Source organism: Pseudomonas sp. MF09150 (genome assembly GCF_059862355.1).
This window is the reverse complement of the sequence record NZ_JCBCUS010000007.1, coordinates 335,336-391,495: the sequence shown is the minus strand read 5'-3', so window position 1 is coordinate 391,495 and position 56,160 is coordinate 335,336. Positions and strand designations below refer to the sequence as shown.

The following is a 56,160-nucleotide window of genomic DNA, read 5'->3' as shown; positions in this document are numbered from 1 at the left end:
ATTTCGGAGCTTCGCTTTTCGCACACACTTAAACCATCCAAGATTCTGCCAGCAGATGAAAAGATACTTGATCGAATACTAAAACTTACTGGCGAGCAGCAAAAACAACTACTCGAACAGTTGGACATGTTGACATGACAGGATCCATATCAGGGGTTTTGACCTTTCAGGATCTTCAGCGCATTACGGGATACCAAAGGCGCTCGGATGTTGAGCGTTCATTGATCGAGCAGGGGGTGCACATATTCCGTGGTCGCTGCGGCCCCTGGACAACGCTTGATCTAATCAATCGAGCGGGCGGTTTGGATATGCAGCCAGCGAACGACAAATACGCACCTGACATCCTGTGACTAGCTCAGGCAGAGCAAAAGCTGCTCGCCAAGAGGGGGGGGCAGTGACGGTGGGGTGCCTGATTGTTCTTCGTCACGGCTTCCAATATCAGTGATCTAGATCAAATGCATTTAGAGTTGTCAATAAAAATCACGCCCCCCCCCTGTTACCGCGTCTGATTTCGAAAACAGAAGGGGTACACGGGATTAAGGGGAAGCCCTTATAAACCGTGGCTTACAGAGGACTTGTTCATTCCCTGCCTTTTTTTCAAGGGAATTTCCGTGAGGGGAATGCCCTTATTAAACAGAGATGTATTCCCTTATCCCTTTTCTCTATTCTATTAAGGGAATGCTGTAGGCCTCGTATTTACTGGCTCTTTCCCTCATTCCCTTAATTCCCTTGAAAATACACTGCTGCCGACAGTCGCCAGCCCCTAAGCAGCCTGACAACTGCGCGCGCCTTCGCTCCGTGATTTCAAGGGATGCGGGTCACTACGACAAAGGGAATAGGTTCACTACGACAATTGAGAGCGTCCGCCTAGCGTGCAAACTTGCCTCATCGGCCTGCGCCTTCCTGGTCGAGTTTTGCGGGATCAATCACATAAAAACGCGACTTTCCTCCTCCTGGCATGAAGTAGCTTTTGTTGGCGCGCTTCTGGCCTTTCTCATTGTCCACTTTGGCGAGCGCGTCCACGTTCTGGAGCGCACGAATAATCCTATCTAGACTGAAACCGATAGCGGCCTCTGCCAGACCTGGCTTATTGAACAAGTACAGGCGCATACCGTCATCGACTTCGTAATAACCGGCTCGGTTATGCACAGTGGTGGTGCCAGAGTGACGGAACTCGGAAAAACGACTGTCGCCGTGCAAGTCAATAAAGTTAGCGACGCCACGCAGTATCTGCCGATCCTCGGCGCTACCGTCTCCCATTGTTGAAAGCCATTCGTTAAACAGGAGTCGGCAAGCATTGACGGCGGTACCTTTGGGCCAGTTCAGCAGATTACGGCGGATAGCCGACTCACCGGCCAGAGCCATAATCGCGAAACGATCAGCTACACGGCCAGCCTGTGAACCTTCGGTGGCAAAGGCCTCCCGAATCTGTCGGAACGCGCTATGCAGATCCTCGGGTTGTTGAATCAGAGACTCCACAAATGCTGGGCCTAAATGGCCGTAATTCTGAGAAACAGCATCGTTAAGCGTTCGGTGAAACTCTTGCCCACTCATTCCGTGCACATCATCGAAGGCGCGGTGTGTACGAGTACCGGCATTGACGTCCACCATGCGCAGTTCGGCCCCGGCGTGGGCGCCACTACCACCGATGGCTGCATGGTCTGACAATGAGCGCTCGCCGCTGGAAAGCGCCAGTACACGCCAGGTCAACTTGGCGCGGCCCTCTCGCTCCCTGGTCATGGTGCCCTTGCCCATCCCGTTGGCGATGGCATACGCCATTTCCTGAACTCGCTTGGGGTCGGCCCGTTTAATTTCGTCCAGGATCAATACGGTGTCGTTGCGCGAGGCAGCCTCAATCTCGACCCCGCCTTTCGATACGTCCCATGACGCCGCGAAGCTCCCTGGATTACCCCACGCAGACGCGGCCAAGAGCTGAGCTAGCGATTTGCCACTCGACGAATCACCTACCAGGTGCACGCCGCCCCCATTCACCCCCACCTTGGCGAGCAGAGGCCCTGCCAAGGCGCAACAGACCGACAGGATCAACACAGGGTTGCCCAGGCAGCGGGTAGCAATCTCGGTTTGCCAGCCAGTGATAGACCCCTTGCTGGTGAAGATATTGGCGGCCCTGCCAGAGTCCTGGAAACGCACGTTATCTCCGCCAATGACGCGAGACGGCAGAACGAATGCACCTGACTCATGCCAGCCTGGTTTGGTGGTGGTCGCGATCACCAATTCGGGCGATTGATGGCTCGCCAAGTAGGGCACGATCTGGCGGCGCTGGTGGTGCTCGATGACTAGGCCTCGGCCCAGCAAAACCTTCATGACTTCATCACCCTTACCGGCCAGCGACTCCATGGGCATGACCCACTCGATCCGCTTTCCCCGGTGGCTGAATGACAGCAGCCGCCCAATGGTGCCGTCTTCCGAGTTAACCGTTTCAGCTTCGACGATTAACGGTGCGCAGATCCAGTTATCTACGGGGATAGCCTTTTCATCCGGGCCGCTTTGCTTCAAGCCGTGGTACCAGGTGCCAGGCTTGTATGTCCTGCCTTCGATTGTGCGAGCGTTCTCGTAGACGGCATAGCGTGGTCGTTCCAGCTTTTCGTTTGTAGGCGCTTTGGGCTCGCCCACCAGGCTCAAGGCCGGGGGCTGTTCGTAAGTGCTCATACCTTGCGGCTCTCTTTGGATTGACCTGCAAGCCAGAGGTGCAGGTCGTTGAAATCGGATAGGTGGGCCGGGGCGTCATCGGGCCACTCGGGGAAAACCACACGAGCATCGGCTGCGCGGGCTGCCTGATTGGCAGCACGCTTTCCCGGGTTGCCTCCGGTGTCTCGGTCGTCATCACCGGCAATCACCAGATCCAGCGTTGCGCCGTAGCGCTCGCGCATTGCCAGGGCCACCGGTTTGAGGTTGCCCGCGTTCATTGCGCAGACCACCGGGCTCCCGGTGTTTTGGTGCAGAGTTGCGCCAGTCGCCCAGCCTTCGCACACATACAGGCGGCAGCCTTCTGATAGCTTGCCCAGGGGCGAATAGCAGCCCTGGACACGGCCATCCTTCAAAAAGCGTTTGCCGCCGTCCGGGGTGATTATTTGCAGATTGACCAAGCGCCCTTCATCGCAGAGCGGAACCAATAGACGGCCCTGGCCCGACTGGCGCAACAGGTACGGATGTACGCGTTTCGCCAGCAGGTAGGTGTGCAGCGGATAGGCAGGCTTCGCCATTTTCCAGAGCTGCGAAGCATGACGGGCAGCATCACGTTTTTTATCCTCCTGGCGCTGCTGCTCACGCAGACGCCAAGATTCGCGCTCCTGGTCGACCTGTCGGCGGCGTTCATGGAACAGCTGAGCATCGGCAGTCGTGAGATTGAACAGGCCCAGGCGCAGGCGCTCATCAATTTCCTTTGCTGCGTCCATCTGCCCACATCCGCGCAGATATGCCAGTAGCGACACCAGGTCACCACCGTGCACGCTGTCGTCGGCAAAATCATTCCACCGGCCAGAGTCGAGCGAAACGCCGAAGGAACCGGCCTGCCGATCCCCACGGGCAATGTTTGCAGCCACCCACTCGCGGCCTTTGCGCGATCCACTCGGAAACCATTCAGGCAGCAGAGTTTCCGCTGCGCTCAGGGCTTGCTGAGCTGTGTGACGAATCAGATCAACGGGGCTTGGCTTCATCATGATTTCCTTCCTACCCGCCTGGCTTCATGGCGGATCAAATAGAGATCTGCGGCGTGAGCATCCCCGCGCACCGTATGCCCATGACGAACAGAGGCGGGGAGCGTTGGTGCTTTTGGCCAGAGCCACCAGGTGGCGAGGCTGATTTGATGTCGAGCCCCCAGCCGCTTGGCCGTCGCCCGCGCAGGCTCAGGAGGGGAGCGGCGCCTGGCGGGTCTTTTGGTGGTCATAACGAACCCCCTTGCGCCAGGTCAACGCGCACAAATACGTGCTTGTCGTTGAGCGTGTAAGGGGTGTTCGGCTCCAGGCCGTTTTCACCGATGTAGCCGGTCACAGTGCGAGAGCGCTTCGACCGGTTATGCCTGTACTTGAGACGGATTTCTCCTTGTTCACCGGCGCAAACAGTGCCCCCGACTCCGGCGCTGGCCGTGCCGCTATCCCCGACAACGGCTGTGCCATAGTCTCCGGCAGTAGCTGTTCCCAGAACTCCTGCGGATGCCCTGCCACAGCTCAATACGTAGGCCACGCCACAATCTCCAGCATCGGCCCGGCCCCAATCTCCAGCACTGGCTGTTCCGAAAATTCCAGCGCAAGCGGTGCCCCTGTCCCCTACTATGGCTGTTCCACTTTCCCCGGCCATGGCGTTGCCGCTGTCTCCGGCAATTGCAGTGCCGTAGTCGCCTGTCTGGACGCTTTGTAGGTCACCGCCTAGGCAGTATGAGCGAACAGGTTTTACATACCCGTCCTGAGTGCTTTGTTCGTCCTGGTGCGGGGCTACAACGGCTTTTTTCAGACAGGCCGATCCCGTCAGCGCATCACTGCGCTTTAGAAAAATATTCATCTCAGTCGTCCCTTAAAAATGGGAGGAAGGTCACAGGGCTGATACGCCTGTTACCCCTTCGCTACAGCTCACATCAGCGATGGTCGGCGTCTCCGGTCATCAGTCAGCCTGCTTCAATCGCGGCGGCGGCAGCGCTTCAGCGGCGGACTTGATCACCTGCCAAATATCCTCACCTACTCGCTCCAGGAACGAGGCGATCATTTCAGGGGTGTAGGTGGATGAACCCCGCACCTCACCGAACAAAATGCTCAGCAGGTTGATGGATTCTTGGGCGCGGCGCAGATTGTAAAACTCGTCTTCGGTCATGCTGTAGGGACGGTTCATTGCGTACCCCCGGCGTTCGGGGCGCGCACGTTGTTCTGGTGCGCAGCGAAGCGCTGATTCAGGCCTTCGGTTTTCTCATTGATCGTTGAACGGTATCCATAGGCCAGATACTGAGTGAGTTCTGCCAGACGTTCGCCGTGATGGTCGTGACCTTCGACAGTCGCCTTTCGGGTTGCCCAGGCCAACGTATCGAACCAGTCCATGTAAGTGGAAGCGGTTTCCAGCTCATCAATGGCTTCGACGGCGATAGCGGTGATGATTGTTGACTTGTTCATTGGACACCACCTTGAGTTTCCAGGGTGCGAACAATGTCCATGTGCGCGTTGTAGCGTTTGAGGCGAACTGATAGTGATGAATTTTCGCTGAGGGCCCTCAGGGCTATGCGGCGGTGAGCCATCAGGCGAATTGCGGACGGAATGAGGATCGTCATGAGAAGTAAGCATGACTTTAGAATGCTGGCTGGCTGTTCTAATGCCGAGGGCTGTGGCGTAAATAACAGCAAGTTAACGCCAGAGCTGGCATGGCTTGTTGGTAGCAGAGTAACATTGGGCAATTGCATGGTTTTCATCCAAGAGTTCTGTGTGATACGTCGGGTCGGTGCTGGTAACACTGACCTGGCATTTTTTATTTTCGGCCTCTGTTCTGCTGGCCATGTGACTCGAATCCTTTCCTGACGGACTCCCATTGCGGCTTTCGCGCTCAACGGGATCCACCCTTAGCTGTCCGCTCAATCCAAGCCTTGAGTTCCTTCATCAGGATCAAGCGTCGCCGCCCGAGCTTGAATGCTTTGAGGTCACCTGAAGCCATAACCTCGTAGATGCCTGATCGGGAGTAGCCGGTCAGACGTGCGGCTTCTTCGACGCTTACAGACAGCGATGGGGTGATTTCTGCGTTGCTCATACCTTTCTCCTTGAGTACCCCGGTGGACTGTACGATACTGAACCGGACGTAAGCATATTATTTGTAAGTAACATTTGATGCAAGCAGATTTTGTTACTTACACATTGGAGTGAGAATGGCAAACCGTTCAAAAAAGGTCGTGATTTCGGCAAGGATCCCCCCTCGACTCAAGGCTGCTCTTGATCTTGCGTCGATTTTGGAGGGGCAGCCGATAGTGAAGCTGCTGGAAGCTTTGCTAGAAGAGGGGCTTAATGAAATTGACGCACCTAACCCGTTTAGGGGGGGGCAGTTGGATGGCAGTAAGCTCAATTTTATGACTGTGTTTGATGCTATTTGGACAGAGGATGAAGTGCTTTTCAGGCTTAGGACATGGGCAGCTGGGCCTGAGTTTTCAAGTGTAAAAATTTGGCGCCGGATAACGAGCCTAATTCAGTCAGATTATTTTAAAGGTGACGTTGATCTTTTCGGCGATTTGAACGGCTACACCCAAACATGGGGTGGTGTTCCTGAAAGGTATCTAATTAATCTGGATTTGATTAAGGAGGAATGGATGCTGATTGACGAATATTTATCATTCCTTGATAAAAATACGAATCTGTCCCCATCGTATGAGTCTTTCAAAAAAATGCTGCAAAGTGAAAGCGTTAAATGAGCTCAACTGCTGCTGCTTTTGTGCCTGGAGCGAGATGCGCGTAACGCAGTGTCATTTTTATATCCGAATGACCTAGCAGATCACGTACTGTATTTAGCGGCACGCCGGCCATCACCAGGCGTGATGCGAAGTCATGGCGCATATCATGCCAGCGAAACCCCTCGATTTTGGCCCGTTCTAACAGCCTGAGCCAGGCGCTTTTAACGTCCTCTAATCGGCCTCCTTCCTGGCTCGGGAATACATAACGAGATTTGCCAGCCTGTTTTTTCCATTGCTCCAGAACGCTCACGGTTTCCTTGTTCATGGGGATGTGCCGGGTATCGCTCGTTTTGGTTGTATCGCCAGCGGCAGTGATTGTGTTTGTGTTGAAGTTCACGGCAGACCATTTCAGATCGAATAGCTCACCGCGCCTCATGCCAGTGTTCAGTGATACCAGCACCATTGGTTTCAGGTGATCGGTGAAAGGCAGTTGCAGCAAACTTTGCATCTGTTGCCTGCCACGAACCGCACGCCACTGATTCGCACTCTCACGCTCAGCTCGCATTTCATCCTGACGAGTGTCCATGGCGTCGCGAAGGCGTTTGGCCTCGTCGGTGTCCAGGTAGCGAACTAGGCCCAATGAGTCGACCTTGAGCTGTTTCAGCTTGGCCAGTGGATGCGTACTGAGGTACTCCCACTCAACAGCACGGCTGAACACGCCGCTGATTGAGCCCATTTTTCGGTTAACCGTCGACGGCTTATTGCCAGCCTGCATCCAAGCAGTACGGATTTGCTCCAGGTCACGGCCAGATATCGCGTCGATGCGCTGAGGCATGATCGCGTCAAAGTTGTTGTCCAGGGTGTGCAGGGTCTTTTCGTGGCCCTTATGGTGAGCCTTAAACCAGGGCATGTAAGTGTCGTCGATAAAGTCGCGCAAAGAGGGAAGGGTGGCCCCCTTGCGACCTTGAGTTATGGCTAAGGGCTCTCCTAGCTTGCGTGCCTCTGCAAGGTACTGTGTTGCCTCTTGCCGGGCCTGGTCAAGCGTCAGGATGCCCACGCGCCCAAGGGTCTTTTTACGTGCCCGTGCCCAAGTCACCACGTAAGACTTGGCGCCTGCGGCTGTTACGCGAACAAACAGTCCCGTGACGGTAGTATCGTGGATCTCGTATTCACGACCTGTTACCTGCATGGATGCCAGCAGTTTGGCGGTCAGCTTTTCTTTCACTTGAACCTCATGGGTGCAATATGGGTGCAAGAATGACTATACGGAACCGTTTTGTCGGACACAACCGGACTGAAAAGCCCAGTGGTGGCGGGGATAGTCCATTGGTTGCTGAGCGTCGTATAGCCCTCCTAAGGGGAAGGTTGCAGGTTCGAACCCCGCCTGGGACACCATATTGAAAGCCCACCAGTCATTTTCCTGTGCAGCCATAGGGCAACAGGATGACAGCGGGCTAAAAAAGCCCCACCGGGCATTGCCCGGGCGGGGCTTTTTCATGAAGGGCTATAGCAGTTTGCGCTGACTCATGAGACCGCAAGTGCCAACCTTCAATCGGAAGTCTTGGCATAAGATCTGCGGTTAAGTCCCTCAGCACTGGTTGTGAACAACAAGAACTGTCTTTTATAAGTACTTGTGACGATATAAAAGAGTTACTCATGAAACTGCTGCATGGCGGCCCTCACCAGCAATGCGTAATCCGGGTTGGTCTCGTTCATTTGCATAAAAGCTTCTTCTTCAATGGCCCGCATTAACGTCGAGAACTGCACTCTGGGTAATCCTTTTTTCCAGCTATAGAGATGGCGCAAAGACAAGGGGGAGTTATACAGGTCATTAAATACTGCACACAGCCCGTCAGGCACGTCGCGCATGATGCTCTTTATGTAGCAATCCCAATCGGACGAGGCTTGTTCCCACGCAGCATCGACTTCATCCCAGTCTTGATAGGTTTCCGCGTCCAGAGGCAAGCCCAGGCTCTGGGCCTGGATGGCCGCTTCAAGCAGTGCGTCGCAGATTTCAACCTGGAAGTCGTTGGTGTTCAGCCAGTACAGTTGTGAACAGATGTCCTTTATAAGCCTGAGCGGATGGAGGCGTTTGGTTGAAATCTGCTCGTTGCTGATTGAGTCGAGTTCGCTGAATTTACCGAGTATGGAGTGGCCATTATTGAGTGCCGACAGTCGTTGAAGTAAGGCGTTTTTTGTCTTGTTTATTCTTTCTTGTGAAAAGTCCGAGTCATAGTAGTAGTCCGAGTTGTCGCCCATTAGCGTCAGGGTTTGTTCTCGGGTGATTCTCTTTATCTCTACCAAGTCCGCGGTGGATCGTTCGGCGAACAGTTTCTCGCCAAAGCAGTCGGTGCTTGCAATAAATAGAATGTGATCGAAGTTCATTTAAAGATTTGTCGATGTCTTTGAGTGTGCCCGCTCATGTCTATCAGCGGGAGATCGATAGGCTCAGTAGTCGGTGGCGGGCCGGTTGACGGCTTTGTGCCCTAATAACGCACACCAAGTGGTGAGCGGGGTTACTAGCGCAACCACCACCAAGCTGGCTGGAGTCAAAACCAGTGGGCCGAAGCCGGTTGGAGCCAGCAGTGCGCTGAGCAGGCGTTTGCAGCAGGCGGGCTCCAGGGCTCCGCCGAGCAATGTCAGCAACAGGGTCAGGGGCAGGCTGATTATCAGGGTCAGTGCGTAGCCGATAAGTACTCGGTGGGCCGACCTCCAGGCAAGCGCGTGGCGGTTGGCGAATAAAAAGGTCTGCAATACCCACCCCAGCAGCAGCGCCGGGGCAGACAGGTAGGACAGGAATACCAGGTATTCGGAAAGGGGTATGGATTGCTCGGCTGACATCGGGGCGTCTTAATCGTGGGGTGGATAGGGTTCGCCGTCATCGCCCTGGACTTAGGCGTCGAGGCGCTGGGCGATGTCGATCAGCTTGGTGATGGCCTGGTCTGAGGGGCTCTTTGTGTAGGCTTCCCCGCGTTCCAGGTCAAACCAGAGGGGGAAGCGCTCTGCGCCGATCAGGACGATAAAGTCATTTTCGCTGTTGTCTGGATCTCGCTGCACTTGAGCGTCCGCAGCCACGTAGGCCGTCCACTCCGCAGCGCTGATGGCGGGGCCCGTCTCATCGGCCCAGAAAGCCTTGCGGGTAATGTGCAGGTCGTAGCCGGCAAGGGCGTTGCTGCCTGCCAGCGCCAACAGGATAAAAATCAGGGCGCGCATCATGGGTCCTTCCCGAGCAATGGGACGACTATTTACCAGCAGCCTGGCCCGATGGCGAGCATCTTTGTGCAACCGCCGGCTTCGGCCGATGGGGGCACGTTTGTACCTTGCAGATTTGGCTCTAAAAAATGCGTATTGCCTGCCGCCTCCCTATAAGGGAACGGCGCTCCTGGCCGATAACTCGTTGGACAGTGGTTTTCTCGGGCTGCGCCGGCGCCTGCAAGTGCTCTGTGCATGTGCGGGCAATCACAGATAAACCGTAAAAGCGGTTGATGGCTTATCGCTACCCGTTATTATCTGCGCGCCGAAATGGGCCGGGCTTGTCCTTGCAGTGGCCAATGGGTTCATCTTCTTAATTGCCTGGAATCTTCGATGCTGGCGTACCACCAAAAAAGCTTTTTGATCGTCGATGATTTCTCCGATTTCCGCAGTTCGGTGCGTTCGATGTTGCGTGAGCTGGGCGTCAAGGACGTGGACACAGCGGACACCGGCGAGCAGGCCCTGCGTATGTGTGCGCAGAAGCGCTACGATTTCATCCTGCAGGACTACCACCTGGGTGACGGCAAGAAGAACGGCCAGCAAGTGCTCGAAGACTTGATGACCGACAAGCTGATCAGCCACGAAAGCGTGTTCCTGATGGTGACTGCCGAGAGCAGCCAGGCCATGGTTCTCAGTGCCCTGGAGCACGAGCCCGATGCGTACCTGACCAAGCCGTTCAACCGTTCCGGCCTGGCCCAGCGTCTGGAACGCCTGCAGCAGCGCAAGAATCTGCTGAAGCCGATCCTGGAGGCCCTGGATCGCGGCAAGCCGGTGGAAGTGCTCAATGCCTGCATTGCCCTGTGCAAGCAGGACCCGCGTTATTCGCCGCTGTGCCTGCGTTATCGGGCCGATGCGTTGCGCGATATGAATCAGAACGAAGCGCTGGAGCGTTTGTACAACACGATTCTGGCGGACCGTCCGCTGCCTTGGGCCTATGTCGGCCTGGGCCGCTTGCTGTTCAAGCGTGGCCAGGTGGGGCAGGCCAAGGATGTCTACGAGAAGGCCCTGAAGCAGTTTCCGATGATGCCTGCGCTCTATGACGGCCTGGCCGACGTGCTGGTGGTCGAAGGCGATGCCAAGCGCGCGCAGCATGTGCTGGAAGAGGCGGTGCGCCTGTCGCCGCTGGCGGTGCGTCGCCAGGCGTTGCTGGGCAAGCTGGCGATGGGCAACGAAGACTTTGAGACCGCCTCCAAGGCCTATCGCCAGGCGGTGTCCCAAGGTGCGCAGTCGCGGTTCAAGGACCCGGAGAGCAACCTCGGCCTGGCCCACGCGCTGATCAGCAAGGGCAGCGAAAAAGGCCTGGATACCCGGACCCGACTGGAAATCAACACTACCCTGAGTGCGGTGGCCAAGGAAAACCCCACCGACCCGGGCTTGCAGATTCGCGCACGGCTGATGAAGGCCACCAGCCTGTTGCTCAACGATGCGGAAACCGCGGAAAAACTCACCGAGCAAGCCATGCTGCGGCTGGATGGCATGGAGCAGTTCATGAGTCCGGAGGCCGCGCTGCTGGTGGCCAAGCAGTTGCAGATGCTCGGCCAGGCGAGCGCCGGCGCATCGATGCTGAAAAACTGCGCGGAGATCTACGGTGATGATCCGAAGGTGATGCAGGGCATTGCCAAGCTCACCGACGACCCGACGATTCTCAACACCTCCAACGCTGCGGCCGATCTCAATCGCCAAGGTGTGCGCAGCTATAAGGCCGGCACCCTGGGCGAGGCGCGCGAGCTGTTCCGCCGGGCGCTGGCGATGCAGCCGAAGAACATCAGTATCGCGCTGAACATGGCGCAGTCGTTGTTGCACGGCGCCGATGCCAGCGCCGATCCGGCATTGCTCGAAGAGTGCCGGGCGAGCTTGAAGATGGTGGGCTTGATGCCCGACAGCGACCCGCGCTATCCCCGTTACCAGAAGCTGCGAAGCAAGGCGTTTGGCGAATGAACGAGAGTGAACAGGGGCTGGATTTTTCCACGGTGATCGCCTCCACCGTACACGACATGAAAAACTCCCTGACCTTGCTGATGCAGGCCCAGGCCCAGTGGCTGGCACGCCTGCCCGAGCCTGAGCGCAACAGCTCGGAGCAGGGTGTGATCGATTTCGAGTTCGCCCACCTCAACGGCATGCTGGTGCAGCTGCTCGGGCTGTACAAACTCGGCGCCAACCAGTTGCCATTGCGGCCCGACTACCACGAGCTGGATGACTTTATCGAAGCCCAGTTGGCCAGCCATCAGGACGTGTTCAAGAGCCGTGGCATTGCCGCGAGCTATGACGTTGATCCGTTGAGTCCGCTGGGCTTTTTCGACCGCGAGCTGATCGCCTCGGTGCTGGCCAACAGCATCAACAATGCCATCCGCTACGCACGTCATGCGCTGCTGATCAGCGTGCATGACGAAGCCGGGCAGACGGTGCTGACCATCAATGATGACGGCGACGGTTACCCGCCGCAGATGATCGAGCGCCAGGACGATTACGTGCAGGGCATCAACCACAGCAGCGGCAGCACCGGCCTGGGCCTGTACTTCGCCGGCAGGATTGCCGAGTTGCATCAGCGCAACGGCATCCGTGGTCGTACCCGGATCAGCAACGGCGGACCTTTGGGCGGCGGTGTGTTCAGTCTTTATCTGCCTTGATGGACGGCCGGCAGCGGGTGCCGTGGGTGAGGTGTGCCGAGCTTTGTGGTTTTTTGCTCACGGCTGCTTGATATTCCGAACAGCCGAAGCCTATTTTGTACGGGTCGCCGTTCTCGGCTCGTACAACAACAAGGATTGAGTCATGACAACCGATGGCCATCGTTCACTCGCACAGCGATTGACGGGCATTGATGAGATTGAATGTGTCACTCCGGACCTCAATGGAGTGCCCCGCGGCAAGGTAATGACCGCAGAAGGTTTTCTCGAAGGGCGGCGGTTGCAGATGGCACGGGGCGTGCTGCTGCAATGCATCATGGGCGGATACCCGCCCGCGCGCTTTTACGGCAGCGACGACGGCGACCTGGCGCTCGTGGCCGATCCGCAACAGATCCATCGCCTGCCCTGGAGCCAGCAGCCACGTGCCCTGGCGATCTGCGATGCGGATGAATTGACGGGCGAAAGCTCGCGTCTGTCCACTCGCGGCCAGCTCAAGGCGGTGATCGCCCGGTATGCGGCCCATGGCCTGGCGCCGGTGGTGGCCACCGAACTTGAGTTTTTTGTGTTTGCGCCCAACACCGATCCGACTCAGCCATTCCAGCCGCCCGTAGGCCTGGACGGGCGTCGCGAGGACGGGCATTCGGCGTTCAGTGTCAGTTCCAACAATGGCCTGCGTCCGTTTTTCAGTGAGGTGTATGCGTGCATGGCGGCGCTGGGCCTGCCCCGCGATACCTTCATGCATGAAATGGGCGTCAGCCAGTTCGAGATCAACCTGCTGCACGGCGATCCCCTGCTGCTGGCCGACCAGACGTTCCTGTTCAAACACCTGCTCAAGGAAGTGGCGCTCAAGCATGGCCTGACCGTGGTGTGCATGGCCAAGCCATTGGCCCATACCCCGGGCAGCTCGATGCATATTCACCAGAGCATCGTCGAGATCGGCAGTGGGCGGAACGTGTTCAGCGACGACGCGGGGCAGCCAACGGCGACCTTCCGTCACTTTATCGGCGGACAGCAGGCCGGCATGGCGGATTTCACCGCGTTGTTCGCGCCCAACGTCAATTCTTATCAGCGCCTGTGCCATCCTTACGCATCGCCGAACAATGCGTGCTGGTCCCATGACAACCGCGCCGCAGGCTTGCGTATTCCGGCCAGTTCGCCGGTGGCGCGCCGGGTGGAAAACCGCCTGCCGGGGGCGGATGCCAACCCTTATCTGGCCATCGCCGCCAGCCTGGCAGCCGGCCTGCACGGCATCGAAAACGAACTGGAACCGCAAGCCGCGATCCAGGGTGAATTCGAAGTGCCGGACAGTTTGTCACTGCCTTGTACCTTGCATGCGGCCCTTGAACGTCTGAAACGTAGTCCATTGGCCAAGGAACTGTTCGGCAAAGAGTTCATCGAAGGCTACATCGCTTCGAAGACCATGGAGTTGACCAGCTTCTTTGATGAAATTACTCCCTGGGAACGGCGTGTTTTAGCGGCCCAGGCCTAACTGAACCGTCGCCGTCGGGCTGTCGTGAAGACGGCCCGACACTCAATTCAAGGAGCCGCTCGGAACGCCGATGCGCCAAATCTGGAAATCCTTTCGAGCGCTTTATTTCGCCTCGCTGATGATGCTTATCGGCTCGGGCTTGCTCAGCACTTATCTGGCATTGCGCCTGGCCGCCGACCATGTCGATGGCTTATGGGTCGGTGCCTTGATGGCGGCCAACTACTTCGGCCTGGTCCTGGGCGGCAAGATCGGCCATCGGCTGATTGCCCGGGTCGGGCACATCCGCGCCTACGCCACCTGTGCCGGTATCGTCGGGGCTGCCGTTCTCGGCCATGGCCTGGTGGACTGGCTGCCGGCCTGGCTGGTGCTGCGGGTGATCGTCGGCCTGGGCATGATGTGCCAGTACATGGTCATCGAGAGCTGGCTGAACGAGCAGGCCGAGGCCAAGCAGCGTGGACTGGTGTTCAGCGGCTATATGATCGCTTCGTACCTGGGGCTGGTCCTGGGGCAACTGATTCTGGTCATGCACCCGGCCCTTGGCCTGGAACTGCTGATGCTGGTAGCCCTGTGCTTCGCTCTGTGCCTGGTACCGGTGGCCATGACCCGTCGCATTCACCCGGCGCCACTGCACCCGGCGCCGATGGAGCCACGCTTCTTTATCAAACGCGTGCCGCAATCTCTGAGTACGGTGCTGGGGGCGGGGCTGATTGTTGGCTCGTTCTACGGCCTGGCGCCGCTGTACGCCTCTCAGCAGGGGTTGAGCACCGAGCAGGTTGGTCTGTTCATGGGCTGCTGCATTTTTGCCGGCCTGCTGGTGCAGTGGCCGTTGGGCTGGCTCTCGGATCGTTATGACCGGGCGATGCTGATTCGCTGCTTTGCGATGTTTCTGGCGGTGGCGGCGCTGCCCCTGGCGATCTTTCCGAGTGTGCCGCTGGAGGTGCTGTTTGCCTTGGGTTTCCTGTGTTCGCTGGTGCAGTTCTGCCTGTATCCGTTGGCGGTGGCTTTTTCCAATGACCATGTCGAAGGCGATCGCCGTGTGTCGCTGACCGCCATGCTGCTGGTGACCTACGGTGTGGGCGCGAGCATCGGGCCGTTGGTGGCGGGCGTGCTGATGAAGCTGTTCGGCAGCCAGATGCTCTACGCGTTCTTCAGTTTCTTCGCGTTGGTCCTGGTGTGGCGGATCCGGCCGAAGGCGGTGACCAATCTGCATCAGGTCGATGATGCCCCGCTGCAGCACGTGGCGATGCCGGACAGCATGTCCAGCTCACCACTGGTGGCGGCTCTTGACCCACGGGTGGATGAGCAAGTGGTGCAGGATCAGATGCAGAACCCCGTCGAGCCGGTGGCCGACGAGCCAGCGGCTGATGAGTCGCCGGCAACCGAGGCTGAGAATGAGGTCAAGCCCGAGGATGAGGGGCCGCATCATCTCAGTGGCGCCAGGCCTTAGGGTCTGGCGGTTGCCGGAAGGCGGCGCAAAAAAAACGGGCAGTCACCGCAAGGGGCTGCCCGTTTTCATGTCTGGCGTTGGCTTACATGTCGTCTTTATCGAAGCGCCGTGCTTCGCGTTGCAGCTGATAGACGAAACGCTCGACCTGGCGCTGTACCAGGCCGCTCATATTATGAAAGCGGACCCCGGCGAAGGTGATATCGATGCGCTCTTCATAGTGCAGATACCGCAGCTCGACGGGAGCAGTCATGCTGCCGAAGGGCAGGGCGGCGATAAAACGTTCGTAGACTTGGCCCAGTTGCAGACGCTCGGAGATATCGCCTTCAAAGCGCAGTTTGCAACCGGTGGCCGAGATATCCAGCAGCTTGCCGCGGATGGACTCCTTGAGCTTTTCGCCGTCGAGTTCGACGTTGACCAGTTGCGAAAGCTTGAGCGCTGCGCGGAAGGCGCTGCGGCGCTGGTGATAGACCACTTCGTCCGGCAGGGTGCCACGGTAGCAGCGACCGTTGTTGGACTCATCAAGGGTCGGGGTGCTGGTGCTTTCCCAGGCGATACGCACGCCTTCATGGAAGCCTTCGACGCGAAATGGCTCGCCGGCCAGCATGAAACGTTCACCGTCGCGGGGAATCATTTCATCGAGGGCAATCATGTTGCTGTCGCGATCGACTTCGACCAGATAGCTCTGAAAGCGCTGGCTGCGCTCATGGAAGGTGATGATCAGCGGGTCATGGCTCTCTTGTAGCATCCGCAGGTTCGAAGCTATCTCCAGAGGAGTGGTGAGAACCTTAGGGGGCTGCGGAGCATCTTCCGCGCTTGGGGCATTGAACACGGTTCATCAGTCTCCAGACAAAATACGACTACACGCAAGAGCCAGCATTTTGCCAGCATGTTTCGCAGCTTGATAGGGCGCGCACATTTTCCGGGGTCAAGCCTGACTGAGCGGGCGCGGCTTCGCAAGCAGGGAGGTCGATCCGCGGGCGTCATACAGTGCGGGGCTTTCGCCGCCGTTGAGGATTTTCAGCTGGTTCGCGGTGGTGGCCTGCTGAACCTGGATCGAGCGACCGTTGAGTTCATTGGTCGCCTGACACTCGGCGAGCAGCTCGGTCAGCACATCGCTTTGCTCAAGCAATTGCGGGCCGATCGAGGAATGTTCGGCGAGTTGCTCAAGGCCGGCGCGACTGGCGGGTAGGTTCAGGCTGGCAAGAATCTCGCTGCGCTTGCGGCCATGCTGTTCGAGCAGAATGATCAGCGCATGTTTCTGCGCCAGAATATCCTCCAGTAGCGGCATGTCGCGGCCGTACAGAGCGAGGGATTCGGTCTTCAGCAGTTCCAGCAATTGTTGAGCTGGAGCAAAATCTTCAGTGATCAGTTGCAGTAAATTAGAGTCGTGCATGGCTGGCCTTGGGTTTTAAGCGTCCAAAAGCCTGGCGCAGGCCTTTGGCTAGCGCTGGGCTTCGAAATTGAGCAGTTTGCTGGCTACACGGTTGCTGTCGACTTTATAGCTGCCATCGGCAATCGCTGCTTTCAACTCGGCCACGCGGGCTTTGTCGACGGCAGGCTGATCGCGCAGCTTGTCAGTGACCTTTTGCAAACGCTGAGCCTCATTGCTGAGGTGTACCGATTCCCCGCTTTTGGTGGTACTGGCTTGTTCAGCCGGGGTAGCCAGCGGCGCAGACTTGTCGGTGTCGCCGATGTCTTTGTTGGCGCTGGTACGCGTACTGCCGGTAAGTGAGGGGGAGCTGTTTAAACGGCTGAAATCGATGACCATGATAAAAAAACCTCTGGGTATTTGGACGCTTGCCATGTTTTCGGCCATACCCTGGAAAACTTTAGGCGCTATTGTCGATTAACCAACGCCCATGGCTGCGGCCCGCATGGACCACAGTTTAGGGAAGGGCGGGCTTGTGCGCCAGTTCCTACATTGCGACTTCTACTTGGCCGGGAGCGGTAATCCGGGCCTTGATCACACGTTTCGAGTTCAGGTTCTTGACCCTTATCTGCTCGTTCATGCCGCCGTTGGACAGTGCTTCGCCGGGCATTCGCACGTTCAGGGTGCCGCTGCGGGCAGATATCACTACTTGATCGCCCTTGCGCACCACCTCGGCCTGCTCCAGGTGCAGTTGGGTAATGACTTGATCGGCGACCATTGGTCGGACAAGTTTCTGCCCAATGGCATCGTCGACCGAGGTCAGGTAACCCTGGTTGATCTGGCTGATGTCACGTTCACGCAAAGTGACCTCCTCCGGCGCAATGATACCGGCGCGCTTGAGGGGGCGGGTCGTGGTCACCACTTCGCGAAACAGTTTGACCTGGGCCGGCACGAACACGGTCCAGGGCGAGGCGCCGTCGCAGCGAACCTTGACCGTGACACGGCCAATGGGCTGCGCCGGGCTTTCAAGGGTGGCTGTCAATTCCTTGTCGCAATTGGGCATGCGCATGCGCGGATCGAGTTGGGCAACCGTGATTTCATAGCGTCCGGCGGTTTGACTGGTGGCCAGATAGTCTTCTACGGTGAATTCAAGAAACCCTTGAGTGACGCCGATAAGTAGATCAGGCAGGGTGACCGAGTCAGCAAGGGCAGGGCCGCCAGGGTTGAAAATAGACAAAACTGACAGCGCGCAAAGTAATTTGCGGCAGTTTGATGTCAGGCGTCGGAAAAGTGTCGTTTTGGCGTTCATAACAGTTAAAAAGCAAGCCCCGTGCCGTTTAGCGATGAGCGTGCGTCGGAACTTAAAGCTTTGGGGAGTCTGGGCATGGCGGGTGTAATGGATGCGGTTAACCAGCGCACGCAACTGGTTGGGCAGAATCGCCTGGAGCTGCTGCTGTTCCGTCTGGACGGCCAGCAGCTTTACGGGATCAACGTGTTCAAGGTTCGGGAAGTGTTGCAGTGCCCGAAACTGACCTTGATGCCTAAATCCAGTCCTGTCGTGTGCGGTGTCGCAAGTATTCGCGGGGCGACCATCCCGATCCTGGATCTGGCGATGGCCACCGGTTCGGGTGGTTTGAAAGACCTGAGCAACCCGTTTGTGATCATCACTGAGTACAACACCAAGACCCAGGGGTTTCTGGTGCGGTCGGTGGAACGTATCGTCAACATGAACTGGGAGGAGATCCATCCGCCACCCAAGGGCACCGGTCGCGATCACTACCTGACGGCCGTGACCCGGGTTGACAATCAGTTGGTCGAAATCATCGATGTCGAGAAGGTGCTGGCGGAAGTGGCGCCGACCTCGGAAGTGATTTCAGTCGGTGTGGTGGACGTCGAAACCCAGCACAAGGCGATATCCCTGCGGGTACTGACCGTCGACGATTCGTCGGTGGCACGCAAGCAGGTGACACGCTGCCTGCAGACGGTTGGCGTGGAAGTGGTCGCGCTGAACGACGGCCGCCAGGCCCTGGATTACCTGCGCAAGCTGGTGGACGAGGGCAAGAAGCCGGAAGAAGAATTTCTGATGATGATTTCCGACATCGAGATGCCGGAGATGGACGGTTACACCCTCACGGCCGAGATACGCAACGATCCGCGCATGCAAAAACTGCATATCATCCTGCATACTTCGTTGTCAGGTGTATTCAATCAGGCGATGGTGAAGAAGGTCGGTGCCGATGACTTTCTTGCCAAATTCCGTCCTGATGACCTGGCATCCCGGGTAGTCGACCGGATCAAAGCAGCAGACAACAGCTAGGGGCATCGGCTCTTGGCGGTCATACGATTTAAGAGGCGGCATCATTGTCTACGGGTAATTTGGATTTCGAACAGTTCCGGGTCTTCCTGGAAAAAGCCTGTGGGATCTTGCTGGGTGAGAACAAGCAATATCTGGTATCGAGCCGTCTCAACAAACTGATGGAACAGCAGGGCATCAAATCCCTGGGTGAGCTGGTGCAGCGTATTCAGACCCAGCCGCGCAGCGGTTTGCGCGAGCAGGTGGTGGATGCCATGACCACTAACGAAACCTTATGGTTTCGCGATACCTATCCCTTTGAGGTCCTGAAGAACAAGGTCCTTCCCGAAGCGATCAAGGCCAGTCCGAACCAGCGCTTGCGCATCTGGTCGGCCGCCTGCTCGTCGGGCCAGGAACCCTACTCGTTGTCGATGTCGATCGACGAGTTCGAACGGACCAACATGGGTCACCTGAAAATGGGTGTGCAGATCGTTGCCACCGATTTGTCCGGCACCATGCTCAACAACTGCAAGACCGGCGAATACGACAGCCTGGCGATTGGCCGCGGCCTGTCTGCCGAGCGCCTGCAACGCTACTTCGACCCGAAAGGGCCGGGGCGCTGGGCGATCAAGGCGCCGATCAAGAGTCGGGTGGAGTTCCGCTCGTTCAATCTGCTGGACAGCTACGCGAGCCTCGGCAAGTTCGACATCGTGTTCTGCCGCAACGTGTTGATCTACTTCTCCGCTGAGGTGAAGAAGGACATCCTGATGCGCATTCACAGCACCTTGAAGCCGGGCGGTTACCTGTTTCTTGGCGCATCCGAGGCGCTCAACGGCCTGCCTGATCATTTCCAGATGGTTCAGTGCAGCCCGGGGATCATCTACCAGGCGAAGTAGGCCGGGTGGAGAGCGAGTCGATAAAAGGAGGCCCTTGTGCCTCCTTTTTTGTGCCTGGTCGTTGCCGGGGCGCGGCGTAAAAGCGGCAGTGAGGTTGCCGCTTTGCTGGCGCATCGCGGAAATCCATTGCCGCTTTTCTGGCATTGCCGCCTTGCCGCTACCGGCGAAGCCTTGATTTACGGGGCTTTTGCACTTGGCACGGGGCTTGCTATATCCAGATTACGAAAAATCAGGTCACCCAAAGGTTTCCCGACATGAGCATCAGCTTCGATAAAGCGCTCGGTATCCATGAACAGGCTCTGGGCTTTCGCGCCAAGCGCGCCGAAGTTCTGGCCAACAACATCGCGAACGCCGACACCCCGAACTACAAGGCTCGGGATCTGGATTTCTCCGCCGTGCTCGCCGAGCAGAACGAGAAGACCAAGAACGGCACCTTTGCCTTGAACATGACCAACAGCCGTCATATCGAAGCTGAAGGCATGGGTAACGGCGACGAGTCGCTGCTGTACCGCACGCCGATGCAGCCTTCCATCGACCAGAACACCGTGGACGCCCAACTGGAACAGTCGAACTACGCCGAGAACTCGGTCAACTTCCAGGCCAGCTTCACGCTGCTCAACAGCAAATTCAAAGGGCTGATTTCGGCCCTGCGCGGAGAGTAATCCATGTCCCTCGCCAGTGTTTTCAATATCGCCGGTAGCGGCATGAGTGCTCAGACCACTCGCTTGAACACCGTCGCCAGTAACATCGCCAACGCCGAGACCGTGTCGTCGAGCATCGACCAGACCTACCGTGCCCGCCACCCGGTGTTCGCCACCATGTTCCAGGGTGCGCAGAGCGGTGGCAGCCAGTCGCTGTTCCAGAACCAGGACTCCACTGGCCAGGGCGTGCAGGTGCTGGGTGTGGTCGAAGACCAGAGCAACCTCGAAGCGCGTTACGAGCCTAACCATCCGTCCGCTGACGCCAAGGGTTATGTCTACTACCCCAACGTCAACGTGGTTGAAGAAATGGCCGACATGATTTCCGCGAGCCGTTCGTTTCAGACCAACGCCGAAATGATGAACACCGCCAAGACCATGATGCAGAAGGTCCTGACCCTGGGTCAGTGATAAGGGGCCTCTCCAATGAGCATTAACGACACCACCAGCACCACCAGCAGCTTGAGTCTGAATCAGATTCTCGCGAACTCGTCGAAAAAGACCGCGACCTCAAGCGCCGACGGCATTACCTCGGCCACCAACAGCGCCACCGGTAAAAAAGCCCTGGGCAAGGATGCGTTCCTGCAACTGCTGGTGACCCAGCTGAAAAACCAGAACCCTCTGGACCCGCAGGACAACAGCGAGTTCGTGGCGCAACTGGCGCAGTTCAGCAGCCTGGAAGGCATCACCACGCTCAATGACTCGGTCACCGCGATTTCCGGCAACTACAAGTCGAGCCAGGCCCTGCAGGCCTCGTCCCTGGTCGGTCGCTCGGTGATCGTGCAGTCCGGCACTACCCAGGTCGACACCACCAAGAGCATGACCGGTTCGATCACTGTGCCGAGCAGCGTCGCGGGCGTGACCGTGACCATCACCGACAAAGACGGCAAAGTGGTGAAAACCATCGATCTGGGCAGCCAGGTTGCGGGCACCTCGAGCTTCACCTGGGACGGCACCAAGACCGACGGCACCAAGGCCGACCCGGGCAACTACACCTTCAAAGCCAGCACCACGATCGATAACACCGCGGTCGCCCTGGTCACCTACCTGCCTGCGACGGTCAATAGCGTCACCATCAGCCAGACTGGCGGTGAATTGATGTTGAACCTCGCCGGACTGAGCAGCCCGATCGCTCTGTCCAAAGTCAAAACCATTGGTATATAGAGCCGACTAACCCGGCACAAGGAGTGGAATATGTCTTTCAATATCGGCCTTAGCGGTCTCTATGCAGCCAACAAGCAGCTGGACGTTACCGGCAACAACATCGCCAACGTCGCAACCACCGGTTTCAAATCGTCGCGCGCGGAATTCGCCGACGTCTACTCGGCCACCAAGCTGGGCAGCGGCAGCAAAGTGATTGGCAACGGCGTGCGCCTGGCCAACGTTTCCCAGCAGTTCAACCAGGGTGACGTGAACAACACCGGCAACGTGCTGGACATGGGGATCCAGGGCCAGGGCTTCTTTGTCCTGAGCAACAACGGTTCGTTGACTTACACCCGTGCCGGTACCTTCAAGACCGACAAGGAAGGCTACGTCACCAACTCCGACGGCACCGCTCGCCTGCAGGGTTACGGTGTGGATGCCAATGGCAAGATCATCAACGGTGTGTTGACCGACCTGCGGATCGACACCTCGAACCTGGCGCCGAAGGCTACCACCTCGGTGTCCTCGACCATCAACCTGAACTCGACGTCCGACCCTATCGACGACACGGTAATTGGTAATCGGTTTGACCCGACGCTGTCGTCGACCTTCACCAAGCAGTTCAGCACGCCCATTTTTGATACTCAGGGCAACGAACACCGCATGGACCAGTACATGGTCAAGACGGGTGCCAACACCTGGAAGACCTACACCCTGATCGACGGTCGCAACATGGATGGCAGCCTGCCGACCAAGAACCTTTCCGCCACCGACCCAGTCGCCTCGACCATTACGTTCGATACTTCTGGCAAGTTGGTGCAGGTCAGTACTCCAAACCCGCCAGGGGCCCCAACCATCAGCAACGACCTGAAGTTGACTGGCTGGATCCCGGGTACCGTGACCAATGGCGTGTGGAAAGCCAACGGCGCCAGCTCCGGCGGCACCGTGTCGGTCTCTGTGGCCAATACCACCCAGTTCAACGCCGATACCGCCCGCTCGATCCCGGCCCAGGACGGCTACGCCACTGGCCAGATCACCAACCTGACCATCGACGGCAGCGGTGTGTTGCTGGCCAACTTCAGCAACAACCAGACCAAGCCGATCGGTCAGATTTCCCTGGCCAGCTTCACCAACGAGCAGGGCCTGCAGCCGGTAGGCGGCACCAGCTGGAAAGAAACCTTCGCGTCGGGCATCCCGGGCTACGATGCGCCACAGACCGGTACCCTGGGTTCTGTGGTGTCCAACTCCCTGGAAGAGTCCAACGTCAACCTGACCAACGAACTGGTCGAGCTGATCAAGGCGCAGAGCAACTACCAGGCGAACGCCAAGACCATCTCCACCCAGAGCACCATCATGCAGACCATCATCCAGATGACCTGATGCTGGCGGGCTGATCATTCAGCCCGACTCGCCACGAAAAGCCCTGCCGGGTCATGCCGGCAGGGCTTTTCTGTTTTGGGGCTGGGCAGGGCGCAGTGGCGAGCTGTGGTGCGACAGACAATTGTCATATTCAGCGACTACATTGCTGGCACTCGCCAACAGGGAACGTGCCCGAATGAATGTGTTTCTTGATCTCCTGCCGATGCTGTTCTGCGGCATGACCTTCGCCTGGGTGTGCCTGGGATAGCGCGGGTTCGGGCCGCTGTAGCCGCTGCCGCCAGGCTCGGGCCGCGTTCGGACGCTGGCCCTTGTTAGACGGCGTAGTTTTCCCTGATGTAATCAGTGCAGCCTCGCCAAGCTCGGCAGCGGCTACAGGCTGGGTCAGGGTTGGAACTCTACGTTCAAGGTGTGGCTGGCGCTGCGGCCCTGGTCATCGGTGACTCGCAGTTGATAGCTGGCGGACCTTTGTGGTCGCCAGGTGAGGCTGACCTGGGGTGGGCCCTGGCCGATCAGGGTCTGGTCGGCGAACCAGTACAGCCGGCGTGCGTCACTGGCGGCATTGGCGCTCAGCTGGATGTTTTCTTCCGGCCGCGACAGGCGCAGGTTGTAGGTCACCTGGGTCAGCGGCGAGCGTATTTGTGGCGCCTCGCTCTGATCGGCATTGCGCTCGGGCTGGCAGGCCTTGAGCACATTGGGCACTGCGCGCCTTGGCAACCCCGCGGCGCGGTATAGCCGGCGCACATCGCTGGGCCAGAATTCGAAGACCTCCTCGCGGGTGTACTGCGGGTCAAACGGCGGGCAGGCGGCCTTGCCGGTGCGGGTGTCGATCAGCACCGGGCGATGCAGGTTAGACACCCGGATCGGTGATACGCCGGGGATGTACCAGGTCTTGCGGGTTTGCGGGCACCAGCGGTTGGGCAGTTCGCCCGAGGCGCTGCACACCTGGATCCGCGTCAGCCCGGGCGGCGGTTTGTCGGCGCGCTCGGCGACCGTGGGCAGGGCCAGCGGCAGGGCGTCGGCGATCCTGAAAAACAGCGGCCCCGCGGTCTTGGCCCCAATGAACTGCGGGTTGGGCCGGCCGTCGAAATTGCCGACCCACACCACCAGCACATAAGGCCCTACCAGTCCGGCGCTCCAGGCGTCATGAAACCCCCAGGAGGTGCCGGTCTTCCACGCAGTGCGCCAATGCCGGCCGCGGCTGTCGGCCGGCAGCCCATCCGGACGCGGGTTGTGGCGCAGCATGTCGCGCACCATAAAGCTCGCTTGCGGGCTGAGCAGTTGCTCGCCGCTGCCGGTCGGCTGCTGGCTCAGGTAGCGCAGCGGTCGCAGGTGGCCGTCACCGGCCAGCATCAGGTACAGCCGGGCCAGTTCCTCCATGCTCATCTCGCCGCCGCCCAGGGCCAGGGCCAGGCCGTAATGCCCTGGCGCGCGTAGCCCCTTGACGCCGGAGCGTTGCAGCAGGTCGTAGAGGGTCGGGGTTTTCAGCTGGCTGGCGAGCCATACCGCCGGAATGTTGCGACTGCGGATCAACGCCTCCTGCGCGTTCAGCGGGCCGATGAAACTGCCATCGAAGTTCTCCGGCTGGAAGTAACCGAAGTTGCTCGGCATGTCCCTGAGGATGCTCATGGGGTGGATCAGCCCCTGGTCGATCGCCAGCCCATAGAGAAACGGCTTGAGGGTCGAGCCCGGCGAGCGTCGCGCCAGCACGCCGTTGACCTGGCCCTGGATCGGCAGCGAGAAATAGTCGGCTGAACCGACCAGGGCCTTGACGCTCTGGTCGCGGGTATCGAGCAGGATGGCGGCCGCATTGTCCACGCCGAGGTCGTGTTTTTCGCCGATATAACCCTGGATCAGGCGTTCCAGCAGGCGTTGCAGAGGCAGGTTGAGGGTACTTTTCAGCTCGCTGCCGGCGTGGGCGGCCAGCAGTTGTTCGCTCAGGTGCGGCGCAAGAAACGGTAATTGCTGGCGGTTGCGGGCTTCCAGGGGCAATTCCAGCAGGCTTTGATTGCGTGGGTCATCCGGATAGGCCTCGCGCCAGGCAGCCATCAGGCGCAGCCGGGCCTGTTGCAGGTCGGCGGTGAAAGCCGCGCGGCGGTTGGGTTGTTGCGGAATCACCGCCAGGGCCAGGGCTTGCGACAGCGAGAGCTGGGCTGCCGGCCTGGCGAAGTAGACACGGCTGGCCGCTTCGGCGCCTTCGATATTGCCGCCCATGGGCGCCAGGTTCAGGTAGGCCTCGAGGATGTCGTGCTTGCTGTAGCGTGCCTCCAGCCACAGGGCCAGCACCATCTGTTGCAGCTTGCCGGGAACCTGTCGGGTGTTGAGGTCATACAGCCTGCGCGCCAGCTGCATGCTCAGGGTCGAGCCGCCCTGGCGCAGCCCGCCGCTGTAGGTGGCCAGCGCAGCGCGCAACAGCGCCGGCGGGTTGACCCCGGGGTGGTAGTAGAAATTGCGGTCCTCCTTGAGCAGCAGGGCCTGCACCAGTGACGGCGAGATGCGCTCCAGAGGCAACCACAGACGGTATTGACCATCGCTGGCCAGGGTCATGCGCAGCAGTGTGCCATCCTCGGCCAGCACCACTCGCGACGAAGGCGCCGCCTGTTGCAGCGGCGCATGGGGCCACAGCCGCAGCAGCCCCAAGCCGATTGCCCCCAGCAGCAGGCCCTTGAACAGCGGTTTCAAGCGCTGTCCAAGGGGCCTGCGTTGGGACTGGGGCTCAAGGTTTGACGATTTCAAGCTGGCCTACCTTGCCACGTCCTTGCAGGGTGGTCTGGTAGAGCCCTTCGGCATACGCCGGCGGCGTGTTGAAGGTCCCGGCGTTGGTCGCGCGCACGCGGTAGACAAAGGTCGCGGCGTCGCGCAGCACGGTGCCGTAGAACACCACACGGTCATCGCGCACATCAATGTACTCCGGCTGCCAGTTGCTCAACTCGCTCTCACCGACCGGCGCTTGCCAGGATTCCTCGTCGTCATCGCCGGACGATTGCTCCTGGTCTTCATCCTCCTCGTCGCGCTGCTTGGGCTGCGGCGGCAGGCGATAGACCGGCTCGACGCCACCTGGCAACAGGTCGACCACGGCCACTTGCTGCACCTGGTCATGTTCGGTGGCTCGCAGGCGCAGGCGCACCAGGAACTCATCGCCCACGCTGACCTGGGTCACCGGCTGGCCCTTGAGGTCGAGGTAGTCATGGATCACTTCCAGGCCATTGCTCAGGGGCTGGGTGTTGGCGCCGCGATCGAAACCGGCTTCGCTGAGCATGTAGAACGCGGCAGGACCGGAGGACTTCTCCAGGAGCAGCTTTTCAGTGGCCGCCGGCACCGCACTGCGCGGTGGCTGGCCGACCATGTTCAGCAATTGCTGGGACTTGTCGTTGAGCCAGGCGCTGGCCTTGAGGTGCATGCCGCTCTCGGCGCGCTGCCCGTAGTTGTCCAGCGCCCGCAACAGCAGGGCGGCCGACAGTGAGTTGTAGCGCTGCTCGTTGAGACGCTTGCCGAGTTTATCCAGCAACTCGAGCGGCACATCGTCCACCAGGTCGGGAAAGTGTTTGCTCAGCAGGTGCAGGTGTTCGGCATCGTGCACCAGAGGGTCGTAATACAAACCGTCGCTATCCCAGCGGTCGTTCAGGGTGCGCCAGGGAAGCTTGCGGAACAGCCGATCGGCCAGGCGATCCTGTTTCAGGAGCTTATAGCTGGCCGCCAGGTAGGCCGCGCCCAGGTCGTTCTGCCAGGTATCGCGGTGATAGGTTTCGTAACGCTCGCGGATATCGCTCAGGGCACCGCTGACCAGGATCCCCTGGCGGCTCAGCAGGTAGCTGGCGTAGGCGCGGTTGCGCAATTCCTGCAGGCCTTCGCTCGGACCGTTGGCGATCTCGGTCAGGTAGGCATTGGCCCGCTCCAGCAGGTCGCCGGGCACGGCCAGGCCGCGTTCGCGGGCTTCGATCAGGAAGTCGGTGGCGTACAGGCTGGCATAGGGCGTGACCTGTGGGTTGGCCGCCCACAAGCCGAAGCCGCCGGCCTGGTTCTGCCGTTGGCGCAGTACCCGCAGCAGGCCGTCGAAGCCCTGTGTGGATGGCACGCTCGCTTGCGCATCGCGCCAGATCAGAGCCGGCATGGCTTTGGACACCAGTTGCTCAGTGCAGGCGTAGGCGTAGTCGTCCAGGTAGTGTTTCAGGCCGTCGGCCCATACCAGTGGCGACGCGGCAACACCCACCTGGACATTGCGCAACTCGCTGAACAGATTGCGGGTCGGCAGCAGTTCCTGGCTGGCGCCTTCAAAGCGGCCGAGGGTCAGGGCCACCCGGTGTTCGCTCAAGGGGCGGACCGAGGTGGTTTCCGCGACCTGGATCCGTTTGCCGTCGGGCAAGACCGCGATAAAGCGCAGGTCGGCGGAACCGAGGTTTTCCAGGACCTTGATCCGGAACTGCGCCACGCCTTCCTTGCGCGGTTGCAGTTGCAGCGTGCTCCCGGGTTCGCCTTCGACCTGCAGTCCGGCGCTGGTTTGCAGCTCGAACTTCACGGCGGTATCGACTTCCAGGTTGCTGAAGACCCCAGCGCTGACCGTGAAAATATCCCCAGGGGCGACAAAGGCCGGCACGTTCGGCGTGATCACCAGCGGGCCGCGCACTTCGCTCGCGCTCTCACTGACGCCGACGCTGTTGGCGTCCACCGCCACGGCAAACAGGTGCAGCTTGCCGTTGAAGTTGTCCGGCAGCTGGTAGTGCAGCACGCTTTCACCGGCCGGCAGGTCCACCACCCCCGACCACCAGGCCACAGGCGGCTGGTGCTTGCGCTTGAACGGGTTGAGGTGCGACGCCAGGGCACCCTCGGTGTCGCCACCCGGGGCTGCGCCACTGAGCAGGCGGCTGAACTCCGGCAGAATCAGGTCGAGGATCTGGCTGGTGCCGACTTCCAGGGCGCGTTTCTGGAAGAAGAAGCCTAGCGGGTCGGGTGCCTTGTAGCGCGCAACCTGCAGGATGCCTTCATCGACCGCATAGATCACCGCGCGGGTCGGCCGGTCGTTGCTGACCTTGATATCCAGCACTTGCCCCGGTTCGATCTGCGCCGGCCCTTCGACTTTCAGCGGCATGCGGCGCGCATCGAGGTTGATACTGAAGGGCACCACACCATAGGACAGCGGGCTCATGTAGACCTCGGACGAGCCGATGTCACGCACGAACTGCACGTTGACGTAGGCGTTGCCCTCCAGGCCCTTGGGCACCCGGATGTGCTGCACGCTGTTGGTGCTGTCGGCCTTGAACCACTGCTGGCTGTAGACCTTGTCGCGCTCGATGGTGATCAGCCCGGCGCCGGTGTAGGGCGCGCGAATGCTGATGGCGATCTCGTCGCCGCTGGCGTAGCTGCGTTTGTCGAGCCGCAGTTGCAGTTCGGCGTTGCGTTCCAGGGAACGCGAAGTGTTGCCTTTGCCAGCGACGCTGTAGTCGATCTGGTTGAGCAGGTTGCCGTTGGCATCCTTGAGTTGCAGGGTGAAGTCGCCCGGCGTCTGGGTGTCCAGCACCTGGGTCGCGCCCTGCTCGGTGAGCGTCAGCGGCGAGGCGGGTTGAGCCGTGTCCTTGAGGCGTGACTCGTACTTGTAGGTGCCATTGGCCTGCTTGACCAGCACCGACACGTAGCGGTGCTCGATCACCTGGCTGACCAGGCCTTCGACCGCACGCGGGCTCAGGTCCGGCCCGACAGCCAGCCATTGCACCTGGCGCGCCGTACCCTTGGTCACGTAGGACAGCGAGTCCTGGCTCTTCACCCCGATCAGGTAGGGCGCCGAAGACACCAGCAACGAACTTTGCGCCGCCACATTGCGCCCACCCTCGGCCTCATACACCTGGGTCAGGACCTGCAGGCGGTAGGTGCTGTTGGCAAAACGCTTGAGGTCCAGGTCGAGCACGGCCTGGCCATTGTCGTCGGCGGTGGTTTCCGCCAGGTCTTCGCTGCTGGCTTCAGTCAGCGAGTCGTTGAGGCGGAAGCGGTACTCGGGGTAACGCTCGAACCCCGCCAGTGCCGGGTTCAGCGACAAGTTGGCGGTGATCCGCCGCCCTGCGGCCGGCGCGCCGAACAGGTGCAGCGCAGTGACCTTGGCCTCGACCTGATCCGGCGCGATCCAACCGGCGACCGGGGTGTCGTGCAGGCTCAGGCTGACCTTCAGGCGGTCCGGCTCGAAGTCGCGGACCTTGAAATTGACACTGCCCAGGTGGGTACGCAGTTGTTTGTCGCCAATCAGTTGCAGGGTCGCGGTGTAATCGCCGGCCGGCGCCACGTCGCTGCTGGCAAAGTCGTAGCTTTCAAAACCGCTGGAGGACAGCTTCAGGGGCTCGCGCACCACCGTCAGGCCCCGTGGGTCGGTGATCAGCAGTTCGACCGGCAGGCCCTGCAAGGCACCTTTCCAGTCGCCGCTGCGCACGATCATGCCCAGGTGTGCGGTCTCGCCCGGGCGGTACAAGCCCCGGTCGCTGAACAGGTAGGCGCTCAGGCGGTTGCTGGTGCCGTCTTCCTGCAGGCCGCCGACGTCGAAGCGCGACAGGTCCAACTGTTGCGACTGGCGGGCGATCGGCAGGAATGACTGATCGTTGCCGCGGGTCACCACATACATCAGCGGGGTTTTCTCGCGTCGCAGCTCGTCGAGCTTGGCGAAGTGCGCGTGACCCTGGGCGTCGGTCTTGCCGCTGCTGACCGGCAAACCGTTGCGTCCGATGATCTCGACCTGGGCCTCGGCCACCGGCAGGCCGCTGCCGATGGATTGCACGTACAGGTCATGGCTGCCGTCGCTGGAGCGCTTGGCAATGATGCCAAGGTCCGTGACCACGATAAAACGCAGGTCATTGGTCGCGCTTTGCGAGTAACCGTCGAAGGTGCGCTGGCTCGGTTGGTCCTGGGCGCTGAGCTTGAGCACGAAGATCCCGCGGCGACCGCCGTTGGCGCTGAGATAGCTGCCAAGGTCGACGTTGTCGTATTGGGTCTTGGACGGATCGCTGGCGGACAGCGGGATGTCCAGGGACTGGCGCTCGACCATGCGGTCGAAATAGTCATTGGCAAAGTTGGGGCGGGCAAAGCTGCCGCTGCTCTGGTCGACCAGGTGTTGCAGCTGGTTGGGCAGGACGCGGGCGATCTCTACGTGGGCGCCGGGCACGCCACGGGCCATGAAACCTACGCGTTTTTCACCGGTGAGGCTGAGCAGGGCACCGTCGGACACAAAACGCAGGGTGCGCGGGTAGGCCGGCATGCTCAGCAATGAGGTTGTAGGGTTTTTCGCCAGGTAGCCGCCAATCGCCTCGATCCGCGCCGGGATTTGCACATAGAGGGTGCGCCCCGCGGGTGCCTTGAACTTGAAGGCGTGCTCGGTATTGAGCGGCTCGACACTGGGTACATGGCTGAGCTTGATCGGTTGCGAGCGGGCCAGCAGGGCTTCGTCGATGTCCTTGGCGTACCAGGGGGCGAGGTCGTCCTGGTTTTTTTCCGGCAGCAGCCAGGCCTGGACCTTGCCGGCAATCGCCTCGTCGGCCACGGCGCTGGAGCTGGTGAACATCAGCACCGGCTCGGGTTCGCCGCGATCATTGTCGGCGAAGTTGATTTCGCTGTTGCTGAAGGTCAGCCGATAGCGACCGGGCACCGTCACCAGGCGGGTTTGCGAGGAAGGGGTGGCGTTGCCGCCCAGTTGAGACTTGACCCCTTCGCCGAGGGTCAGACTGATCTGGTTGGTTTCCAGTGGCGTGGCCAACGCCGCAGAGCGGATATAGGCCTGCAGCTTGAAGGTGTCGAAGCTGATCTCGGGCTGATTCGCGGCTTTTGGGTCGCGGTATTGCAGGCCGGTGCCGAGGGAGAACTTGATTCGTTTGCGCACGCTCTCTTCATCCACGGGGTGGGTGAACCTGAAGGTGGCGACCTGCTGTTTCAGGCTGGCGTCGACCAGGTCCTGATACAGCTCGTTCTGAACCAGGGTGGCGCTGAATGCGGGGGTGGAAAATGTGTTGCTGTACTGACTCAACAGCACGCCATCGGCCAGCAGCTTTTTCTTGGCCAGCTCGACGCTGTATTTGGCGTCGATCGGCCAGTCCTGGTCCGGGGTGAATTGCAGGGTGCGGTCCTCGACCCAGCGCCAGCTGCCGGCGACTGCCGGGCTCAGGGTGATGCCTTCGGTCACGGGTTGATTGATGGCTTCAAGGGGCGCCACCGATTCATTGAAGCGGATACGCAGGGTGTCGATCAGCAGCGGCTGCCGGGTGTAGTCGGTCAGGCTGGGGCCCTGCACGCTGTAATGCACGGTGTGCGGTTGCGGCAGGTTGGAGTACCAGTGCCAGCCATACAGGCCGCCGGCACTCAGCACGGCGAGGGTCGCGATGCCGGCAGCAAATTGCCGTGGGTAGGCCTGGACCTTGCGCCCGATGGCGGTCAGGCCTCGTCCCAGTGCAGGGATCAGTTTGCGCAGCCAATAGGGCGGGCGCCATTGGCCAAGAAGGCTTTGCGCCAGCCACAGGGTCAGCCCGAACAACAGGCGTGCCACGGTTGATAAAACGCCGAAAAGGCGGCGCGCTGCGTCCCTGCACCTGGCAAACATTGCAAAAAATCCCTGAAGTTGAATGGCGCGCCATCTTACACCTGAACACCCGCCACAAACCGTGGTTTAAGCGGTTGTCACCGGTAAATTGCAAGCAAAAGAAAACCCCCGATAAACCAGAGGTCTATCGGGGGTTCGGTTCAAGCGCCTGGCGGCGCTCAAAGGTTCAGCTTACTGGCAGGCTTCGCAATCCGGCTCGTCGATGGCGCAAGCCTTCGGCACTGGAGCGGGACCTGCTGGAGCGGCCAGGACCGAGTCATCACCGTGGTTGCCGCTGGAAACAGCGTTCAACTTGCTGGTGCTGATGGTGGACTTCTCGGTGCTGGTCGCGGCCAGGGCACGGAGGTAGTAAGTGGTTTTCAGGCCACGGTACCAAGCCATGCGGTAGGTCACGTCGAGCTTCTTGCCCGAAGCGCCGGCGATGTACAGGTTCAGGGACTGAGCCTGGTCGATCCACTTCTGACGACGGCTGGCGGCGTCAACGATCCACTTGGTGTCCACTTCGAAGGCCGTCGCGTAGAGCTCTTTGAGTTCTTGCGGGATGCGCTCGATCTGCTGCACCGAACCGTCGTAGTACTTCAGGTCGTTGATCATGACCGAGTCCCACAGGCCGCGGGCTTTCAGGTCGCGAACCAGGTACGGGTTGATCACGGTGAATTCGCCCGACAGGTTCGATTTCACATACAGGTTCTGGTAGGTCGGTTCGATCGACTGCGATACGCCGGTGATGTTGGCGATGGTGGCGGTCGGTGCGATGGCCATGATGTTGGAGTTGCGAATGCCTTTCTGCACACGGGCGCGAACCGGTGCCCAGTCCAGGGATTCGTTGAGGTCGACATCGATGTACTTCTGGCCACGTTGCTCGATCAGGATCTGTTGCGAATCCAGCGGCAGGATGCCCTTGGACCACAGCGAACCCTGGAACGTCTCGTAGGCGCCACGCTCGTCGGCCAGGTCGCAGGAAGCCTGGATCGCGTAGTAGCTGACCGCTTCCATGGACTTGTCGGCGAACTCGACCGCAGCATCCGAACCGTAAGGAATGTGCTGCAGGTACAGCGCGTCCTGGAAGCCCATGATGCCCAGGCCCACTGGACGGTGCTTGAAGTTGGAGTTCTGCGCCTGTGGCACCGAGTAGTAGTTGATGTCGATCACGTTATCGAGCATGCGTACGGCGGTGTTCACGGTGCGTGCCAGCTTGGCGGTGTCCAGCTTGCCGTTGGTGATGTGGTTCGGCAGGTTGATCGAGCCCAGGTTGCAAACGGCGATCTCGTCCTTGTTGGTGTTCAAGGTGATCTCGGTGCACAGGTTCGAGCTGTGGACCACGCCCACGTGCTGCTGCGGGCTGCGCAGGTTGCACGGGTCCTTGAAGGTCAGCCATGGGTGGCCGGTTTCAAACAACATGGACAGCATTTTGCGCCACAGGTCTTTGGCCTGGATGGTCTTGAACAGCTTGATCTTGCCTGGGTACTGGGACAGGGCTTCGTAGTACTCGTAACGCTCTTCGAAGGCCTTGCCGGTCAGGTCGTGCAGGTCCGGCACTTCGGACGGCGAGAACAGGGTCCACGGGCCATCATCGAAGACGCGCTTCATGAACAGGTCAGGGATCCAGTTGGCGGTGTTCATGTCGTGGGTACGACGACGGTCATCACCGGTGTTCTTGCGCAGCTCGATGAACTCTTCGATGTCCATGTGCCAGGTTTCCAGGTAGGCACAGACAGCGCCTTTGCGCTTGCCACCCTGGTTTACGGCAACGGCGGTGTCGTTCACTACTTTGAGGAACGGAACCACGCCTTGGGATTTGCCGTTGGTGCCCTTGATGTACGAACCCAGTGCGCGCACCGGAGTCCAGTCGTTGCCCAGGCCACCGGCGAATTTAGACAGCATGGCGTTGTCGTGGATCGCGTGGTAGATGCCCGACAGGTCGTCCGGCACGGTGGTCAGGTAGCAGCTCGACAGCTGTGGACGCAGGGTGCCGGCGTTGAACAGGGTCGGGGTCGAAGCCATGTAGTCGAAGGACGACAACAGGTTGTAGAACTCGATGGCGCGGTCTTCGCGTTGTTTCTCTTCGATCGCCAGGCCCATGGCCACGCGCATGAAGAAGATCTGCGGCAGTTCGAAACGCACGCCATCCTTGTGGATGAAGTAACGGTCGTACAGGGTTTGCAGGCCCAGGTAGGTGAACTGCTGGTCGCGCTCGTGGTTGATGGCCTTGCCGAGTTTTTCCAGGTCGAACTCGGCCAGGACCGGGTTCAGCAATTCAAATTGAATGCCCTTGGCGATGTAGGAAGGCAGTGCCTTGGCATACAGGTCGACCATCTCGTGGTGAGTGGCGCTTTCGGCTACTTCGAGGAAGCTCAGGCCTTCGGCACGCAGGGTGTCCATCAGCAGGCGAGCGGTCACGAAGGAGTAGTTCGGCTCACGCTCGACCAGGGTACGGGCGGTCATCACCAGGGCGGTGTTGACGTCCTTGAGGGCCACGCCGTCGTAGAGGTTCTTCAGGGTTTCGCGCTGGATCAGGTCGCCGTCGACTTCTTCCAGGCCTTCGCAGGCTTCGCTGACGATGGTGTTCAGGCGGCCCATGTCGAGCGGCGCCATGCTGCCATCGGCACGGGTGATGCGGATCGATGGGTGAGCCTGCACCGGCTCTTCGCTGGTGGAACGCACGGCGCGCTCTTTGGCGCGCGAGTCGCGGTAGATCACATAGTCGCGGGCCACTTTCTGCTCGCCGGCACGCATCAGGGCCAGTTCGACCTGGTCCTGGATTTCTTCGATGTGGATGGTGCCGCCCGATGGCATGCGGCGCTTGAAGGTCGCGGTGACCTGTTCGGTCAGGCGGGCCACGGTGTCGTGGATTCGCGACGAAGCGGCAGCATTGCCGCCTTCAACTGCAAGAAACGCTTTGGTGATAGCGACGGTGATTTTGTCATCGGTGTAAGGAACGACAGTGCCGTTACGCTTGATCACGCGCAGTTGGCCGGGCGCGGTGGCGGACAGATCCAGATTTGAATCAGCGGCCTGCGGCGCGGTGCCCTGCGGGTTCTCGCGAGTTGTGTCGGTTTGCATGGGTGTCTCCACGTTCTCTATGTTTGTTTGGGCACCATCACGGTGCCCACCGTTCCGTCCTGAAGCACTACAACCGGCATGGGCCGGGCATAACCACTTCGGGACAGTTCAGGAAGGGGGCTGTTGGCGCCGCTTCCATGCCGAAGTCTTGGGTCCCGAGCTTTTGGCTCAAGCACCTGTTCCTGATGGATGACAGTCTGTGACTGCAACACCCGTACCGTTTTCCCCTGTGGCAGGTTGGAAAACAGTAGCCATCCGCACGCGCGGTCTTGGTCTTCTAAAAAAGCGATTGGTTCACCAAACTTGGGCAAGAAAAGGGCTTGAGTTTCTTGTCTGATTTGTGTTTGGTTTTTTGCGCAAAACCCTAGATGTAGGGTTTTTTTTGCGCCGGGCTACAAGATAATGCGTTTTTGGGGGTGAATGCAATGTACAGCCTGTGGATAAGGGTGTGCGTAAATTGTGTATGAAAGCCGCAAACCTCATGCAGGCCGCAGTAGGCCTGGATCAAACCGTTTGTCACTGTTTTTTACCGCCGGAAACTGTCCTGGGCGGATTTTTGCGGGCGCGAACCCTATCACAAAAAAGGCCGCTGTCCGAACCGATTTGCCTCCTTGTGTTCACCTGCCTGGCCATTGCTACAATCGGCCGCGCTTTAAGCAGTCTTATCCACCTCAAACATTACAAAAAGACGGGTGGATCCTTCCTGAATATGTTCTTGGCAAGAAGAGGTCACCCGTGGAGCAAGAAGCCTGGCAGGTATTGATTGTTGAGGACGACCAGCGTCTGGCCGAGTTGACCCGTGAGTACCTGGAGAGCAATGGCCTGCAGGTGGCCATAGAAGGCAACGGTGCGCTGGCGGCGGCGCGGATCATCAATGAGCAGCCGGATCTGGTGATTCTCGACCTGATGCTGCCCGGCGAAGACGGCTTGAGCATCTGCCGCAAGGTGCGCCACCGCTATGACGGGCCGATCCTGATGCTCACCGCGCGTTCCGACGATATGGACCAGGTCATGGGCCTGGACCTGGGCGCCGACGATTATGTCTGCAAACCCGTGCGCCCGCGGCTGCTGCTGGCGCGGATCCAGGCCCTGCTGCGGCGCAGCGAGGCGCCGGAAGCGGCGGTCCCGGAGAAGCAGCGACGCCTGCAGTTCGGCCCGCTGGTGGTCGACAGTGCGCTGCGCGAAGCCTGGCTGAACGAGGCGGGGATCGAATTGACCAGTGCCGAGTTCGACCTGCTCTGGCTATTGGTGGCCAACGCCGGGCGCATTCTGTCCCGCGAAGAAATCTTCACCGCCCTGCGTGGCATCGGCTACGACGGCCAGGACCGCTCGATCGATGTGCGCATCTCGCGCATTCGCCCCAAGATCGGCGACGACCCGGAGCACCCGCGCCTGATCAAGACCATCCGCAGCAAGGGCTACCTGTTTGTCCCTGAAGCCGCCGCCGATATGCCGCTGTGAACTCGATCTTCCTGCGGATCTACGGCGGCATGTGCGCCGCCCTGATCCTGGTGGCGCTGCTTGGCGTGCTGGCCCTGCACCTGCTTAATAATGTGCGCAGCGAGCAGTATCGCGAGCGCCTGGCCCATGGCACGTTTTCGCTGATGGCCGACAACTTGCAGCCGATGAGCGAGATCGAGCGTCGGCGCGTCCTGGCGTTGTGGGAGCGTCTCCTGGGGATTCCCCTGGCCTTGCAGACATTCGCCCAGACCAGCCTCGACAGCGGCCAGCGCAGCCGCGTGCTGCGGGGCCAGGCCCTGGTGGAGCAGACCGGGCCACACGCGGCGCGGGTCTACCGGTTGGTCAGCGACAAGGAACAACTGCTGCTGACCGGCGAGGTGCAGCAGATCAGCGAGCAATTGGCGCGCGCGACTATCTACCTGCTGGCCGACGAACTGGTGCGCTACCCGGTCGCTGAGCAACCGCAACGCCTGGCGGACTTGAAGGAAGCCAAGGGTTTTGGTTTCGATATGCACCTGGTGATCCTTGAACAGGCTGACATGGACGAAGACCAGCGCCGCCGCGTCGCCGAGGGCGATACCGTGATGGCGTTGGGCAAGGGGGGCGATTCGATCCGGGTGTTTGCCGGCATGGTTGGCACGCCCTGGGTCCTGGAAATCGGCCCGCTGTATCAGATGAACCCCTATCCGCCCGAATGGCTGGTGCTGATCGCCGTACTGGGGCTGAGCCTGATTGGCTTGATCGTCTATCTCCTGGTGCGTCAGCTGGAGCGGCGCCTGCGCGGGCTGGAGTCAGCGGCGACGCGCATCGCCAAGGGCAGCCTGGAAACCCGGGTTCCCGCCCGCGGTGCCGACTCGATCGGGCGCCTGGCTGCCGCGTTCAACGGCATGGCCGAGCACTTGCAACGTCTGCTGGCGATCCAGCGTGAGCTGGTGCGGGCGGTGTCCCACGAGTTGCGCACGCCGGTGGCACGCCTGCGCTTTGGCTTGGAAATGATCGGTTCTGCCACCACCCCTGTGGCACGGGAAAAGTACATGGAGGGCATGGACAGCGATATCCAGGACCTGGACCGCCTGGTGGATGAGATGCTCACGTATGCGCGCCTGGAGCAGGGTTCGCCGGCGCTGAACTTCCAGCGCATCGACCTTGATGCCCTGGTCAGCCAGGTGATCAGCGAACTGGCGCCGCTGCGGGCCGAGGTCAAGGTCCAGCGCGGGTTGTGCCTGTCGGCCGCCAATTGTGATGACGCCTGGGTCGAGGCCGAGCCGCGCTACCTGCATCGGGCCTTGCAGAACCTGGTGAGCAACGCCATGCGCCACGCTGAATCCCAGGTGACCATCAGCTATCAGGTCGGGCAGGTGCGGTGTCGGGTGGACGTTGAAGACGATGGCCCCGGGGTTCCGGAAAGCGCCTGGGAGCGGATTTTTACCCCCTTTCTGCGGCTGGACGACAGTCGTACCCGGGCCTCCGGTGGGCATGGCTTGGGCCTGTCGATTGTGCGGCGGATCATTCACTGGCACGACGGCCGCGCGCTGATCGGGCGCAGCAAGAGCCTGGGCGGCGCCTGTTTCAGCCTGAGCTGGCCACGCCATCAAGAAGAGAAGCCCTGAAGCTGCAGACCTCAGGCCCGGGGTTCGGGGCTTGTGGGCGTCTCAACCGGGAATGCTGACCAGGCTCAGCAACTGCCCATCCTGCAGCGCAAACTGCGCGTCCAGTTGCGTGCCGTTGCGCCACTCGCTGGACAGGTCTTGCAACAGACGCAGGCGCACCTGGCCGGCCTCGGTCCACTCCAGCACTTCGGCATGTTCGAAATAGAAGCGCTGCTGGACGATCGGGTACAGCGCCTTGAACAGGCTTTCCTTCACTGAAAAGGTCAGGGTCACCCACAGCGCCAGATGCTCGCTGGGGCCGGCGGCCATGCGCTGCAATTCCGGCGCGGTAAGGATCTCGCCCGCCAGGCGCCGTGCACGCTCGGCATCCAGCAGGTTCTCCAGGTCCATGCCCAGGCCGCGCCAGTGCTCCTTGCGCGCCACGATGGCCGCTGCCCGGCCGGTGCTGTGGGTGATCGAGCCGCAGATGTGGGCTGGCCATACCGGTGCCCGGTCGTCCCCGATGGGCGGGGTGCAGTCCAGACCTTCCAGGCGTTGCAGGGCGGCGCGGGCACACAGGCGCCCGGCAAGGAACTCGGCCTGGCGCTTGGCGACCGAGCGCTGAATGCTCGCCGGCGGCTCGATGGCGCAGCGCTGGAAGTCGTCCGCCGCCAGTTGCGCGGGATTGAAGTGGGTGCTGAGCAGGACGCTATTGGCCAGCGCCTGGGGCAGCGGCCAGTGGGCGTCGAGTGGGGTGCAGCAGGCGGGCAGTGCGGGGAGAGAATTCATGCCCGGCATTTTGCCGGGTTGCGCGGTTGCGGGGTAGCCCCGGGGGTTGAGGGCTCCTTTGTAAGCTGCGGCGCCCGTGTGGCGTCTGATGACTCATTGCCGCTGTTTTGCGAAAAATAGCTGAAAAAACAGCAGGGTGGATTCGGTTCAGGCCAGGTTCAGAGTGTGTTCAGGGGGAGTTCAGGGGGCGGTGGTTAACCTAGCTCCGTACCCAAAAAGCACATAGCGAATGAGGAAATTCCCTAATGACTTCTATCAAAAAGATGATCCTGGCCTTCACTGTTCTCGGCGCCAGCGCCGCTGCCCAAGCCGCTGACAGCAACTTCGCCGGTCTGAGCTACGGCCTCACCAGCGACAAGGTCAGCAAGTCCAGCCTGCTCAACAACAACCTCGGCCACCCGGACTCCGATGGTGTGATTGCCAAGGACAGCACCTTCGGTGTGCGCTTCGGCCAGTTGAATGACCAGGCCCGCTACTACGCCACTTATGAATATGTTTCGGGCTCGCACAATGGCATTAAACTGCGTCAGCAAAATCTGCTGGGCAGCTACGATATGTTCCTGCCAGTGACCAGCAGCACCAAATTGTTCGGTGGTGCCACCGCCGGCCTGGTCAAAATGACCCAGGAATCGCCAGGCTTCAGCCGTGACAGCGACATCGGTTATGCGGTCGGCGTACAGGCCGGTGTGCTGCAGCAAGTTTCGCAGAACACCTCGGTTGAGCTGGGTTATCGTTACCTGCGCAGCAACGCCAGCACCGAAATGAGCGAGCGCGGCGGCAGCAAGCAGGGTTCGCTGAGCCTGGACAGCAGCGCCCAGACCTACCTGTCGGCCAACTACGCGTTCTGACACGTACCTTGGTTTTGACTGACGCCGGATCTGGCCCAAAGGCAGATCCGGCGTTGCCGTATGAGTAATCAGGGGGCCTGAACGCCCTTTGGAGTTGTGGAAATTTTGCCTGGGAGAGCTTTATGAAACTGCTGGTCGTTGAGGATGAGGCGCTGCTGCGCCATCACCTGCAAACCCGGCTCACGGACAGTGGTCATGTGGTCGAATCCGTGGCCAACGCCGAAGAGGCGCTGTATCAGAGCGAGCAGTTCAATCACGATCTGGCGGTGATCGACCTGGGGCTGCCGGGCATGGGTGGCCTGGACCTGATTCGCCAGTTACGCGCCCGTGGCAAGACGTTCCCGATCCTGATCCTGACCGCTCGCGGCAACTGGCAGGACAAGGTCGAAGGGCTGGCAGCCGGCGCAGACGACTACGTGGTCAAGCCCTTCCAGTTCGAAGAGCTGGATGCGCGCCTGAACGCATTGCTGCGCCGTTCCAGTGGCTTTACCCAGTCGACCATCATCGCCGGGCCGCTGCTGCTCGACCTCAATCGCAAACAGGCATCCCTGGATGAGCAGCCGCTGGCGCTGACCGCCTATGAATACCGGATTCTCGAATACCTGATGCGTCATCACCAGCAGGTGGTGGCCAAGGATCGGTTGATGGAGCAGTTGTACCCGGACGACGACGAGCGCGATCCAAACGTGATCGAAGTGCTGGTTGGGCGCTTGCGGCGCAAGCTGGAGGCGCCGTCGGGCTTCAAGCCGATCGAGACCGTGCGTGGCCTGGGCTACTTGTTCAATGAGCGCTGCCGATGATTCGATCGCTGCGCTTGCGCCTGATGCTGGCTGCCACCACCCTGGCGGTGCTGTTCATGCTGGCATTGCTGCCGGCCATGCAAGGCGCGTTCAGCCTGGCGCTGCAGGACTCCATCGAGCAGCGCCTGGCCTCCGACGTGACCACCTTGATCTCGGCGGCGCGGGTCGAAGGCAATCACCTGCAGATGCCGATGCAATTGCCGGATGAGCGTTTCAACCTCACCGACAGCCGTTTGCTCGGCTACATCTATGATCGCGAAGGGCACCTGGTGTGGCGCTCGAAAGCGACCCAGGAAGAGAGCATCAACTACAAGCCGCGCTATGACGGGCGTGGCAACGAATTCGCCAGAATCCGTGAAGCCGATGGCCAGGAGTTCTTCGTCTACGACGTCGAGGTCAAGCTGCTGGGCGGTAAAAGTGCGGCTTTCAGTATCGTCGCCTTGCAGCCGGTGCGTGAGTACCAGCTGACCCTGGAAGGCGTGCGGGAAAACCTCTACCTGGGTTTCGGCGCGGCGTTGCTGGTGTTGCTGGCATTGCTCTGGCTCGGCCTGACCTGGGGCCTGCAGGCCTTGCGCCGCTTGAGCCAGGAGCTGGACCAGATCGAAAGCGGCACCCGCGAAAGCCTCAGCGAAGAACACCCGCGCGAGCTGCTGCGGCTCACCGGCTCGTTGAACCGTCTGCTGCACAGCGAGCGCGAGCAGCGCAGCCGATACCGCGACTCGCTGGATGACCTGGCCCACAGCCTGAAAACCCCGCTGGCGGTACTGCAGGGGGTCAGTGAAGACATGGCCCAGCGTCCCCAGGACCGCGACCAGGCCTGGGTCCTGCAAAGCCAGATCGAGCGCATGAGCCAGCAGATCAGCTATCAGCTACAGCGCGCCAGCCTGCGTAAAAGCGGCCTGGTGCGGCACCAGGTCAGGTTGCGTCCGGTGCTTAAGAGCCTGTGCGACACCCTGGACAAGGTGTACCGCGACAAGCAGGTACGGGTCTCTTTTGACCTGCCGGAGCAGTGTTATGTGCCGATCGAGCACGGTGCCCTGCTGGAAATGCTCGGCAACCTGCTGGAGAACGCCTACCGCCTGTGCCTGAGCCAGGTGCGCATCAGCGTGCGCGAAACCCTCGACGGGGCCGAACTCTGTGTCGAGGATGATGGCCCCGGCGTACCACCGGACCAGCGTGCGCGGATTTTGCAACGTGGCGAACGCCTGGACCGCCAGCATCCGGGGCAGGGGATTGGCCTGGCGGTGGTCAAGGACATCATCGACAGCTACGGCGCGCAGCTGACGCTGGGGGATTCCTCCCTGGGGGGCGCGGCATTCCGGATTCACTTCCCGATTATTTGAAGTCGTGGGCTCAATGCTCCTGGGCGCGGTAGGCGCCCGGGGTCAGGCCGGTCCACTTCTTGAAGGCCCGATGAAAGGCCGAGGGCTCGGAAAACCCCAGCTGCTCGGCGATCTGTTGCAACGACAGGTCGGCCCGCCCCAGGTGATAGATGGCGATATCGCGCCGCAACTGATCCTTCAACTCCTGAAAACTCGACCCTTCTTCACGCAGGTGCCGGCGCAGGGTCTGTGGGCTGATGTGCAGTTGCCGGGCCACGCTTTCCAGGTCTGGCCAGTGCTCGCTGTCGCGACTGAGCAGGCGGCGTAGCTGGCTGCTCAGGCTGTCGCCAGGGTCCGGCCGCGACAGCAGGTCGGCCGGCGAGCGTTCAAGAAAATGTTTGAGGGTCCGTTCGTCCTGCAGCAATGGCAGGTCCAGGTAGCGGCTGTGGAACAGCAGGCTGCTGTGCTCGGCGCCAAACACCAGGGGGCAGGGGAACAACAGGTCGTATTCGGCACCGTGCCCGGGCCGGGGGTAGCTGAAGGTCGCCTGCTCCAGGCGAATCCGTTGGCCGACCAGCCAACTGCCGAGGCGATGCCAGATCACCAGCAGGCTTTCGCTGAGGAAGTGATCCGGGTCCCGCAGTTGACTGTCGTCCAGGCTCAGGCGGGTCATCTCGCCTTCACGACTGAGGCTCAGGCGCGGGGCCTGCGGGAATAGGCTATAAAATAATAAGCCGCGATTGAGCGCCTTCCCCAGGGTCCGGCAATGAATCAGCGCGTGGCACATCATGGCGAAGGTGCCGCGCTTGCTCGGTTCGGGCGCGAACCCCAGGTATTCATCATCCAGCGCTTGCCAGAGCAATTGCAGCAAGCCGCTGAACTGCTCGGGGGCGATGCGTGCCCTGGGCTCGTTGAGCAGTTCGGCGCTGATGCCCACCTGTTGCAGCAGCGCCGAGCAGTCATGGCCCCGCCGACGCGCGCCGCCAAGAGCGGCACGGGCGAAATGACTGGCGATGGTGCGTTCGCGCATGCGGGCTGATCCGTCCATTGAGTGGCGGATGGTAGTCAGCGGGCGCAGGTCGGACAAGGCGGATATCCGCCAAATTGTAGGACGAGCGAGGGGCAATGGGCGGAAATCCGCCATGTCGAGCCCCGGCCAAGAGTCCGAGTGTTGGGTTGTGACCCTGATGTCTAAAGGCCTCCAGGGCATTTTCAGCAAGGTGGCACGGGCTTTGCGATAAGGCCGATAGAGATGCCTGCGCGCAGCTCGACAAAACAAATCCCTCCAGTGCAGGAGGGTTCGCACTTTAGGCGTCGTGTGCATCGATGGATGATGTTCACCGGGGCTTTTGAGGAACTTTGCAATGACGACTCGTCAGCCACTGTACAAATCCCTGTATTTCCAGGTGATCGTTGCCATCGCTATCGGCATCCTGCTCGGTCATTTCTACCCGCAGACCGGCGTCGCCTTGAAGCCGCTGGGTGACGGGTTCATCAAACTGATCAAAATGGTCATCGCCCCGATCATCTTCTGCACCGTTGTCAGCGGTATCGCCGGCATGCAGAGCATGAAATCGGTCGGCAAGACCGGCGGCTACGCGCTGCTGTACTTCGAAATCGTCTCCACCATCGCGCTGCTGATCGGCCTGGTCGTGGTCAACGTCGTTCAGCCGGGCGCCGGCATGCACATCGACGTCGCTACCCTCGACGCTTCGAAAGTCGCTGCCTACGTGACGGCCGGTGCTGACCAGAGCATCGTCGGCTTCCTGCTCAACGTGATCCCCAACACCATCGTCGGCGCTTTCGCCAACGGCGACATCCTGCAAGTGCTGATGTTCTCGGTGATCTTCGGTTTCGCCCTGCATCGCCTGGGTGCCTACGGCAAGCCGGTGCTGGACTTCATCGATCGCTTCGCCCACGTGATGTTCAACATCATCAACATGATCATGAAGCTCGCGCCAATCGGTGCCCTGGGCGCCATGGCCTTCACCATCGGTGCCTACGGTGTCGGCTCGCTGGTGCAGTTGGGTCAACTGATGATCTGCTTCTACATCACCTGCGTGCTGTTCGTGGTGGTGGTACTGGGCGCCATCTGCCGCGCTCACGGTTTCAGCGTGCTGAAACTGATCCGCTACATCCGTGAAGAGCTGCTGATCGTACTGGGTACTTCCTCGTCCGAATCGGCTCTGCCGCGCATGCTGATCAAAATGGAACGCCTGGGTGCCAAGAAGTCGGTAGTCGGCCTGGTGATCCCGACCGGTTATTCCTTCAACCTCGACGGCACGTCGATCTACCTGACCATGGCGGCCGTGTTTATCGCCCAGGCGACCGACACCCACATGGACATCACGCACCAGATCACTCTGCTGCTGGTGCTGCTGCTGTCCTCCAAAGGCGCTGCGGGCGTGACCGGTAGTGGCTTCATCGTGTTGGCGGCCACCCTGTCGGCGGTTGGTCACCTGCCGGTGGCCGGTCTGGCACTGATCCTGGGTATCGACCGCTTCATGTCCGAAGCCCGTGCCCTGACCAACCTGGTGGGTAACGCCGTGGCCACCCTGGTGGTTGCCAAGTGGGTCAAGGAACTGGACGAAGACAAGCTGCAGGTCGAGCTGGCTTCCGGTGGTCGTGGTATCTCCGACACCCGTGAAGAAGATGACCTGGGCGTGGCCGAAGGCCCGGCGCCAAGCATCCTCAAATAAAGCTGTGTGTTAATGAAAAACCCGCTGCGGCGGGTTTTTTATTGCCCGCATTTCGAGCGCAAGCGTCAGCCCGCCTGAGCGTTGCGGTAATTGCCGGGTGGGCATCGGCTGCCTACTCTGTGGGCAGTCGATCTTGAGTCAGGAGGGTTCATGCACGGTCCGTTGGCGACACTCAAAGTTCTGGATTTCTCCACCCTGCTGCCGGGGCCCTTCGCTTCGTTGCTGCTGGCGGACATGGGCGCCGACGTAGTGCGCATCGAGTCACCGACCCGCATGGACCTGCTGCGGGTGCTGCCACCCCATGATCATGGGGTCTCCGCCAGCCACGCCTACCTCAACCGCAACAAGCGCAGCCTGGCCCTGGACCTCAAGCAGCCGGAGGCGCTGGAAGTGGTCAGGCAACTGGTGCTGGATTACGACATCGTCCTCGAACAGTTTCGCCCGGGGGTGATGGAGCGCCTGGGGCTGGGGTATGAGGCGTTGAAGGCACTCAACCCGAAGTTGATCTACGTCTCGATTACCGGCTACGGCCAGACCGGCCCCTACCGGGAGCGTGCCGGGCACGATATCAATTACCTGGCCCTGGCCGGGCTGGCCAGCTACACCGGGCGCCAGGACAGCGGGCCATTGCCGCTGGGGATTCAGGCGGCGGATATTGCCGGTGGTTCGCTGCACGGCGTGATCGGTCTGTTGGCGGCGGTGATCGCCCGTCAGCACAGCGGCGTCGGGCAACACCTGGATGTGAGCATGACCGACTGCGCCTTCAGCCTGAATGCCATGGCCGGCGCCGGTTATCTGGCATGTGGCGTCGAGCCGCAGCGCGAGGATCAGATGCTCAATGGCGGCAGCTTTTACGACTACTACCGCAGCCGTGACGGTCGCTGGTTGTCGGTGGGCAGCCTGGAGCCCGGATTTATGCAGGCCCTGTGCGACGCCCTGGGCCGGCCGGAATTGGCAGCTCAGGGCCTGTCGCCCAGGCCTGAGCAGCAGCAAGCCTTGAAACAGGCGCTGCAGATCGAGTTCGAGAAGCGCGACTTTGCCGAGCTCTGCGAGTTGTTTGCCGCCCTGGATGCCTGTGTCGAACCGGTCCTCAGCCTTGCGGAAGCGCTGGAGCACCCGCAGTTGCAGGCGCGGCAACTGGTCAGCCAGGTGCCCCGTGGCGACGGCAGCGCGCAGGCGCAGATGGCCTGTCCGCTGAAGTTTTCCCAGGGCTTGCCCGAGCCGCGGCATATCGGTGCTGCGGTCGGCGCGCATTCCGAGCAGGTGCTCCGGGAGTTGGGCTACAGCCCTGAGCGTATTGACCAGCTACGCCGGGCCAAGGTGACTCTGTAGCGCAGCCGGGCCTCATTCCACCCGCATTTCACCGCTAAACACCAGGGTGTGCCGGCAGCGTCGGCACAGGTAGCGCCGGCCCTGGCCGACCAGGCTGTGACGTTGGGCGGAAAACGGGAAGTCGCTGTCGGCACAGGGGCAGCGGTAGATATAGCGGGTCACGCGACGCCGCTGGATCTCATAGGTGTGGCAGCGGTTGGGCGGCAGTTCGTACACGCCGCGCATGATCAATTGCCATTCTTCGCCATGGGGCTGAATGCGTTCGCCGAACAATTGATGGGCGATCAGGTGCGCGACCTCATGAGCCACGGTCTGCTTGAGGAAGTCTTCGGTGTTTTCCCGGTACAGCTGCGGGTTGAAGCGCAGCAGGTTCTCGTGCAGGTGCGCTACGCCGGCCTTCTGGCCACGCAACTTGAGGCTGACCACGGGACGTTTGAAAGGTCGTTTGAAAAAGGATTCAGCGAGTTGGAAACAGTCTTCGACGCGGGTATTGAGTTGCTCGGGCATGCTTAACGGCTCTCCAGAGGTGTCGAGTATGCCGCAAAGCCCGGGGTTTCCGAATCGTCCAGGCGCCGAATGGTCATGCCGGCCCACCAATTAAAAGGCCGCCTTGCGGCGGCCTGTGTTGGCAGATCTGGTTTTAGGAGATGAATGGCGTCTGTTACTGCCTCAGTTGGTGTAGACCGGGCCGACACCCAGGCCCCAGACGATCACGGTAAACGCCATGATCGCCACCAGCACGACCAGCCCAACGGCCAGTACCGAGCTGGAAAACAGAAAACCCTCGTCCGATGGAATGTTCATGAAGGTCGGCAGCCCCACATACAGCAGGTACACCGTGTAGCAGATAGCCGCCGTGCCGATGATCATGCCCAGCCACATATGCGGGTACAGCGCCGCCAGGCCGCCGACGAACAAGGGCGTCGCGGTGTAGGTGGCAAAGGCGATGCAGCGGGCCAGGCTTGGGTTGGCGTCGTAGGTGCGGGCCATCCAGTGCACGAAGGCGCCCATGACGGCCACGCCGCCGAGCATGGCCAGGTAGGACATGATGGTCATCCACAGTGCGCTTTCCACGGTGAGCATCACCGGGGCTCGACTGCCGATGACCCAACCGACCTGGGTGGTGCCGATAAACGCGGAAACGGCCGGTATGGCCGCGAGAATCAGGGTGTGGGTGAGGTACATGTGGCTGATGCTTTCTTCCTGGTCGCCACGGATTTCTCGCCATTCTTGATCAGGGTGGGTGAAGAGGCCCACGACGTGATGGATCATATTCAGTCACTCCTTTGTTATTGCCATCGCCCCCCAGCGGAGCGCCTACGGGCCAATAGGCCAAGTAAGTGAAGGTCTGTATGTGTGTGCGACCTTATGTCGCAGTATAGGAAGGACTTGCTGGCGTGGCTGCGGGGGGTTAGAGCAAATCGCGCTGTAAAGGGAATGCGTAATCGCCGAAGAGTCTTGGCCGTTGCAGCTCTTCGCCCAGCGCGGATTTTTTGCGTAAAATACCCGGCTTTTCGTCACACACCTCGCGGATTCCAGCGCCATGGGCACTCTTACGGTCAACCAGAACAAACTGCAGAAACGCCTGCGTCGCCAGGCGGGCGAAGCGGTCGCCGACTTCAACATGATCGAAGACGGTGACAAGGTCATGGTCTGCCTGTCCGGCGGCAAGGACAGCTACACCATGCTCGATGTGCTGCTGCACTTGCAGAAGGTGGCGCCGATCAAGTTCGACATCGTTGCGGTGAACATGGACCAGAAGCAGCCGGGCTTTCCCGAGGATGTGCTGCCGGCCTACCTCAAGACCCTGGGCGTGGAGTACCACATCGTCGAGAAAGACACCTATTCGGTGGTCAAGGAGCTGATCCCGGAAGGCAAGACCACCTGCTCGCTGTGCTCGCGCCTGCGTCGCGGCACGCTGTACACCTTTGCCGATGAAATCGGCGCGACCAAGATGGCCCTCGGTCATCACCGCGACGACATCATCGAGACTTTCTTCCTCAATATGTTTTTCAACGGCTCGCTCAAGGCCATGCCGCCCAAGTTGCGGGCCGATGACGGGCGCAATGTGGTGATCCGGCCCCTGGCCTACTGCAACGAGAAGGACATCCAGGCCTACTCCGACCTCAAGCAATTTCCGATCATCCCCTGCAACCTCTGCGGCTCCCAGGAGAACCTGCAGCGCCAGGTGGTCAAGGACATGCTTCAGGAGTGGGAGCGCAAGACCCCGGGCCGCAGCGAAAGCATCTTCCGCAGCTTGCAGAATGTGCAGCTGTCGCAGTTGGCCGACCGCAACCTGTTCGACTTCACCAGCCTGCGCATCGATGAAACCGCCGCCTCGCGTTTCGTCAATGTGCTGAACCTCTGAACCCCAGCCGTCAAGGCCAGGTTCGGGGCGCGGCGTCAGGGATGTACGCCAGGCTGCCGAAATCCCGGGCATTGAACAGGCGTTCACCGTTGTCCGGCAGCGTGCGCAGCACCTGGTGATCGGCCTGCAGGTAGCCCAGGGGCAGGGGTTCGCCATTGTGGTACTGGGCCAGGATCAGGGTGCGTTGCGGGTCCCAGTGCTGGCCGCTGGTTTTCTCCAGCCAGGCCATGAACCCTGCGCTATCGCCGTCGCGGGGGAAATCCTGGGTGTCCTGTAGGTAGTAGAACGGCGCGCCGTGATTCTGCAGGTACAGCGGCAGTTTGTTATCGACCTCCACCATCACCACTCGCCATTGGGCCCAGGGTGCCTGTTTGTCGGCCTCGGCCCGCACCGCCTGGGCGAACTGCATGACCCCGCCACCGCCATTGGTCCAGGGATAGAGCACCCCCAACACCAGCAGCATGACCACGGCAGCCACCGCGAAGCCTTTGCTCCAGCCACGCCCGCCGACCTGTCCGGCGGCTCGGCGCTGGGCAAGGCGTCGGCTCAGCCACCAGGCCGCGAGTAACTGGGCAAAGGGCACCAGCGGCAATACGTAGTAGCTGCGGCGGCTGCCGCTGGCGGTAAAAAACAGCATCAGCAGGCCCAGGCCCCACACCAGCCAGCGCGCATTGGGCTCGATCTGCCGCCAGTGGCGCAGGGCGACCCATAGACCGAGGATCCAGCACGGCGCCCAGGGCAGGGTGTAGACCGGCAGGTAGATCAGGTAGGTGTAGAGCGGGCCGACATGGTCGAACGGGTCGAAAAAACGCACCAGGTTTTCCCGCAGCACCAGGCTCAGGCCGCTGTCGCCCACGCTCGGCTGGCCATACAGATGCGAGAGCAGGAACGGCAACATATAGACCAGCCCGGCGAGCAGCAGGGCCAGGCACAGCCGCAGATTGAGGTGACGCTTCCAGCGCCCGGCGCTCATCAGGTGTGGCAGCAGCACCAGCCCGGGCAAGATGAAACCGATCAGGCCCTTGCACAGCGAAGTGGCCGCCAGTATCAGGAAAAACCCGCAATAGCGACTCAGGCGGGTGTCGTCCGGCCCCCGCCAGTACCACCAGACCGCCGCCAGCACCCCGAACAGGGTCAGAATGTCGGCCGTCGCCACCCGGGCCCAGAAGGCAAAGTAGAAGGTGGTCGCCAGCATCCAGCCGGCAATCAGCCCGGTGCCCTGGCGAAACAAGCGCTCGCCAAGCGAATGGATCAGCCACACGCTCAGCCACGCCGCGATCACCGACGGCAGGCGCAGCGACCAGTTATCCAGCCCGCCGAACAGCCCGCTGCTGGCGGTAATCAACCAGTAGGAAGGCAGCGGCTTGTCGTAATAGGGCATGCCCTTGAGGTACGGGTCGAAGTAATCGCCGCTTTGCAGCATTTGCAGGGCAATGTTCGCCCAGCGGGTTTCCGGCCCCCACAGCTCGCGGCTGCCCAGGCCGAGCAGCAGGATCAAAGCGCTCACACCCAGCAGTAGCGCCAGGGCCTTGTGCTGATTAAGGCTGCGTTGCATGGGGATCGCTCCGTGGTTGGACCCGCGCCAGTTGCAGTGGCTCACAGGCGAATGCCGTCCGGCCGGTTATGGCAAGCAGGGGATTGTGCTCAGGTGAGACGAGTGATCAGGCGGTCAGCGCCGTTGGGCAGGCGCTGACCGTGGGACGACCGGGCTTATGGCGGGCTCTGGGGGAAGATCAGGATCACCAGGTTGCCTTGCTCGTAGCGTTTGCCGCCCAGGGGCAGGCGCTCGACTTCCTGGATCTCCTGCACGTCGTTGACCCGCATGACCACGCCTACCGAGCCTCGCTTCAGGGCTTGGCTCATCCAGGGCTGGATCTGATCCAGATCGATCTTGCGCGGGCTCGAATCCGGGTAGTCGAGGCCGTACCGGAGCTCACCGGCGGTGTTGTACAGCGCCACGTCCGGACGTTGCAGGCGCCAGGCCAGGGCCGACGCCGCCCCCAGGTCATTACTCAGCAGGGTGCTGGTCTGGCGCAGTTGCTCCAGGTGCTGGTTGATGAACTGGTCCGGCATCTTGTTGTGCACCACGCTGGCGGGCATGCCGGGCGGCAGCAGGGCCACCAGCAGCAAGGTCCCCAGGGCCGGCGCAGCCCACAGCGCCAAGGGGCGCGAGGCGGCCAGCAGGTTGGCGATGATCCAGCCCATCAGCATGATGAACACCAGCGACAGGGCGAGCATTTCGTCATGGCCGTACAGCGGCTTGCTGACCTGGATGTAGATCAGCCCCACCAGGGCGCCGACACCGATCACCAGGTTGAGCAAGGCATTGATACGCAGCGCCCGGCCTCGGGCCTGATTGAGCCGATCAATCAGGGTCGACCCCATCAGCAGGGCCAGTGGCAGCAGGCAAGGCATGATGTAGGTCGGCAGCTTGCCGCGGCTCAGGCTGAAAAAGGCCAGGGGCAACAGCAGCCACAGCAAAAGAAAGCCAATGCCGGCCTGGCGCTTGTCTTTCCATGCCTGGAGCAGGGTGCTCGGCAGCAACGCTGCCCAGGGCAGGCTGGAGACCACCAGCAGCGGCAGGTAGAACCACCAGGGGCGGGTGTGCTGCGCGTCCTCGGCGGCGAAGCGGCGAATATGTTCATGCCAGAAGAAGAACCGCCAGAAGTCCGGTTCGTGGGCGTGGATGCTCAGCACCCATGGCAGGCAGACCAGGGCCGCCACCAGCACCGCCAGCGGACCGAAGCGCAGCAGCTCGGTGAAGCGCCGCTGCCAGACCATGTACGGCACGGCGATCAGCACCGGCAGCAGCCAGGCCAGAAAGCCCTTGGTCAGAAACCCCATGCCACAGGCAAACCCCAGCGCCGCCCAGGCCGACAGGCGTTCGCGCAGGGTCTGGCCCTGGAGGGCAAACCACAGCGCCACCAGGCTCAGGTTGACCCACAGGGTGAACTGCGGGTCGAGGTTGGAGTAGCCGGCCTGCCCGGCAATCAGGCCGAAGCTCATGTACAGCAGCGCCGCCGCGAAACTCTTGCGCGGGTCATTCCACAAGCGCCGGGCAAGCAGATAGGCCAGCAGGATGCTCAGCCCGGTACTCAGCGCCGAAGCGATGCGCACCCCGAACAGGTTGTCGCCGAACACGGCCTGGCCAATGGCGATAAACCAATAGCCGGCAATGGGTTTTTCAAAGTAGCGGATGCCCATGAAATGCGGGGCGATCCAGTCACCCTTGAGCAGCATTTCCTGGCTGATCTGGGCATAACGGGTTTCGTCCGGAATCCACAGGCCATGGGTGGTCAATGGCAACAGGTAAAACACGGCGAAGGCTAAAAACAGCAGCGGTAGCGCCCAACGTCTGGTCATGCCCCGCACTCCTGTCGCTGGAGGTGGGGTGATGCCCGTTCCTTGGGCCTGGGGCGTAAAGTCATGCGCATGTCTGTCCTCGGTGTCGGGGGGCAGGTGGTGGATCTGAGGTGCATTGGCTAATAAAGTACACGCCGCGAAAAAAGCAACTAAATACCAGTGGCTTCAAACAAAGCTGTCGATTGGCTGAATAACACTTCGAATGTTTAAAAAGTTCTGCAAGTTACTGCTGGACGTTGTTGAGTGTCGGCGGCCAGTGTTCACTGTTCATTATTCCCAGTACTTTCAACTGTCCATCGGGCTCCACTGCAAGAAACAACGAACTGCTGTACTCGCTGGCCAGGGCGTGTTCGTAACCCAGTTGTTTTTCCAGGTCGCTGATACAGCCGCTGTGAGTGATCAGTATCAGGTTGTGCCGCGGCTGTTTATGCGCCAGCACATCGCTTTTCAATGTAGGGCCGCAACTGGACAGCCATGGCTGGGCCTGCGCGGGCTTGCCGAACATGTACTGCGAGGTCTGCAAGGTGCGGGTCAGGGGGCTGCTCAGGATCTCTGCATTGGCCATGCCCAGCGCGCGGTAAGCGTGGCCCAGCGCAATGGCGGTCGATTGGCCGATCAGGGTGATACCGTCCTCCGGGCCCAGGCAGGGGTGGCTGGAGCGATCGCAGCGCTCGGCATGCCTGACCAGGACGATGACGTTTCCGGCCTGCCAATGCAGGTACAGATGGCTATTGCTCATCTGCCTGGGGTCGCCGAGGTTGACCGGAGTCCGGGGCCACACCACAAACCCGGTGACCAGTATCACCAGTAATACGCAGAGGCTGCCCAGCAATGACCGCTTAACCCGGGAGTTCATCTTGGGCTTCTCTGGAATAGGGGCAGTGGCTCGAGTAGGTCACGCTGTTCGCCTGGTATGGAAGTTGTCGAAAGTTCACGGTTGCGCCGAGCAGTAGTTATGACTTAGTTGGCGGTTTCACCCAGGCGCGGTGTCTGTAAAGCAATCTAAGGCGCTGCAGGTGGGGGATTGGTGAAAGCAATGTGAAAAAATCGAATGCCGATTGCCGGTGGTAAAACCCTCAGAGAGTTGGCGCATCGGCGATGGCCGTTCAGGGCATCGGCGGGCTGGTTTTTTATTGTGTGCAGCGGCGGGCCATGACGTGCCGGCCGGCAGTCCATTGCGAAAGCCCGGCAAAAGTAACGTATTAAAAAGTCGCCATGGCGTTTTAATGCGATCAGTTCAGCTGACTGTCAGCTAGGCCGGCAGCGGGGGGGACGCAGGGGGAGCAGATAGGCGCGGCCCTCGACAAAGGGCCACGCCTGGTGCGGTCGTCAACGAGTGGGGATTGCCCCCTGTCAGTGGTTGACGGTGAAGGCCAGCATGGCCGAAAGCTGGCACAGCGGACGCCCGCTTTGCTCCTGCCACTGGTTGAACACGTCCTGCACCAGGGCCTGATCGCGTTTGCTGCTGGGCACCTTGTCGACGATCTTCTGCGCGTTCAACGCGGCCACCACATCCCAGGTCGGGATAAAGGTGTCCTTGCCCACCATCCGCAGGAACCGCGGTGCCGAAAGGCCACCCATCTGGTTGCCGTGCTTGGCCAGGTACTGCCACAAGCCGACGATGTCGCTGCTCGGCCAGTCGGCAATGAAGTTGCCGAAGCTGCCGTGTTCATGGGCCACATCAAGAATCATCTGCGCATTGCGCGGCACACTCTTGAGCTTGCCGAGGTGGCGGATGATCCGCGCATCCTGCATCAGGCGCTCCAGGTGCTCGGCCCCCATCAGCACCACTTTTTCCGGGTCGAAGGCGAAAAATACCTGTTCGAAGGCCGGCCACTTGGCATCCACCAGGCTGTGTTTGAGCCCGGCGCGAAATACCCGCAAAGCCAGCGTCGACAGGTAGCGATCGGCGCTCAGCGAACGCAGGTAGGCGTCGGAGGCCGGGGTGGGCAGGTGGTCTTCCAGGGCTTTGGCCGAACCGAAGCGGTTAAGACAATATTCGTTCAGCCATTTGTAATCGTGCATGCCTTCTCCATATCGGTTCGAGGGGGCTGGGGCGTTGTACGCGGGCGATGGGACTTGAGGCAGCTCGATGGCCTCCAAGGTTCAATCCTTTGCGGGAGGCCGTGCTGCGAGCTTGAATCAGGCGGGGCTGGCAGTGCCTTCGCCCGCCAGTTTGCGGTTGAGCTGAAAACGCCAGCGCACATACAGCAGGGCCGAGCAGAACAGCGCCAGGCTGGCGAGCATTTCCAGCACGCCGAACAGCTGGCGGTTGGGATCGTAGGCCGCCAGGGCACCCTTGATGAAGTACAGGTTCACCACAAAGCACATCCACGAGTGCCCGCGGGCACTGCCACTGAGCATGCCCGGGGCCATCAAGAGCAGTGGCACCAGTTCGATCAGCAGGATCACCCAGGGGCGCGCGCCGTGCAGGTCGGCCACCAGCAGGTAATAACCGCACAGCAGGCCGACCAGGCCGAGAAAGCACAGCAGGCTGAGGACGCGCGCCAGGCGCACCCGTGGTTCCAGCCATTCGACGGCGGGCAGGATTTTCGGCTTTTTAGCCACGGTTGCTCTCCAGTTGCCGGGCGGTTTTCGCCAGGCGCAGGCCCAGGGCCCGGCACAGGGTGACTTCGTGCTCGTTCAGCGGGCTCTTGCCGTCGGCCCCGGCGTGATGGCTGGCGCCATAAGGCGTGCCGCCGCCACGGGTGTCCAGCAGCGCCGATTCGCTGTAGGGCAGGCCGGTGATCAGCATGCCGTGGTGCAACAGCGGCAGCATCATCGACAACAGGGTGGTTTCCTGGCCGCCGTGCAGGCTGGCGGTGGAGGTGAAGACCCCGGCAGGTTTGCCCACCAGAGCACCGGTCAGCCACAGGTTGCTGGTGCCGTCGAGGAAGTACTTGAGCGGCGCCGCCATGTTGCCGAAACGGGTCGGGCTGCCCAGGGCCAGGCCGGCGCAGTTTTTCAGGTCATCGAGGCTGGCATACAGCGCGCCATCTTCGGGAATGCTCGGCGCCACGGCTTCGCATTCGCTGGAGATCGCCGGCACGGTACGCAGGCGGGCTTCGAGGCCGCCCTGTTCGATGCCCCGGGCAATCTGCCGGGCCATCTCGGTGGTCGAGCCGTTGCGGCTGTAATACAGCACCAGGACGTAGGAGTCGCTCACGGCAGGATCTCCAGCACTTTTTCCGGCGGTCGGCCGATGATGGCTTTGTCGCCGGCTTCGAGAATCGGCCGTTCCATCAGTTTCGGGTGTGCGGCGATGGCATCGATCAACTGCGCCTCGGTGAGGCTGCTGTCCGCCAGGTTGAGGCTCTTGTACTCGTCTTCACCGGTGCGCAGCAGTTGGCGTGCGCCGATGCCGAGCTTGCCCAGCAGGCGTTGCAATTGCGGGGCGTCGAGTGGGGTTTCCAGGTAGCGCACCACGGTTGGAGCCAGGCCACGGGCCTCCAGCAGTTCCAGCGCACCGCGGGATTTCGAGCAGCGCGGGTTGTGATAAAGCGTCAGATCGGTCATGTGCGGGTCGCATCTTGCCTTAGGTGGCGGCTATTCTACCTGCGCCGCGGGCTGTCCTGAACCTTGAGAGGCGATGGGTCGCAGGCAACAGCGGTTTCAGATGATTTTTCAGACAAGGATCAAGGCATGGCAAGGCGACTGGCAGCGGCATTGGCACTCTTCACCACGGTGTTGCTCGGCGGCTGCGGCAACGACTACGGCGTTGACCAATATGGCCAGAAAGTGGCGGGTGAGCGCATTGATAAACAATGGCTGGTGCTCAATTACTGGGCTGAGTGGTGTGGGCCGTGCCGCACCGAGATTCCCGAACTGAATGCGCTGGCCGAGCAGCTCAAGGGGCAGCCGGTGAGTGTACTGGGGGTCAATTTCGATAATGTGCAGGGCGATGAACTGAAAGCCGCCAGCGACAAGCTGGGGATCAAGTTCACCGTGCTGGCCCAGGACCCGGCGCCGATCTTCGACCTGCCGCGCAGCGAAGCGCTGCCGGTGACCTACCTGATCGACGACAAGGGCAAGGTGCGCGAACAACTGATGGGCGAGCAGACCGCAGCGGGTGTTATCGCCAAGCTGCAAGCCCTGCGCGGTCAGTAACCCGTAGCCCGATAACGTCTGCAGGGCATCTGTAGCCGCTGCAGAAGGCTGCGCTGGCCGGAATGGGCGCCGTGAAACACCAGGGGATTTACGCGGCGTTCTTGCGGGCCAGCGCAGCCCTGGCGGCAGCGGCTACAGGTCAGCCTTCTTCCAGCCACAAGCGCAGCGGTTTGCCTTCAGACGGCCAGAAGCGCACTTGCTCGATCGGCGACACATCCCAACGCTCTACGGTTTCCAGCGCTTGCAGGAAGCGCCGCTCCTGCTCCATCAACGCCGGCGCGCAGAGTTTGCGGGTGTTGCCGACCTTGCCGAAGCTGAGCTTGTCGCCGTCCAGGGTATAAGGCGCGAACCAGTGGTTGCAGCCGCCGTTGCCGTAGGCGCGACCGTCTTCACCCAGGGTGATGGTCAGGTGGCTGTTGTCGATCAACGGCCGCTCACCAATCCATTCCAGGACGTAGCTGCGGTCGTGCTGGAGTTTCAGCGGCTCGGCGGCGCAACCCAGCAACCCTGCGGCCACTGCGGCGCTCAGTGCCAGGCGTTTCATTGCGCGGCCTGCTGGCATTTCGGGCAGCGATGCTTTTCACCTTCGCTGACCCAGCCCAGTTCGGCGATGCGCGCACTGGCGGCCGGTTTCTCGGCCTTGTTGCCGAGCTTGGCGTCGACCGCGAACTCAAAGCTCAATTCGCTGGCGCAGCTGTCGCAATTGACTTGCCACTGATGAATGGCCAATTCGCCGAACACCGGGCCTCGGGCGACGGCGACCCATTGACCGAGGGGGTTGATCAGGTGGCGCACGGTTTCCACGGTCAGGCGCATGGACAAGTCCTTGCTGCCCTTGAGCGTGACGATCAACACGTCATCGTTGCGAATCGAGCCACCGTTGCCAGTGACCTGA

Annotated in this window: 52 protein-coding genes (2 of these 52 only partly in view); 22 read left to right on the top strand and 30 right to left on the bottom strand. The window is 60.8% G+C overall.

The features are described 5' to 3' along the window. On the top strand, positions 1-138 hold the 3' end of the coding sequence (locus AC19YX_RS25505) for an ogr/Delta-like zinc finger family protein (RefSeq protein ID WP_371916337.1). 141 nt of this gene lie to the left of the window's left edge; 138 of the gene's 279 nt are visible here — the last part of the coding sequence; its start codon lies off the left edge, out of view; it ends in the stop codon at positions 136-138. Further along, positions 135-350, top strand: a complete 216-nt coding sequence (locus AC19YX_RS25500) for a hypothetical protein (protein ID WP_081729398.1) — start codon at positions 135-137, stop codon at positions 348-350. Before AC19YX_RS25505 ends, AC19YX_RS25500 begins: the two co-directional genes overlap by 4 nt. Positions 351-885: 535 nt before the next feature. Here the strand turns inward: AC19YX_RS25500 and AC19YX_RS25495 are convergent. The 6 genes from AC19YX_RS25495 to AC19YX_RS25470 form a co-directional block, all read right to left on the bottom strand. Further along, positions 886-2,670, bottom strand: a complete 1,785-nt coding sequence (locus AC19YX_RS25495) for a DUF927 domain-containing protein (protein ID WP_030131792.1) — start codon at positions 2,668-2,670, stop codon at positions 886-888. After that, on the bottom strand, positions 2,667-3,680 hold the full coding sequence (locus tag AC19YX_RS25490; RefSeq protein WP_500607290.1) for a toprim domain-containing protein: 1,014 nt from the start codon (positions 3,678-3,680) through the stop codon (positions 2,667-2,669). The genes AC19YX_RS25495 and AC19YX_RS25490 overlap by 4 nt, the downstream gene beginning before the upstream one ends. Before the next feature lie 223 nt (positions 3,681-3,903). Beyond that, positions 3,904-4,518, bottom strand: coding sequence for a hypothetical protein (locus tag AC19YX_RS25485; protein WP_500607289.1), 615 nt, complete (start codon positions 4,516-4,518; stop codon positions 3,904-3,906). 99 nt (positions 4,519-4,617) lie between these two features. Then, on the bottom strand, positions 4,618-4,842 hold the full coding sequence (locus AC19YX_RS25480; protein ID WP_051414873.1) for a hypothetical protein: 225 nt from the start codon (positions 4,840-4,842) through the stop codon (positions 4,618-4,620). After that, entirely contained in the window at positions 4,839-5,117 is a 279-nt protein-coding gene (locus AC19YX_RS25475) for a hypothetical protein (protein ID WP_030131796.1), read from the bottom strand. Before AC19YX_RS25475 ends, AC19YX_RS25480 begins: the two co-directional genes overlap by 4 nt. 424 nt (positions 5,118-5,541) lie before the next feature. Beyond that, positions 5,542-5,742, bottom strand: a complete 201-nt coding sequence (locus AC19YX_RS25470) for a helix-turn-helix domain-containing protein (protein ID WP_030131797.1) — start codon at positions 5,740-5,742, stop codon at positions 5,542-5,544. Positions 5,743-5,857: 115 nt separating this feature from the next. Here AC19YX_RS25470 and AC19YX_RS25465 point away from each other — a divergent pair, with 115 nt between their 5' ends. Then, positions 5,858-6,394, top strand: coding sequence for a hypothetical protein (locus AC19YX_RS25465; RefSeq protein WP_030131798.1), 537 nt, complete (start codon positions 5,858-5,860; stop codon positions 6,392-6,394). Here AC19YX_RS25465 and AC19YX_RS25460 read toward each other — a convergent pair. The 4 genes from AC19YX_RS25460 to AC19YX_RS25445 form a co-directional block, all read right to left on the bottom strand. Further along, a complete protein-coding gene (locus tag AC19YX_RS25460) occupies positions 6,387-7,598 on the bottom strand; it encodes a site-specific integrase (RefSeq protein WP_500607288.1) in 1,212 nt (403 codons plus the stop codon). The two genes, AC19YX_RS25465 and AC19YX_RS25460, sit on opposite strands and share 8 nt — an antisense overlap. A gap of 425 nt (positions 7,599-8,023) precedes the next feature. Continuing rightward, positions 8,024-8,758: a hypothetical protein gene (locus AC19YX_RS25455; RefSeq protein ID WP_500607287.1), complete on the bottom strand. Its 735-nt coding sequence runs from the start codon at positions 8,756-8,758 to the stop codon at positions 8,024-8,026. Between the two features lie 63 nt (positions 8,759-8,821). After that, a complete protein-coding gene (locus tag AC19YX_RS25450) occupies positions 8,822-9,214 on the bottom strand; it encodes a hypothetical protein (RefSeq protein ID WP_500607286.1) in 393 nt (130 codons plus the stop codon). 51 nt (positions 9,215-9,265) lie between these two features. After that, positions 9,266-9,589, bottom strand: a complete 324-nt coding sequence (locus AC19YX_RS25445; RefSeq protein WP_500607285.1) for a hypothetical protein — start codon at positions 9,587-9,589, stop codon at positions 9,266-9,268. 369 nt (positions 9,590-9,958) lie between these two features. On the opposite strand from AC19YX_RS25445, the gene AC19YX_RS25440 reads away from it, so the two are divergent. The 4 genes from AC19YX_RS25440 to AC19YX_RS25425 all read left to right on the top strand — a co-directional run bounded on the left by AC19YX_RS25440 (position 9,959) and on the right by AC19YX_RS25425 (position 15,185). Next, positions 9,959-11,563 (top strand): tetratricopeptide repeat-containing response regulator, encoded by a 1,605-nt coding sequence (locus AC19YX_RS25440; protein WP_078470841.1) that lies wholly within the window; start codon positions 9,959-9,961, stop codon positions 11,561-11,563. Beyond that, a complete protein-coding gene (locus tag AC19YX_RS25435; RefSeq protein ID WP_078470840.1) occupies positions 11,560-12,252 on the top strand; it encodes a sensor histidine kinase in 693 nt (230 codons plus the stop codon). The genes AC19YX_RS25440 and AC19YX_RS25435 overlap by 4 nt, the downstream gene beginning before the upstream one ends. A gap of 244 nt (positions 12,253-12,496) precedes the next feature. Next, complete coding sequence (locus AC19YX_RS25430; RefSeq protein ID WP_178102944.1) at positions 12,497-13,738, top strand: glutamine synthetase family protein; 1,242 nt, start codon at positions 12,497-12,499, stop codon at positions 13,736-13,738. A 70-nt stretch (positions 13,739-13,808) separates the two neighbouring features. Then, positions 13,809-15,185, top strand: coding sequence for an MFS transporter (locus tag AC19YX_RS25425; RefSeq protein ID WP_078470838.1), 1,377 nt, complete (start codon positions 13,809-13,811; stop codon positions 15,183-15,185). Positions 15,186-15,267: 82 nt separating this feature from the next. Here the strand turns inward: AC19YX_RS25425 and AC19YX_RS25420 are convergent, their stop codons facing one another. From AC19YX_RS25420 to flgA, 4 genes are all read right to left on the bottom strand, one after another. Next, the gene (locus tag AC19YX_RS25420; protein WP_043228721.1) at positions 15,268-16,014 is read right to left on the bottom strand and encodes a flagellar brake protein; all 747 of its coding nucleotides are present in this window, start codon (positions 16,012-16,014) and stop codon (positions 15,268-15,270) included. 96 nt (positions 16,015-16,110) lie between these two features. Beyond that, complete coding sequence (locus AC19YX_RS25415) at positions 16,111-16,578, bottom strand: flagella synthesis protein FlgN (RefSeq protein WP_020295660.1); 468 nt, start codon at positions 16,576-16,578, stop codon at positions 16,111-16,113. A gap of 48 nt (positions 16,579-16,626) precedes the next feature. Beyond that, entirely contained in the window at positions 16,627-16,953 is a 327-nt protein-coding gene (gene flgM, locus AC19YX_RS25410; protein WP_078470837.1) for a flagellar biosynthesis anti-sigma factor FlgM, read from the bottom strand. 148 nt (positions 16,954-17,101) lie between these two features. Then, complete coding sequence (gene flgA / locus AC19YX_RS25405) at positions 17,102-17,863, bottom strand: flagellar basal body P-ring formation chaperone FlgA (protein ID WP_500607284.1); 762 nt, start codon at positions 17,861-17,863, stop codon at positions 17,102-17,104. Positions 17,864-17,938: 75 nt separating this feature from the next. Between flgA and AC19YX_RS25400 the strand changes: the two genes are divergently transcribed. From AC19YX_RS25400 to flgE, 6 genes are all read left to right on the top strand, one after another. Beyond that, the gene (locus AC19YX_RS25400) at positions 17,939-18,871 is read left to right on the top strand and encodes a chemotaxis protein CheV (RefSeq protein ID WP_020295657.1); all 933 of its coding nucleotides are present in this window, start codon (positions 17,939-17,941) and stop codon (positions 18,869-18,871) included. A 44-nt stretch (positions 18,872-18,915) separates the two neighbouring features. Next, positions 18,916-19,743, top strand: coding sequence for a protein-glutamate O-methyltransferase CheR (cheR, locus tag AC19YX_RS25395; RefSeq protein ID WP_078470835.1), 828 nt, complete (start codon positions 18,916-18,918; stop codon positions 19,741-19,743). 254 nt (positions 19,744-19,997) lie between these two features. After that, positions 19,998-20,405 carry a flagellar basal body rod protein FlgB gene (flgB, locus tag AC19YX_RS25390; protein ID WP_020295655.1) on the top strand — a complete coding sequence of 136 codons (408 nt, stop codon included), beginning with the start codon at positions 19,998-20,000 and terminating at the stop codon, positions 20,403-20,405. Positions 20,406-20,408: 3 nt separating this feature from the next. Beyond that, complete coding sequence (flgC, locus tag AC19YX_RS25385; protein WP_020295654.1) at positions 20,409-20,852, top strand: flagellar basal body rod protein FlgC; 444 nt, start codon at positions 20,409-20,411, stop codon at positions 20,850-20,852. A 15-nt stretch (positions 20,853-20,867) separates the two neighbouring features. Then, positions 20,868-21,605, top strand: coding sequence for a flagellar hook assembly protein FlgD (flgD, locus tag AC19YX_RS25380; protein ID WP_500607283.1), 738 nt, complete (start codon positions 20,868-20,870; stop codon positions 21,603-21,605). A 30-nt stretch (positions 21,606-21,635) separates the two neighbouring features. Beyond that, a complete protein-coding gene (gene flgE, locus AC19YX_RS25375) occupies positions 21,636-22,964 on the top strand; it encodes a flagellar hook protein FlgE (RefSeq protein ID WP_500607282.1) in 1,329 nt (442 codons plus the stop codon). A gap of 381 nt (positions 22,965-23,345) precedes the next feature. Here the strand turns inward: flgE and pbpC are convergent, their stop codons facing one another. The 3 genes from pbpC to AC19YX_RS25360 form a co-directional block, all read right to left on the bottom strand. Further along, positions 23,346-25,643 carry a penicillin-binding protein 1C gene (pbpC, locus tag AC19YX_RS25370; RefSeq protein ID WP_500607281.1) on the bottom strand — a complete coding sequence of 766 codons (2,298 nt, stop codon included), beginning with the start codon at positions 25,641-25,643 and terminating at the stop codon, positions 23,346-23,348. 34 nt (positions 25,644-25,677) lie between these two features. Beyond that, positions 25,678-31,524, bottom strand: a complete 5,847-nt coding sequence (locus AC19YX_RS25365; RefSeq protein ID WP_500607280.1) for an alpha-2-macroglobulin — start codon at positions 31,522-31,524, stop codon at positions 25,678-25,680. A gap of 171 nt (positions 31,525-31,695) precedes the next feature. Further along, positions 31,696-34,587 carry a ribonucleoside-diphosphate reductase subunit alpha gene (locus tag AC19YX_RS25360; protein WP_020295649.1) on the bottom strand — a complete coding sequence of 964 codons (2,892 nt, stop codon included), beginning with the start codon at positions 34,585-34,587 and terminating at the stop codon, positions 31,696-31,698. Between the two features lie 735 nt (positions 34,588-35,322). Between AC19YX_RS25360 and AC19YX_RS25355 the strand changes: the two genes are divergently transcribed. Together AC19YX_RS25355 and AC19YX_RS25350 are read left to right on the top strand one after the other, a co-directional pair. Continuing rightward, the gene (locus AC19YX_RS25355; protein ID WP_020295648.1) at positions 35,323-36,048 is read left to right on the top strand and encodes a response regulator; all 726 of its coding nucleotides are present in this window, start codon (positions 35,323-35,325) and stop codon (positions 36,046-36,048) included. Further along, complete coding sequence (locus AC19YX_RS25350; protein WP_078470830.1) at positions 36,045-37,658, top strand: ATP-binding protein; 1,614 nt, start codon at positions 36,045-36,047, stop codon at positions 37,656-37,658. The genes AC19YX_RS25355 and AC19YX_RS25350 overlap by 4 nt, the downstream gene beginning before the upstream one ends. A gap of 42 nt (positions 37,659-37,700) precedes the next feature. On the opposite strand, the gene AC19YX_RS25345 is transcribed toward AC19YX_RS25350, so the two are convergent. Further along, complete coding sequence (locus tag AC19YX_RS25345; RefSeq protein WP_078470829.1) at positions 37,701-38,426, bottom strand: 4'-phosphopantetheinyl transferase family protein; 726 nt, start codon at positions 38,424-38,426, stop codon at positions 37,701-37,703. 245 nt (positions 38,427-38,671) lie between these two features. Here AC19YX_RS25345 and AC19YX_RS25340 point away from each other — a divergent pair, with 245 nt between their 5' ends. The 3 genes from AC19YX_RS25340 (at position 38,672) to AC19YX_RS25330 (ending at position 41,417) form a co-directional block, all read left to right on the top strand. Then, positions 38,672-39,274: a hypothetical protein gene (locus AC19YX_RS25340; protein WP_500607279.1), complete on the top strand. Its 603-nt coding sequence runs from the start codon at positions 38,672-38,674 to the stop codon at positions 39,272-39,274. Positions 39,275-39,396: 122 nt separating this feature from the next. After that, the gene (locus AC19YX_RS25335; RefSeq protein ID WP_020295644.1) at positions 39,397-40,074 is read left to right on the top strand and encodes a response regulator; all 678 of its coding nucleotides are present in this window, start codon (positions 39,397-39,399) and stop codon (positions 40,072-40,074) included. After that, on the top strand, positions 40,071-41,417 hold the full coding sequence (locus AC19YX_RS25330) for an ATP-binding protein (RefSeq protein WP_078470828.1): 1,347 nt from the start codon (positions 40,071-40,073) through the stop codon (positions 41,415-41,417). Before AC19YX_RS25335 ends, AC19YX_RS25330 begins: the two co-directional genes overlap by 4 nt. 10 nt (positions 41,418-41,427) lie before the next feature. On the opposite strand, the gene AC19YX_RS25325 is transcribed toward AC19YX_RS25330, so the two are convergent. Continuing rightward, positions 41,428-42,426: an AraC family transcriptional regulator gene (locus AC19YX_RS25325; RefSeq protein WP_078470827.1), complete on the bottom strand. Its 999-nt coding sequence runs from the start codon at positions 42,424-42,426 to the stop codon at positions 41,428-41,430. Between the two features lie 334 nt (positions 42,427-42,760). Between AC19YX_RS25325 and AC19YX_RS25320 the strand changes: the two genes are divergently transcribed. Both AC19YX_RS25320 and AC19YX_RS25315 read left to right on the top strand, forming a co-directional pair. Further along, a complete protein-coding gene (locus tag AC19YX_RS25320) occupies positions 42,761-44,095 on the top strand; it encodes a dicarboxylate/amino acid:cation symporter (protein WP_020295640.1) in 1,335 nt (444 codons plus the stop codon). A 150-nt stretch (positions 44,096-44,245) separates the two neighbouring features. After that, positions 44,246-45,427 carry a CaiB/BaiF CoA transferase family protein gene (locus tag AC19YX_RS25315; protein WP_201131993.1) on the top strand — a complete coding sequence of 394 codons (1,182 nt, stop codon included), beginning with the start codon at positions 44,246-44,248 and terminating at the stop codon, positions 45,425-45,427. Positions 45,428-45,439: 12 nt separating this feature from the next. Here the strand turns inward: AC19YX_RS25315 and AC19YX_RS25310 are convergent, their stop codons facing one another. Together AC19YX_RS25310 and AC19YX_RS25305 are read right to left on the bottom strand one after the other, a co-directional pair. Further along, positions 45,440-45,934 carry a SprT family zinc-dependent metalloprotease gene (locus tag AC19YX_RS25310; protein ID WP_020295638.1) on the bottom strand — a complete coding sequence of 165 codons (495 nt, stop codon included), beginning with the start codon at positions 45,932-45,934 and terminating at the stop codon, positions 45,440-45,442. A gap of 162 nt (positions 45,935-46,096) precedes the next feature. After that, positions 46,097-46,699, bottom strand: a complete 603-nt coding sequence (locus AC19YX_RS25305) for a Yip1 family protein (RefSeq protein ID WP_020295637.1) — start codon at positions 46,697-46,699, stop codon at positions 46,097-46,099. A 271-nt stretch (positions 46,700-46,970) separates the two neighbouring features. Between AC19YX_RS25305 and ttcA the strand changes: the two genes are divergently transcribed. After that, positions 46,971-47,795 (top strand): tRNA 2-thiocytidine(32) synthetase TtcA, encoded by an 825-nt coding sequence (gene ttcA, locus AC19YX_RS25300; protein ID WP_078470824.1) that lies wholly within the window; start codon positions 46,971-46,973, stop codon positions 47,793-47,795. Positions 47,796-47,805: 10 nt separating this feature from the next. Here the strand turns inward: ttcA and AC19YX_RS25295 are convergent, their stop codons facing one another. The 7 genes from AC19YX_RS25295 to arsC all read right to left on the bottom strand — a co-directional run bounded on the left by AC19YX_RS25295 (position 47,806) and on the right by arsC (position 54,674). Next, positions 47,806-49,350 carry an ArnT family glycosyltransferase gene (locus tag AC19YX_RS25295; protein WP_500607278.1) on the bottom strand — a complete coding sequence of 515 codons (1,545 nt, stop codon included), beginning with the start codon at positions 49,348-49,350 and terminating at the stop codon, positions 47,806-47,808. A 155-nt stretch (positions 49,351-49,505) separates the two neighbouring features. After that, positions 49,506-51,158 carry a lipid IV(A) 4-amino-4-deoxy-L-arabinosyltransferase gene (gene arnT, locus AC19YX_RS25290; protein WP_500607277.1) on the bottom strand — a complete coding sequence of 551 codons (1,653 nt, stop codon included), beginning with the start codon at positions 51,156-51,158 and terminating at the stop codon, positions 49,506-49,508. Positions 51,159-51,381: 223 nt separating this feature from the next. After that, positions 51,382-52,014: a lipopolysaccharide core heptose(II)-phosphate phosphatase PmrG gene (gene pmrG, locus AC19YX_RS25285; protein WP_078470821.1), complete on the bottom strand. Its 633-nt coding sequence runs from the start codon at positions 52,012-52,014 to the stop codon at positions 51,382-51,384. 497 nt (positions 52,015-52,511) lie between these two features. Next, complete coding sequence (locus AC19YX_RS25280) at positions 52,512-53,183, bottom strand: DNA-3-methyladenine glycosylase I (RefSeq protein WP_500607276.1); 672 nt, start codon at positions 53,181-53,183, stop codon at positions 52,512-52,514. A gap of 117 nt (positions 53,184-53,300) precedes the next feature. Next, the gene (locus tag AC19YX_RS25275; RefSeq protein ID WP_201131989.1) at positions 53,301-53,726 is read right to left on the bottom strand and encodes a DUF2069 domain-containing protein; all 426 of its coding nucleotides are present in this window, start codon (positions 53,724-53,726) and stop codon (positions 53,301-53,303) included. Beyond that, positions 53,719-54,324, bottom strand: coding sequence for an NAD(P)H:quinone oxidoreductase (gene wrbA / locus AC19YX_RS25270; RefSeq protein WP_020295630.1), 606 nt, complete (start codon positions 54,322-54,324; stop codon positions 53,719-53,721). Before wrbA ends, AC19YX_RS25275 begins: the two co-directional genes overlap by 8 nt. Further along, positions 54,321-54,674 carry an arsenate reductase (glutaredoxin) gene (arsC, locus tag AC19YX_RS25265; RefSeq protein ID WP_078470818.1) on the bottom strand — a complete coding sequence of 118 codons (354 nt, stop codon included), beginning with the start codon at positions 54,672-54,674 and terminating at the stop codon, positions 54,321-54,323. Before arsC ends, wrbA begins: the two co-directional genes overlap by 4 nt. A gap of 126 nt (positions 54,675-54,800) precedes the next feature. Here arsC and AC19YX_RS25260 point away from each other — a divergent pair, with 126 nt between their 5' ends. Further along, positions 54,801-55,265 (top strand): TlpA family protein disulfide reductase, encoded by a 465-nt coding sequence (locus AC19YX_RS25260; protein ID WP_201131987.1) that lies wholly within the window; start codon positions 54,801-54,803, stop codon positions 55,263-55,265. 139 nt (positions 55,266-55,404) lie between these two features. Here the strand turns inward: AC19YX_RS25260 and AC19YX_RS25255 are convergent, their stop codons facing one another. Then, positions 55,405-55,809 carry an META domain-containing protein gene (locus AC19YX_RS25255; RefSeq protein ID WP_500607275.1) on the bottom strand — a complete coding sequence of 135 codons (405 nt, stop codon included), beginning with the start codon at positions 55,807-55,809 and terminating at the stop codon, positions 55,405-55,407. Further along, positions 55,806-56,160: the 3' portion of a hypothetical protein gene (locus AC19YX_RS25250; RefSeq protein ID WP_078470815.1), read on the bottom strand. Its footprint extends 83 nt past the window's final position; the window shows 355 of its 438 coding nt (coding positions 84-438); its start codon lies beyond the right edge, outside the window — the gene reads right to left on this strand; it ends in the stop codon at positions 55,806-55,808. Before AC19YX_RS25250 ends, AC19YX_RS25255 begins: the two co-directional genes overlap by 4 nt.

What these genes read in the sequence shown, in the direction of transcription:
- AC19YX_RS25485 (WP_500607289.1), bottom strand. Translation starts at nt 4,518, where the DNA reads ATGAATATTTTTCTAAAGCGCAGTGATGCGCTGACGGGATCGGCCTGT.
- AC19YX_RS25480 (WP_051414873.1), bottom strand. Translation starts at nt 4,842, where the DNA reads ATGAACCGTCCCTACAGCATGACCGAAGACGAGTTTTACAATCTGCGC.
- flgB (WP_020295655.1), top strand. Translation starts at nt 19,998, where the DNA reads ATGAGCATCAGCTTCGATAAAGCGCTCGGTATCCATGAACAGGCTCTG.
- AC19YX_RS25340 (WP_500607279.1), top strand. Translation starts at nt 38,672, where the DNA reads ATGACTTCTATCAAAAAGATGATCCTGGCCTTCACTGTTCTCGGCGCC.
- AC19YX_RS25475 (WP_030131796.1), bottom strand. Translation starts at nt 5,117, where the DNA reads ATGAACAAGTCAACAATCATCACCGCTATCGCCGTCGAAGCCATTGAT.
- AC19YX_RS25360 (WP_020295649.1), bottom strand. Translation starts at nt 34,587, where the DNA reads ATGCAAACCGACACAACTCGCGAGAACCCGCAGGGCACCGCGCCGCAG.
- AC19YX_RS25260 (WP_201131987.1), top strand. Translation starts at nt 54,801, where the DNA reads ATGGCAAGGCGACTGGCAGCGGCATTGGCACTCTTCACCACGGTGTTG.
- AC19YX_RS25490 (WP_500607290.1), bottom strand. Translation starts at nt 3,680, where the DNA reads ATGATGAAGCCAAGCCCCGTTGATCTGATTCGTCACACAGCTCAGCAA.
- arnT (WP_500607277.1), bottom strand. Translation starts at nt 51,158, where the DNA reads ATGACCAGACGTTGGGCGCTACCGCTGCTGTTTTTAGCCTTCGCCGTG.
- flgA (WP_500607284.1), bottom strand. Translation starts at nt 17,863, where the DNA reads ATGAACGCCAAAACGACACTTTTCCGACGCCTGACATCAAACTGCCGC.
- arsC (WP_078470818.1), bottom strand. Translation starts at nt 54,674, where the DNA reads ATGACCGATCTGACGCTTTATCACAACCCGCGCTGCTCGAAATCCCGC.
- AC19YX_RS25465 (WP_030131798.1), top strand. Translation starts at nt 5,858, where the DNA reads ATGGCAAACCGTTCAAAAAAGGTCGTGATTTCGGCAAGGATCCCCCCT.
- AC19YX_RS25280 (WP_500607276.1), bottom strand. Translation starts at nt 53,183, where the DNA reads ATGCACGATTACAAATGGCTGAACGAATATTGTCTTAACCGCTTCGGT.
- AC19YX_RS25455 (WP_500607287.1), bottom strand. Translation starts at nt 8,758, where the DNA reads ATGAACTTCGATCACATTCTATTTATTGCAAGCACCGACTGCTTTGGC.
- ttcA (WP_078470824.1), top strand. Translation starts at nt 46,971, where the DNA reads ATGGGCACTCTTACGGTCAACCAGAACAAACTGCAGAAACGCCTGCGT.
- AC19YX_RS25255 (WP_500607275.1), bottom strand. Translation starts at nt 55,809, where the DNA reads ATGAAACGCCTGGCACTGAGCGCCGCAGTGGCCGCAGGGTTGCTGGGT.
- AC19YX_RS25330 (WP_078470828.1), top strand. Translation starts at nt 40,071, where the DNA reads ATGATTCGATCGCTGCGCTTGCGCCTGATGCTGGCTGCCACCACCCTG.
- AC19YX_RS25450 (WP_500607286.1), bottom strand. Translation starts at nt 9,214, where the DNA reads ATGTCAGCCGAGCAATCCATACCCCTTTCCGAATACCTGGTATTCCTG.
- AC19YX_RS25315 (WP_201131993.1), top strand. Translation starts at nt 44,246, where the DNA reads ATGCACGGTCCGTTGGCGACACTCAAAGTTCTGGATTTCTCCACCCTG.
- AC19YX_RS25440 (WP_078470841.1), top strand. Translation starts at nt 9,959, where the DNA reads ATGCTGGCGTACCACCAAAAAAGCTTTTTGATCGTCGATGATTTCTCC.
- flgC (WP_020295654.1), top strand. Translation starts at nt 20,409, where the DNA reads ATGTCCCTCGCCAGTGTTTTCAATATCGCCGGTAGCGGCATGAGTGCT.
- AC19YX_RS25310 (WP_020295638.1), bottom strand. Translation starts at nt 45,934, where the DNA reads ATGCCCGAGCAACTCAATACCCGCGTCGAAGACTGTTTCCAACTCGCT.
- AC19YX_RS25430 (WP_178102944.1), top strand. Translation starts at nt 12,497, where the DNA reads ATGACCGCAGAAGGTTTTCTCGAAGGGCGGCGGTTGCAGATGGCACGG.
- AC19YX_RS25400 (WP_020295657.1), top strand. Translation starts at nt 17,939, where the DNA reads ATGGCGGGTGTAATGGATGCGGTTAACCAGCGCACGCAACTGGTTGGG.
- AC19YX_RS25320 (WP_020295640.1), top strand. Translation starts at nt 42,761, where the DNA reads ATGACGACTCGTCAGCCACTGTACAAATCCCTGTATTTCCAGGTGATC.
- pmrG (WP_078470821.1), bottom strand. Translation starts at nt 52,014, where the DNA reads ATGAACTCCCGGGTTAAGCGGTCATTGCTGGGCAGCCTCTGCGTATTA.
- AC19YX_RS25335 (WP_020295644.1), top strand. Translation starts at nt 39,397, where the DNA reads ATGAAACTGCTGGTCGTTGAGGATGAGGCGCTGCTGCGCCATCACCTG.
- AC19YX_RS25470 (WP_030131797.1), bottom strand. Translation starts at nt 5,742, where the DNA reads ATGAGCAACGCAGAAATCACCCCATCGCTGTCTGTAAGCGTCGAAGAA.
- AC19YX_RS25425 (WP_078470838.1), top strand. Translation starts at nt 13,809, where the DNA reads ATGCGCCAAATCTGGAAATCCTTTCGAGCGCTTTATTTCGCCTCGCTG.
- flgM (WP_078470837.1), bottom strand. Translation starts at nt 16,953, where the DNA reads ATGGTCATCGATTTCAGCCGTTTAAACAGCTCCCCCTCACTTACCGGC.
- AC19YX_RS25495 (WP_030131792.1), bottom strand. Translation starts at nt 2,670, where the DNA reads ATGAGCACTTACGAACAGCCCCCGGCCTTGAGCCTGGTGGGCGAGCCC.
- AC19YX_RS25365 (WP_500607280.1), bottom strand. Translation starts at nt 31,524, where the DNA reads ATGTTTGCCAGGTGCAGGGACGCAGCGCGCCGCCTTTTCGGCGTTTTA.
- AC19YX_RS25500 (WP_081729398.1), top strand. Translation starts at nt 135, where the DNA reads ATGACAGGATCCATATCAGGGGTTTTGACCTTTCAGGATCTTCAGCGC.
- AC19YX_RS25295 (WP_500607278.1), bottom strand. Translation starts at nt 49,350, where the DNA reads ATGCAACGCAGCCTTAATCAGCACAAGGCCCTGGCGCTACTGCTGGGT.
- AC19YX_RS25435 (WP_078470840.1), top strand. Translation starts at nt 11,560, where the DNA reads ATGAACGAGAGTGAACAGGGGCTGGATTTTTCCACGGTGATCGCCTCC.
- AC19YX_RS25415 (WP_020295660.1), bottom strand. Translation starts at nt 16,578, where the DNA reads ATGCACGACTCTAATTTACTGCAACTGATCACTGAAGATTTTGCTCCA.
- AC19YX_RS25305 (WP_020295637.1), bottom strand. Translation starts at nt 46,699, where the DNA reads ATGATCCATCACGTCGTGGGCCTCTTCACCCACCCTGATCAAGAATGG.
- AC19YX_RS25325 (WP_078470827.1), bottom strand. Translation starts at nt 42,426, where the DNA reads ATGCGCGAACGCACCATCGCCAGTCATTTCGCCCGTGCCGCTCTTGGC.
- AC19YX_RS25345 (WP_078470829.1), bottom strand. Translation starts at nt 38,426, where the DNA reads ATGAATTCTCTCCCCGCACTGCCCGCCTGCTGCACCCCACTCGACGCC.
- flgE (WP_500607282.1), top strand. Translation starts at nt 21,636, where the DNA reads ATGTCTTTCAATATCGGCCTTAGCGGTCTCTATGCAGCCAACAAGCAG.
- flgD (WP_500607283.1), top strand. Translation starts at nt 20,868, where the DNA reads ATGAGCATTAACGACACCACCAGCACCACCAGCAGCTTGAGTCTGAAT.
- AC19YX_RS25445 (WP_500607285.1), bottom strand. Translation starts at nt 9,589, where the DNA reads ATGATGCGCGCCCTGATTTTTATCCTGTTGGCGCTGGCAGGCAGCAAC.